Here is a 57,671-nt window from a genome sequence, read left to right on the forward strand (position 1 = left end):
GAGCAGGGAACGGAACTTCGCCTCGGCGGCGTCGAGGCTGGAGGCGAACGTGACCGCCTTGTCCGCCGGCTGGGACCAGATCGGCTGCAGGGCGCGGGCCGCGTCGAGGCAGCGCGGCACCCACGTCGCCAGCCATGTCCCGAACAACTCCTTGTTCGACTCCCCGTGCTGCTCGTCGCGGACGAGCATCCGGAAGAGGTTGCGCGTGTAGGCGAGATCCCGGTCGTAGTCGTGCTCTCCGGTGCCGACGATCGTCGGCGTGATGTAGTCGCCGTTGCGGGCGGCGATCTGCATGATCAGTTCGGTGCGGAACAGCGAGCCGACGAGCTGCTCGAAGACGATGTTGGTGGCGAAGAGCAGCTCGCACCAGTCCGGCACCGCGGTCAGCCGCTCGACGACCTCGCGGGTGGGCTGCCATTCCGGCGCGGACTGCCAGACCTCCCGGTGGGCGGCCCCCTCGAACGGGATCCCGGCCTCGGACAGGTCGAGGTTGAACAGCGCCAGGTCCTGCGCGAACCGCATCTTGTGCGCCGCGTTGACCGCCACCGCGGTGTTGATCATGTTCGTGGGGCCGGAGCGCTGGATGGAGGTGAACACGTGCAGCGCCAGACCGTTCTCCGCGTGCATCCAGGCGCCGAGATTGCGCTCGATGAACTTCAGCCACGGCGTGTTCCAGCCGTCGTAGGCGCGGGCACGCTTGGCGTTCTGCAGGCACAGGTCCACCTGGCGCACGACCGCCGCGTTGTTGCGGTAGATCGTCTGGTCCCATTCCTCGTTGGGGTCGAGGAAGGCGTGCCAGTTCGACGACTTCGCGGTCGTCCATTCCTTGGGGTATCCGCCCGGCCCGTCGCCGAAGCCGTAGATCCAGCCCTGCGACAGGTGCCGTTCGGGATCGGGCTGCACGTCGACGGTGACGTCCTCGTACATCGTCGAGCGCTTCTTGGCGGGCGTGTAGTAGGTGAAGGTGCGGCTGCGGGAGCTGGGGAACTCAAGCGCGCCGGCCTCGGAGTCGGTGAACTCGATCTTCGGGAAACTGCGTTGCTTGGACTCGGTGGTTGCGGTCATCTCGTATCTCACTTCTGTCGGTGAAGGAGCGGTGTGGTTTCCTACGGCGCCTACTCGAAGGCCGGGCTGGTGAACTTGTCGTAGAAGATCTGGTCCTTCGGGGTGTTGTGCACCTCGAGCAGTTCCAGAGCCGCGTCGACCATGGGCGGTGGCCCGCACAGGTAGACCTCGCACCGGTGGATCTCCGGTTCGCGGCGGCCCACGACGTCGGTGACGTTGCCCTCCTCGACGTCCGGCAGGCCGGACGGTGCCGGCTCCGACGACTCCGAGAGACAGGGCGTGAACACGAAGTCCGTCAACGTCTTTCTCAGTTCGAGGATCTCGTCGACGTAGAACAGATCGGCCGGCGTGCGGGCACCGTAGTAGAACCGGACGGGTCGCGTGCTGCCGGTCTCGCTCAGGTGCCGCAGGAGCGAGAGGATCGGGGCCATGCCGGCGCCGCCGCCGATGAAGACGATCGGCAGGACGTGACCGTCCTTGATGGTGAAGGATCCGTAGGGCCCGGTGAGCGCGATCTCGTCGCCCACCGCGATACCGTCCTCGAGCAGGCCGGCGAACTTTCCGCCGGGGTACTTCTTGACGAGGAACTCGACGTGTCCCGGCGTCGATCGGGTCGTCGCCATGGAGAACGACCTATGTTCCTCGGTTCCCGGTATCTGCAGGTCCGAGTACTGACCCGGTTTGAAGTCGTACTCCGTGGGTTCGACGGGCTGCAGTTGCAGCGACACGATGTCCTTGGTCATCGGCTCGATCGCGGTGATCCGGGTGCGCACCTCCTGGATGGGGATACCACCCAGGAGTTCGTCCTCGTCGAAGTTGAGCAGTTCGATGGTGCAGTCGCTGTAGGCCGTCGAACGGCAGAGCAGCACGTGCCCCTCGTCGGTCTCGGCGTCGTTGCAGGCGAACGTCGAGTAGTCCTCCATCTGGATGTCGCCGTCGAGGACGAAGGACTTGCAGGCCGAGCAGCGACCCTCGCGGCAGCCGTGCATCAGGTGGATGCCCTGCCGGAAGGCGGCGTCGAGGATGTACTCGTCCTCGCCGACCTCCATCTCGATGTCGACGGGCTCGAAGTTGATACGGTGCGTGTCGGCCACGGGGGTGTCTCCTGGGCTCGTGAATTTCTGTGCTGGTGGTGTCGGCGGGCGGCGCCGGGATGTGGTGCGGCGCCGCCCGCCGGGCCCGGTGTCAGAGCGGCGTGGCGCCGGCGCGGTACTCCGCGATGTGCGCTGCGCGCTCCTCGTCCGTCATCTGGTTCAGCAGGACGTTCGGGCTCTGGAAGGTGTTGCCCCGCACGTCGTCGAGGGTCCACATCTTCTTCGGGTCGAGATCGAGGTGCGGCTGGCCGACGAGGGTCTTGCCGTCGTCGCGCACATACCCGAGGTCCTGCACGATGTCGGCGAGATCCTTGTCGTGGTGCAGGGTCTCCCATTCCCGGAAACCGGTGAGACGGCCCATGTTCGGCGTGGGCCGGCCCTCGTACTCACCGCGGAAGGCGACCGCGTCGGTCCAGTAGCACGTCTCCGAGCAGTAGGTCCGCCACTGGTCGTCGACCTTCTCCACGACCATGTCCTCGCGGACCAGGGCCGGCACCATGCAGGTCCAGCAGCGGTGCGGGTACTGGTATCCGACTTCCTCGAACGCGATCGGCTTGTTGCGGCCGGGGTAGGCGAGGCGGTTGTAGTTCTCCCACCACTTGCCGAACTTGGAGTACCAGCCGGGGTACTTCTCCTCGAACCACTCGAAGTCCGCGTCGGTCATGGCGTCGATCCGCCAGTAGTTCACCGGCCAGCCCGTGGCGAAGAACCGGGCCACCTCGTGGACGTAACCCTTCTCGGTGATGCGCTTCCACGCCTCCTCGACGAGATCGTGCGGAATGGTGAGCCCGTACTTCTCGAGGGGGAGCAGGTAGCTGCGGTAGTAGTCGTCGTAGATCCACCGCCGCCACATCTCGGCGTAGCTCTCGCGGTCCTTGCGGCGGTCCTTGGTGCCGTATTCGATGAACGTGCCGATCGCGGCGTCGACCACGCAGTGGTTGTTCCACCAGGCGTAGCGCAGGTCGCGTTCGAGCAGCGGCCGGTTCCGCTCGTCGGCCAGGGCCATGAGCAGGATCGAGTAGCCGTTGGAGATGTGGCGCGACTCGTCGGACTGCACCGAGTGGAACACGGTGGGCAGCAGGTAGTCACCGTTGGCGGCGGCCTCGTCGGGCATCGCCACGAACAGGGTGTTCGTGAAGGCGGTCTCCGCGACCACGGTCAGGTAGATGTTGGCCGCGGTGATCGCGTCACCGGTGATGAAGCCCTCCCCGAACTGCCGGCCGATGGTGCCCGCGTAGTTGTTCGCGAACGCCTTCTCGGTCATGTCGAACCCGGCGGGATCGATGTAGTTGTTCATGTAGAGCTTCTTGAGGTTCATCTGGATCGTCGAGTGCCGGACCTCGTCGATCATCTGCACCGCGAGACCGTTGTGGATCTCGGGGTTGGGCACCGCGTCGATGGCCATCGGCATCGCGCGGGCCGCGGAGATCTCCGGGAACGGGATGATCGAGAGGAACAGCTTCTGCCACTCCAGCCAGCGCTGCTGGACCTGGCGGAACATGTTGCCGCGGATCGCGCCGTCCATCGCGCCGTAGACCCGGTTGTCCTTCTCCTCCTCCATGGGGAAGTAGGACCGCATGATCTGCTTGAGAGGGTCCTTCTTGGGGGCCTTCTCGAACGTGTAGTCGGTGCCGAAGCGGGTGGCCGGCGTCGCGAACGTCGGTTCCCACGTCAGCTCGGTGATCTTTGCATGGGCCTTGGTCAGGCTCTGCCTACTCAATGTGCGCCTCCTGGATCGGGAGCCGGCTCTGTGCCAGCCGTGGACGGTGGGGTGTGGGTGCCGATACAACCCCGGTGTGCAACCCCGATCTGTCTCAATGTGAGACTCAGGTCACAATCGATGTGATTACCTTTGCTCTTGCGAGATCCGAGGAGAAGGTGGCGTGACAACTCCGGACGACCGGGAGATCGAGGTGGGTGAACACAACCGGAGCGGTTCCCGGGACGGGCATTCGCTTCAGGAATCGGGCGAATCGGTCCGTGCGGGCGACTTCCCCGATCTCGGCGATCGGCGGGTCCGCAACTGGCTGCGGGTGTCCTGGGTGCGTTCCCGGGAGGCCAAGGTCGACGCCGATCGCCCGGCCGCGGACTACGTCGAAGCCCTTCCCACCGACACCGTCCTCACCCGGGCGGCCCGGCCGGTGCTGCGCGCGTTGGCGGCGGAGATCGAGAACGAACCGGTGAGCCTGATCCTCACCGACGGCAAGGGCACCGTGCTCAGCCGTTACGGCGGCGACCGTCGCCTGCTCGGCGCGCTGGACCGGGTCCACCTCGCACCGGGGTTCCGGTACTCCGAGTCCCAGGTCGGCACCAACGGCATCGGCACCGCGCTCGAGGTCGGCGCGCCGCTGCTCATCCGGGGCGACGAGCACTACAGCGGGCATCTGCGCAAGTTCTCCTGCGCGGGCGCACTCGTGACCCATCCCGTCACCGGGGCCCTGCTCGGCGTGGTGGACCTGACCACCGAGGCCGAGAACACGAACTCGCTGCTGCTCTCGTTCGCCAAGCTCGCCGCCACCCGCATCCGGGAGCGGATCCTCGAGGACGCCAACGAGCTGGACCGGGCGCTGCTGCACGACTACCACGCGGCATGCCAGCACTCGGGCCGTCCGGTCATCGCGATCGGCGACGAAGTCCTGATGATGAACGCCCTCACCCAGCAGCGGTTCGACTCGCGCGACCAGGCCGCGATCATCGACCGGACCCGCGACGCGCGGGGACGGCACGAGCCGTTCACCCTGCTCGCCGACCTGCCGAGCGGGACCACGGCCCGGCTGTCCTACCAGCCCACCTTCGTCGACGACCGGCTCGCCGGCGGGGTCGTGCGGATCAAGGAACAGGTCGCCCGGAGCCGGTCCACCCGGGCCGTCGCCCCACCCGCGCCGCGCGCCCTGGCCGGCCGCAGCGCCCAATGGCAGCGCACCGTCGAAGGCGTTGTCGAGGCGTGCCGGCGCGGCGAATGGCTCGTCCTCGACGGTGAGCCGGGCGTCGGGAAGGCCGCCCTGATCCGGGCGGCGCACGACCACGTCCGGTCCGGGCACGCCCTGACGGTCCTCGACGCGGCCCGGCTCGACGGCGACGAGCTGCCCGAACGCGCGGCTGCGACCCTCGACGACGGTGGCGACCTCGCCGTGCTGCACGCCCACGTCCTCGGCGACGACCAGTTCGCGGCGCTCGAGTCGTTCCTGCAGGCCGTCGCCCAGGACACGCGCGCGCCCGCGCCGTGGGTCGCCCTGACCATGCAGCCGCCGCAGGGGCAGAGCGACACCCACGCGCTGCTCCGCCTCTTCCCGAAGACGATCTCCGTTCCCCCGCTGCGGCATCGACTCGAGGACGTGCCCGACCTGGTCCGGTTCCTGCTCGACGCCGCCGGCGCCTCCGGCCTCACGCTCTCCCCGGCCGCAACGAACCAGCTCATGCGGCTGTCGTGGAGCGGCAACGTGACCCATCTGCGCGGCGTCCTCGACGAGCTCTGCCAGCGGCGGCGATCCGGGACCGTCGAGCCGGCCGACCTGCCCGCCGAGTGCCGGGCGACGACCCGCCGGAGTCTGACCCGGCTCGAGTCCCTCGAGCGGGACGCGATCGTGGAGGCGCTGGCGCTGCACGGCGGCGACAAGGTGGCCGCCGCGAAGGCCCTCGGCATGTCGCGGGCGACGATCTACCGCAAGATCCGAGAATTCGGCATCACCCTCTGATTCCGAGTGTGCGTGTCAAATTGAGACGACGGGACACTGCTCCGCACGAAACACTGCTGAGCGCAGAGACGTTCACCCCACCGGGGTGACCAGACAGGAGTGATCGATGACCGACCACAACGGACTCACCACCGCTGCCGGCGCACCTGTGCCGGACAACCAGAACAGTCTCACGGCCGGGGCCCGCGGACCCATGCTCCTCCAGGACGTGTGGTTCCTCGAGAAGCTCGCGCACTTCGACCGTGAGGTGATCCCCGAACGGCGCATGCATGCAAAGGGTTCCGGCGCGTTCGGCACCTTCCGCGTCACCCACGACATCACGCGGCACACCCGGGCCGCGCTGTTCTCCGAGATCGGCAAGCAGACCGAGGTGTTCGTCCGGTTCTCCACCGTCGCCGGCGAGCGCGGCGCCGCCGACGCGGAACGCGACATCCGCGGCTTCGCCGTCCGCTTCTACACCGAGGAGGGCAACTGGGACATCGTCGGCAACAACACCCCGGTGTTCTTCTTCCGCGATCCGCTCAAGTTCCCCGACCTCAACCATGCCGTGAAGCGCGATCCGCGGACCAACCTTCGCGACCCCGAGAACAACTGGGACTTCTGGACCAATCTGCCGGAAGCCCTGCACCAGATCACGATCGTGATGTCCGACCGCGGCATCCCCGACGGCTACCGGCACATGCACGGATTCGGTTCGCACACTTTCTCGTTCGTCGATGCCGCGGGCGCCCGGTCGTGGGTGAAGTTCCACTTCCGCACCCAGCAGGGCATCCGGAACCTCACCGACGAGGAGGCCGCGGCCGTGATCGCCGGCGACCGCGAATCCGCCCAGCGGGACCTGTACGAGGCGATCGAGGCCGGGAACCACCCGAAATGGACGCTGTACGTGCAGATCATGCCCGAGGCCGACGCGGCGACCTACCGCTACCACCCGTTCGACCTGACCAAGGTGTGGTCCAAGAAGGACTATCCGCTCCTCGAGGTGGGGGAGCTGGAGCTGAACCGCAACCCGGACAACTACCACGCCGACGTCGAGCAGGCCGCGTTCTCCCCTGCGAACGTCGTCCCGGGCATCGGGTTCTCGCCCGACCGGATGCTGCAGGGCCGGCTCTTCTCGTACGGGGACGCCGCACGCTACCGGCTCGGCGTCAACCACCACCAGATCCCGGTGAACTGCCCCCGGGCCGCCGCCCACGTGAACTCCTTCCACCGCGACGGCGCGATGCGGGTGGACGGCAACCAGGGCAGCGTCCCGAGCATCGAGCCGAACTCGTACGGCCGATTCCAGGAGCAACGCGGGTACGCCGACCCGCCGCTGACCGTCGGTGCCGTCGCGGACCGATTCGACTACCGCGCAGACGACGACAACTATTTCGAGCAGCCCGGGATCCTGTTCCGCGCCATGACCGCCGAGCAGCAGACCGTGCTGTTCGAGAACACCGCGCGCGCGATCACCGGGGCATCGGTGACGACGATCGAACGGCACATCGCCAACTGCACGCAGGCCGATCCGGCCTACGGTGAGGGAGTTCGCAAGGCCTGCGAGGCACTGGGGGCGTTGTGAGCGACCGGTGATCCGTCCGGCAGCCGCGCAACCCTCGGTCGTTCGCCGCGTCGAGTGCCGACCGGCGGGCGCGCGGCTGCCGGCCCGGGCGGCTCAGCCCAGCCAGTCCAGCACCGCGGCCGCGGTCCACGACTGCTGCATGCTGCCGAGCGGCTCGCCGGTGAACGGCTCGTAGTACTCCGCGAACGAGCCGTCGCTCGCCTGCCGCAAGCCCTCCGCTCGCAGCAGATGGGCGCGCTCCGCCCAGCCGCGGCGAGCGAACGTCCACGAGAACAGCCACGTCATCACCGGCCACACCGGTCCCCGCCAGTACTCGCGCGGACGGAAGTCCCGGGAGACGGGGGACGTCGAGGGTGGCACGGCGTAGCGCAGGTCGGGGTGCCCGCAGAACTTCGGGCCCTCGAAGGTGCGCAACAGGGCCCGTTCGGTGCCGCGGGGCAGACCCCCGCACAGCAACGGCGCGAACATCGCGATCGTGTCGGTGGCCATCCAGCGGCCGCTGCGCAGGTCGAAGTCCTTGGCGGCGCCGGTACGCGGATCGGTGGTGTCGAGCACGCCGCGACGGAACCGGTCCGCGTACTCGTGCAGCTCACGCACGTCCGCATTCGGGCGCGAATGCTCCTCCCCGATGACGGCGAGCACCTCGCACGCCAGCGCGAACACGGCACTGACGAACACGTCCTCGACGGCGAAGCTCATGGCCGTGGCCAGGGCGTCGTCGTCGTAGCGCACCTCCTTCATCTCCTCGAGCAGCCACAGGTAGCGGGCGTACTCGGCGTCGGTGGGCCGCTGACTCGCGTCGCCGACATGGGCGAGGTCCTCGCGCCGGAACGTCGGCACCGCCCCCGCGACGACGTTGGCGTACGCCGCGTCCCACCGGGGCGAGTTGTCCATGCCGGATTCCCAGCCGTGGTAGAGCGCGATGCGGCCGTTGCCGTCGAGGTCGCGGGCCCGGGCCAGCCACCGGTGCCAGCGCACCAGGTCGGGCCAGCGACGGTCCAGGAACTCCTCGGCGACGGCACGGGTGGTGCGCCCGTGCCGTCGGCTGTGGTCGAGGATCCGCTGCACCGCGATGGCGTGCACGGGTGGCTGGGTGATGCCGGAGGTCTGCGGCCCCTGCGGGGCAGCGGCGGCCAGGTCGGTGCAGGCCCACCGCGCCGGTCCCGGAAAGTAGCCGTCCACCCCGCTCGCGAACACGATGTGCGGGATCATGCCGTTTCGCCACTGCGCGGAGAGCAGGGTGTCGAGTTCGACGACGGCCCGCTCGACGCTCAACGGGGCCAGCCCCACCGCGACGAACGCCGCGTCCCAGCTCCACATGTGCGGGTACAGCTTCGGGGCGGCGCTGGTCATCGTGCCGAGGTCGTTGCCGCGCAGCAGATAGGCAGCCCGCGCGGCGAGCTGGGTGTGGGTGAATCCGCGGTCCGGCATCGCATCATTGTGCGACCGCCCGGCCCTCGGCGCGCGTCGGGGCGCGGTCCCGGACGCCGAGCGGACACCACCCGTTGGCCCGGGCGGTACCGGACCGTCACCTGTACCGGGTGGACTGGCCGGTGGACATTCGTCCGTTCACCACGGATCGTCGGGCACGTTCCTGCCCGTGAAGGGATTTCGAGACAATGGCTTCAGTGACCTTCGACCACGCCACCCGGCACTACGCGGGGGCCGAGTCCCCGGCAGTGGATGCGCTGGACCTGCGCATCGCCGACGGCGAGTTCCTCGTCCTCGTCGGCCCCTCCGGGTGTGGCAAGTCGACCTCGCTGCGGATGCTCGCCGGGCTCGAGGACGTCGACTCCGGGCGGCTGCTCATCGGCGCCGGCGACGTCACCGACGTCGAACCGCGCCACCGCGACATCGCGATGGTGTTCCAGAACTACGCCCTGTACCCGCACATGAGCGTCGCGGAGAACATGGGCTTCGCGCTGAAGATCGCCGGGGTCCCGAAGGACGAGCGCGTCGCCCGCGTGCGGGAGGCCGCGGCGATGCTCGATCTCACGGCCTACCTGGACCGCAAGCCGAAGGCCCTGTCGGGCGGGCAGCGGCAGCGGGTGGCGATGGGCCGGGCCATCGTGCGCAGCCCGCAGGTTTTCCTGATGGACGAACCGCTGTCCAACCTCGACGCGAAGCTGCGCGTGCAGACCCGTAACCAGATTGCGCGCCTGACCCGGCGGCTCGGCGTGACCACGGTGTACGTCACGCACGACCAGGTCGAGGCCATGACCATGGGGGACCGGGTCGCCGTGCTCGACGGAGGCCGGCTCCAGCAGGTGGACACGCCGCGGGCGCTGTACGACCGGCCGGCGAACGCCTTCGTCGCCGGCTTCATCGGCTCTCCGGCGATGAGCCTGTTCGAGGCGCCGATCGCCGACGGCGGGGTGCGGATCGGCGGGCACCTCGTGCCCGTGCCGCGGCACGTGCTCGCCGCCGCGCGGGGTGCCACGGTGACGATCGGCCTTCGCCCGGAGCACCTGGCGTTGTCCGCGGGCGACTCCGGATTCGACGTGACCGTCGACATGGTCGAGGAACTCGGGGCGGACGCCTACGTCTACGGTGGCGCCGCGGTCGAGGGCGACCGCCGCGATGTGGTGTTCCGCACCGACGGACACAACCCGCCGCCGGCGGGCACGGTGGTGCGACTGCAACCGGACCCGGCGCGGGTGCACGTGTTCGACGCCGAAACCGGTATGCGGTTGAGCGCCTGACTCGTGCGGTGGCGGAGCAGGAACGGGCTCGCTCCGCCACCGGTTCGGTCCGCTCAGTTCTGGCAGACGAGGTCGTTCAGGTCCGCGATCGAGCGTCCCGCCAGGGTGGGCCACAGGGTGTGCCCCGGGTTCTCGGGCAGCGGAACCACGTTCGGTACCCCCAGCGTCACGACGCCGGCGGCGCGGGCCGACGCCAGTCCCGGCAACGAGTCCTCGATCGCGACGATGCGTGCGGGGTCGAGCGGTGCGCCCAGGTCGTCACCGAGCGCCTCGACGGCCCGCAGGTACGGCTCGGGGTGAGGCTTGCCGTTGCTCACCATGTCGCCGGTGACCAGGAACCGGAACGTGCCGGTGGGCAGCAGGCGGTCGATCTCGTCGGCGAGGGGCCGTTCGCTCATCGTGACGAGCGCGCACGGCACATCCGCCGCGGCGAGCTCGCCGAGCAGTTCCCGCGCACCCGGCCGCCACGGGACCGCCTGCCGCACCTGGGTCACGACCGAGTCGACGAGCCCGTCGACGATGGCGCGGACGGGCAGGTCCGCCCCGGCACGTTGCAGCACCCGGGCGGTCTCGGGCAGCGCGCAGCCGACGAGTTCGGCTGCCTGCCCGTCGCTCCACGGGATCGAGAACGCGGCCAGTAGTTCCCGCTCGGCGCGGAACCAGTAGGGCTCGGTGTCGACGAGGGTGCCATCCATGTCCCAGAGCACCGCGTGGACGGCGGGGGATGTGTGCATTCGGGGCTACTCCTGATCCGGGTTCGGGGTGGGCGGTACGCGGACGACCTGGACCCGGATTCCGCGGGTGCGCAGAGCGTCGACGAAGTGGGCCGGTGCGGCGTCGTCGACGATCGCGTCGTCGATCGCGTCCCAGCCGGCGACGAGATGGAAGGATCGGCGGCCGATCTTTCCGGAATCGAGCAGCAGGACGCGCCGGTCGGCGACGCGCAGCATCTCGGCCTTGAGCGAGACGATCGAATCCTCCTGGTGGTACAGCCCGTCCGCGTCCGCGGTGGTGGTGGACAGGAACAGGGTGTCCACCCGCACGCCGCGGACGGCGGCGAGCGCTCCGGCGCCCAGGAACGACTCGTGCCCGACGTCGTATGTGCCGCCGAGAGCCACGGTCTCGACAGCGGCGTGACGGGCGAGGGCGGCGAGGCCCGGCAGATAGTTGGTGACCACCCGCAGGTCTTCGGCACCGGCCAGGTGGTCGATCATCGTCGCGACGGTGGTCGAGTCGTCGAGCATGATCGACGTGCCGGGGGCGACGGTCTGCGCCGCGGCGGCGCCGAGCGCCAGTTTCTGCGGCAGCGCGAGGCGGCGCCGGACCGCCGCGGCGATCTCGTAGGTGCCGGTGCGCTCGATGCTGACACCGCCGCGGAACTTGCGGACGACGCCGCGGCGCTGCAGTTCGTCGAGGTCGCGGTGCACCGTCATCAGCGACACACCGAACCGCTCGGCAAGGGCCTGGGCCGTGGCACGTTCGTCCGCCAGCAGCGATTCGAGGATCGCGTCGAGCCTTTCCTGGCGGGGGTTGCGGCTCGCTCTGGACATCGCGCATCACCTCCTCTCGTTCTGATGATCGACACGGACTTTATATCACCAGTCGTGTTATTAACTCCGCGTGAACGGACTGGGAAATGATGGCCGACGGGCCACCAACCGCAAGCAACCCGGACGGGAACCCTCCCCGACTTGGAGATCCAAAAACATTGCTTTGCAGATTTTTTCGCGCACTTTTGGATTCCGCGACCGCGTACCGGAGACCTTCCGGCCCGTTTTGACCGGGCGCCGGAACCGGTGCCACCATCGTCCCGGCCGCTTCGGTTCTTAACTACTCGATGTTATTTCGACAAGGACGGTGGACGTGTCCGTGACACTGACCCGGCGCGAGACGGACCCGGCGGTCCGCTCCCCGGACATCCCGGCCTCGGCACCCCGGCCGGGCCGCACCCGGCGCAGGCGCCGCGAGCGACTGTTGTTCGCGCTGTTCGCGCTGCCCAACCTCGCGCTGATCGTCGTATTCGCCTACTGGCCGATCGTCGGCAACGCCTATCTGAGCCTGACCCGGTGGGACATGATCGCCCCGCAACCGTTGTTCGTCGGTCTCGACAACTACCTCGCTCTGTTCACCGACCCCGCGTTCCTGCGGGTGCTCCGGTTGACCGGCATCTGGGTGGTCTGCGTGGTCGGCACCAGCCTGTGCGGAGGACTGGCGCTCGGCCTGCTGTTCAACGTGCGCCTGCCCGGCCGCGGCGCCGTCACCGCACTGGCGTTCTCCCCGCACATCCTCTCCGGGGCCGCCGTCGCCGCGATCTGGCTGTTCATGTTCGACCCCAACTACGGTCTGTCCCGCGTCCTGTTCTCCGTCGTCGGCGCGGACTCTCCGCACTGGACGACGTCCGGGCGGTGGGCCCTGCCGGCCCTGATCATCGTCGCGGTGTGGAAGGGTGTCGGCTTCGTCGCCATCGTCTACCTCGCTGCCCTGCAGTCCATTCCGTCCGAAGTACTCGAGGCGGCCCGGCTCGACGGCGCCGGCCGGTGGCAGTCGCTGCGGCACATCGTCCTTCCGCTGCTCTCACCCACGACGTTCTTCCTGCTCGTCACCCAGGTCATCGCCGCATTCCAGTCGTTCGACCTGATCGCGATGATGACCGGAGGCGGGCCGGCCGGCGCCACGACGACCCTCAGCTGGTTCATCTACCAGCAGGGATTCCGCGAGTTCGACGCCGGGTCGGCCGCGGCCGGCTCGATGATCATGTTCGTGGTGCTGATGGCGACGACGGTGTTCCAGATGCGCTACGTCGAGAAGAAGGTGCACTACTGATGGCCACCCTCGTTCCCCGCCGCATCGCGCGACTGCGGTCGCTGCCCGCGCTCGTCGTGACGGGCCTGGTGTTCGCCGCTCCCTTCCTGTGGATGCTCAGCTCGGCCTTCAAGCCGGAGGCCGAGATCTACCGGTGGCCGCTGCAGTGGCTCCCGAGCGAGTTCGTCCTCGACAACTTCGCCCGCGCCTGGGAGGCCGCCCCGTTCGACCGGTTCCTGATCAACTCGCTCGTCGTCACCGCCGTCGGCGCCACGCTCAAGGTGGTCCTGGCCGTCTTCAGCGCCTACGCGTTCGCGTTCCTGTCCTTCCCCGGACGGAACCTGCTCTTCGTGGCGGTGCTCGGTGCGTTGATGGTACCCGGCCACGTGACCCTGCTGATCAACTACATCACCGTCGGCAACCTCGGTTTGATCAACACCTATGCCGGCATCGTATTACCTGGGCTGGCAAGTGCGTTCGGAACCTTCCTGCTGCGTCAGCATTTCCGCGGGATCGCCCCGGAGGTCCTCGAGGCCGCTGAGCTCGACGGCGCCGGGCACCTGCGCCGGCTGGTGCACTTCGTGCTGCCCATGTCGCTGCCGGCGGTGATCACCGTCGCACTGATCGCCGTCATCGACGAGTGGAACGACTTCATCTGGCCGCTACTGGTGACCAATTCCGTGCAGATGCGCACGCTGCCGATCGGCCTGATGTATCTGAAGGAGACCGAAGGCGTCGACCAGTGGGGCTCGATCATGGCCGGCACCACGTTCGTCGTCGTGCCGATGCTGCTGCTGTTCCTGCTCGCCCAGCGCTACATCATCAGCGGAATGGCCGGCGCCGCCGTCCGCCGCTGACCTCACCCTTCTTCCGCATCACGAAAACCCCTCCAGGAGAGATCATGTCCCCGATTTCCCGCCCCTCGCCGCTCACCTCGGCACGCCTGAGCCGGCGCCGGTTCCTCACCGTCGCCGCGATGGCCTCCGCCGCCGTGCCGATCCTGTCGGCCTGCGGAAGCCCCACTGCCGGATCCTCGGCCTCGTTCGGCCAACCCGAGGTCGCACCGCCGGCCGAATACGCCGGCCGCACCAACGTGGTGATGTGGAGTCCGTGGACCGGCAACAACGGCGACCGGCTCGCCACGATCATCAAGGACTTCAACGACTCCCAGTCCGAGATCTACGCCGAGATCCAGACGTTCAACGGCTACGACGGGGTGTCCGAGAAGCTCGCCGCGGGCCTGCAGGCCAGGCAGATTCCCGACATCGCCGTGTTCTCCGATGTGCACTGGAACATCTTCTTCCTCAACGGCAGCCTCGAACCCCTCGACGGATACTTCACCGACGACTTCGGACCCGCCACCTTCCACACGCGGTTGTTCGACGAGGGCGTCGTGCGCGGACAGTCGTTCTGGGTGCCCTACGGCCGCTCGACACCGCTGTTCTACTACAACAAGGAGGTCTTCGCCGCGGCCGGTCTGCCCGACCGGGCACCGGCCACCTGGGAGGAGTTCCGCGGTTGGGGCAAGGAGATCACCGGTCGCGACTACCGGGGCAACCGACTGCAGATGCGCGCCTATACCGGCACCGACGACTGGTACTTCCAGGGCCTGCTGTGGAACTTCGGCGGCGGCATCTCCGAGGGTCTCGACGTGGTGCTCGACACGCCGGAGAGCATCACGGCCGCCGAGTTCGACCGTGCGATCGTCAACGACGACCGGATCGGCTACCTCGCGCAGAGCATGAACAACGACTTCACCAACGGTCTCGTCGCCACGATCACCAACTCCACCGGCTCGCTCACCGGCCTGATCTCCGGGGCGGACTTCGAGGTGGGCGCCGGCTTCCTGCCCACGGCCACCACCACCGGGGTACCCACCGGCGGCGGCGGACTGTCGATCATGAAACATTCCGCCCCCGAACGGAAGGAGGCTGCCGCGAAGGTCCTCGCATACCTGTCCCGGCCGCAACCGTCGGCCGACTGGACCGTCGGCACCGGCTACCTCCCGGCGACGATCGGCGCGGCCGAATCCGCCACCGTGCAGCAGCGCATGGCCGAGAATCCGTACTACCGGCTCGCCGTCGAACAACTCGACATCGCCCGGCAGCCCGACGCCGTTCGCCGCTACGTCTCGAGCGCCATAGTCGAGATGCGCACCGCCATCCAGAAGCTCTACACCGAGAACGCCGACGCGGCGACGACCCTGCGGCAGACCGCCGAGAAGCTGCGCGTCGAGGCCGACATCCTTCGCCCCCGGTACGAGGAGATGGTCGCCTGATGCCCGCGCCCGAACCCGCCCGCCCCTTCACGATCGTCGGGCATCGCGGCGCGATGGCGCACGCCCCCGAGAACAGTGTCGAGTCGTTCCTGCTCGCCGAGGAACTCGGCGCCGACGAGATCGAGCTCGACGTCCGCCTCACCGCCGACGGCGCCGCGATCGTGCTGCACGACGCGACGCTGGACCGGGTCGCCGCCGACGAGTCGGGGCGTGGTCTCGGCCCGGTCGCGGACCTGGACCTCGACCGGCTGCGCGCCGTGCAGCTCGACTCCGGGCATCCGGTCCTCACGTTCGACGAGGCGCTCGACGCCACCACGGTGACCCTGCAGGTCGAGATCAAGACACCCGCCGTGGTGCCCGAGGTGGCACGCATCGTCGCCGCCCGGCCCGCCGACACCGCCCGTGTCCGCTTCACCAGCTTTCGACCGGAGGACCTGCGGCTGCTGGCCGAGCATGCCCCGACCGTGCCGCGCGGGCTGATCACGCTCGGCTACCCGGACGCGCAGCGGCATCCGGGCGGGATCGAGGCCGTGCTGGCCGAGACCGGGTGCAGCGCCTTCTTCTGCGGCTGGGACGGCCTGACCGCCGCCCTGGTCGACCGCGTCCGGGGCCTGGGCTACGAGATGCACGGCTGGCCGCTGCGAGGACCGGAGGACGTGGGGCGCGCACTCGCCTTCGGCCTGGACGGCGGCACCGCCGACGACCCGGGCGCGGCCCGGTACTGGCTCGCGGCGGCACTCGTTTCCCGACCGGTCGGGTGACGCGGGCCGACGGTGGTGTTTTCCGCCGGCCCGCGCAGGCCATACCGTGGTCGGGGAAACCGTCCGACGGACCCGAGGAGCAGCGGCAGATGAGGATCACCGGCGCAGTCCTGGAGGAGATCGGCCGGCCGCGGCCGTTCGCCGAGTCGAAGCCGATCAGCGTGTCCGAACTCGAGCTCGATCCGCCGGGACCGACCGAGCTCCTGGTACGGATCGAGGCGGCCGGGGTGTGTCACTCCGATCTGAGCGTCGTGGACGGCAACCGGGTTCGTCCGGTGCCGATGCTGCTCGGACACGAGGCGGCCGGACGGATCGTCGAGGTCGGTTCGGCCGTCGACGACTTCCGGGTGGGGCAGCGGGTGGTCATGTCGTTCCTGCCGCGGTGCGAGGCGTGCGACAACTGCGCCGAGGACGGCCGGTTGCCCTGCACCGCCGGGTCCGCCGCCAACAACGCCGGCGAACTCCTGCACGGCGGCCGGCGCCTGCACCGCGACGGTCACCCGGTGCACCACCATCTCGGGGTCTCGGGTTTCGCGACGCACGCGGTGATCGACCGCGCGTCGGCCGTCGCGGTCGACGACGACGTGCCGCCCGACGTCGCCGCGGTGCTCGGCTGTGCCGTGCTCACCGGCGGGGGTGCCGTCCTCAATGCGGCCCGGCCGCGGCCGCAGGACAGCATCGCGATCGTCGGCCTCGGTGGGGTCGGCATGGCCGCTCTCCTGACGGCCGTCGCGCAGGGGATCTCGCGCATCGTCGCGATCGACACTCTCGACGACAAGCTCGCCCGCGCCCGTGAACTGGGGGCGCACGAGACCTACACCCCGGGCGAGGCGCTCGAGCGGGGCGTCGCAGCCCGGTATGTCGTCGAATGTGCCGGCAGCGCACGCGCGTTCGAAACCGCGTTCGCCCTCACGGCACCCGGCGGCACGACCGTGACGGTCGGCCTGCCCGCCCCGACGGCGACGGCCGTGATCTCCCCGTTGACGGTGACCGCGGAGGCCCGCACGATCGTCGGCAGCTACCTGGGCTCGGCCGTGCCGCGCCGCGACATCCCCGAGTACGCGCGCCTGTGGCGCGAGGGCCGGCTGCCGGTGGAGGAACTGATCTCCTCCCGGATCCCCCTCTCGCGCATCAACGAGGCCATGGACCAGCTCGCCGACGGCCTGGCCGTACGTCAGGTCGTCGTGTTCGACGACTGAGCGCCGGACGTCGGCCGGGACCAAGGTCCCGGACCGGATATCTTGTGGGAAACTGCTTTTCCGGACGTCCGGGGCGGACGGGGACGAGGTGCCCGCGCGTCCCGGCCGCTCGGTCCCCCGCTCGGCGCCGGACTGCTCCGACCGATGGGCGCATGCGACGGGAGTCTTCGGACCCTTTTCTCCCGGCCCTCGGTCCCTCCGGCCGTGCCGGAGTCGAGGTGCGTTTCCCGTCCCGCCGGTGCGCGGCGGGTGCCCGGACCGCTCGCGAACGCGAGTATCCACAGCTGTGGAAAAACCTGTTGATCAGTGATTTTCGACCCGGCCGACGACGACCCCGGCGCCCGCGACGGCTCCGTCCGTCCGGAGCAGCGGGCGGTGCCCGGCGCACCAGGGCGAGTCCGCGCCGCGCCGTGGACGTGCTCCACGTCTCATTGCCGATGTCGATGCGGCGGTGCAAGAGTCAGCGCGCCGACGGTCGGCGGCTCCACTCGGACGTCTGCGCCGCCGGTCGAGCGGGCGGCCGCGAATCCGCCCGCTCGCGGCAGCAGGTCGGAACTCGATGCCCCGCCGGGAGGCGGGCCCGAAGGCAGGAGTCGTGGTCATGGTCGATGTCGCGCCGATACTGAGGACGCCGGACGCGCACCGGCCGTATCCTCCGACCCACCGCCCGAAAGGCTCGAGGATCCTCACGGTCGTCACCTCCACCGACCACAAGGTGATCGGTGTGATGTACATCGTGGCGGCCTTCGCGTGGTTCCTCGTCGGCGGGCTCATGGCGCTGCTCATCCGGGGTGAGCTCGCCGTGCCCGGCCTGCAGTTCCTGTCGAACGAGCAGTACAACCAGCTCTTCACCATGCACGGCACGATCATGCTGCTGCTCTATGCGACGCCGGTGTTCTTCGGTTTCGCCAATTATCTTCTGCCCCTGCAGATCGGGGCACCGGACGTGGCCTTCCCCCGGCTGAACGCGGTGGGCTTCTGGCTCTACGTCTTCGGCGGCCTCATGGCCGCGGCCGGCTTCCTCACCCCCGGGGGCGCCGCGGACTTCGGCTGGACGGCGTATGTGCCGCTGACGAATTCGCTGCATTCGCCCGGCGTCGGCGCGGACCTGTGGATCCTCGGCCTCACCGTCGGCGGCCTGGGCACGATCCTCGGCGCGGTCAATCTCATCACCACCATCGTGTGCCTGCGCGCCCCCGGCATGACCATGTTCCGGATGCCGATCTTCACCTGGAACACCTTCATCGCCTCGCTGCTGATCCTGCTGATCTTCCCGCTGCTGGCGGCGGCGCTGATCGCCCTGTTCGTCGACCGGCAGTTCGGCGCTCACATCTTCGATCCCGGCACGGGCGGTGTCATGCTGTGGCAGCACCTGTTCTGGTTCTTCGGTCATCCCGAGGTATACGTGCTGGCGCTGCCGTTCTTCGGCATCGTCTCGGAGATCTTCCCGGTCTTCTCCCGCAAGCCGATCTTCGGCTACACCGGCCTGGTCTACGCGACCCTGGCGATCGCGGCGCTCTCCATCGCGGTGTGGGCGCACCACATGTACGCCACCGGCGCCGTGCTGCTGCCGTACTTCTCGTTCATGACGTTCCTGATCGCGGTGCCCACCGGCGTGAAGTTCTTCAACTGGATCGGCACCATGTGGAAGGGCCACCTGACGTTCGAGTCGCCGATGCTGTTCTCGGTCGGCTTCATCGTCACCTTCCTGTTCGGCGGCCTGTCCGGCGTCATCCTCGCCAGCCCGCCGCTCGACTTCCACGTGACGGACTCCTACTTCGTCATGGCGCATTTCCATTACGTGCTCTTCGGGACGATCGCCTTCGCCACCTACGCCGGCGTCTACTTCTGGTTCCCGAAGATGACCGGGCGCATGCTCGACGAGCGCCTCGCCAAGTGGCACTTCTGGCTGACCTTCGTCGGCTTCCACACCACGTTCCTGGTGCAGCACTGGGTGGGCAACGAGGGCATGCCGCGCCGCTACGCCGACTACCTGCCGTCGGACGGGTTCACCACCTTGAACATCGTCTCGACCGTCGGTGCCTTCGTCCTCGGCGCCTCGACGCTGCCGTTCCTGTGGAACGTGTTCAAGAGCTACCGGTACGGGCAGGTCGTCACGGTCGACGACCCGTGGGGCTACGGCAACTCCCTCGAGTGGGCGACGAGCTGCCCGCCGCCGCGGCACAACTTCACCGAGCTGCCGCGCATCCGCTCCGAGCGGCCCGCGTTCGAGCTGCACTACCCGCACATGAGCGAGAAGATGCGCGCCGAGGCGCACGTGGGCTGGGGTTCGCACGCCCAGACCGCTCGCACGCTCGAGGGGACGCACTGACATGACGGACGGACGACGGTTCCGCCGGTACGCGACGCTCGGGGAGACCCGTACCCGGCCCGACCCGACGGCCCTGCTGATCGCGATGCTGGTGCTGGCGGTGCTGCTCGCGTCCCCGTGGTGGCTGTCACCGGTCCCGGCCGTGCTGCTCATCGTCGCGGCCGCCGCCGGCACGGTCTCGGTCGGCGCCACGAGCCGCAGAACCATCGTGCCGACCCGCTGGTCGTAGCGGCACGGTCGGTCACCCGGACCTGCCGGCCGGGCCCCGACGGTTCCCGGCGGTCCGGCTACCCTCGATGCCATGGGCAGGCAGCGGGAGCGTCGGGCCGCGGCGGGGTCCGGCCGCGGCCCGGCCGAGGGCATCCACGACATCGACACCGGCACCTGTGAACTGGTCAAGGATCGGTACCGGCCCGACGGCTGGGTGCTCGAGGTCAACGGGGTGCCCAGCTCCCACATCGATCTCACCGATCCCACGCTGCTCGAGTTCGAGTACATGCGGTGGATCGCTCACCTGCTCGAATCGCAACGGCCGCACGACGAACGGCTGCGGGTGCTGCACCTCGGTGGTGGGGCCTGCACGATGGCCCGTTATCTCGCCGCCACCTACCCGAACGCACGGCAGGTGGTGGTCGAGATCGACGGGCGCCTGGCCGAACTCGTCCGGGACTGGTTCGACCTGCCCCGCGCCCCGCTGTTGCGGATTCGGGTGGGGGAGGGCCGGGCGGTCCTGGCCTCCCTGACCGACGCGACCCGTGACGTGATCGTCCGCGACGTCTTCGCGGTGAACCGCACGCCCGTCGCGCTGACCACCGTCGAGTTCACCCGCCACGCCCGCCGGGTCCTCGACGCGGGCGGCGTCTACGTCGTCAACTGCGGTGACACCCGCGATCTGACCACCGCCCGGCGGGAGGCAGCCACCATCGGCAGCGTCTTCGAGCACACCGCGATCATCGCCGATCCCGCGATGCTCAAGGGCCGGCGCTACGGCAACATCGTCATCGCCGGCAGCGACGCCCCGCTCGGCGAGTCACCGGCACTCGCCCGCGAACTGCTCGGCGGCGGCGTGCCCGCCCAGGTGTGGACCGACGCGCAGGTCCGCCGGTTCGCCGCCGACGCCCGCGTCCTGCTCGACGCCGAGTGCCGCCCGGGTGGCGAGGTCGCGGCCGGCTGACGTCGTCACCCGGACCGGCCCGCGGTCCAGGCGAGCAGGTCCTCGACGGGCCAGGCGTTGACCACGTCCTCGGGTTCCACCCCGCGTTCGGCGGCACGCTCACAGCCGTACCCGATCCAGTCCAGCTGACCGGGCGCGTGCGCGTCGGTGTCGATCGCGAAGCGGCAGCCGAGATTCAGCGCCAGGTCGATCAGCCGCTCCGGCGGGTCCTGCCGCTCGGGGCGGGCGTTGATTTCCACCGCCGTGCCGTGATCGCGGCACGCCGAGAACACCGACTCGGCGTCGAAGCGCGACTCCGGGCGGGTACCGCGACCGCCCTGCACCAGCCGGCCCGTGCAGTGCCCGAGCACGTCGACGTGCGGATTCTGCACCGCCTTCAACATCCGCTTCGTCATGACCGACCGGTCGGCCCGCAGATTCGAGTGCACGCTCGCCACCACGACGTCGAGTTCGGCCAACAGTCCCTCGTCCTGGTCCAGGGTGCCGTCGTCGAGGATGTCCACCTCGATCCCCGTGAGAATGCGGAAGGGGATGCCGCTGTCGGCGAAGACCCGGTCGAGATCGGCGACGACTCCCAACTGGTTGCGCAGCCGCTCGGCGGTGAGACCGTTGGCCACCTTCAGCCGGGGTGAGTGGTCGGTCAGCGCGCAGTACCGGCGTCCGAGCGCCGCGGCGGTCCGCATCGTCTCGGCGATCGAGCTGCCGCCGTCCGACCAGTCCGAGTGCACGTGGAGATCGCCCTGCAGGGCCTCGAGCAGGCCCGCGCCGCCCCGGCCGATCGGCTCGGCCTCCTCACGCAGTTGCCGCAGGTACGCGGGCACGCCGTCGAAGGCTTCGCGGATCACGGTGGCGGTCTTCGGCCCGACGCCGGACAGAGCCGTCCAACTGTCCGCCCGGCGCCGCGCGGCGCGCTGGTCCGGGTCGAGCCGGGCGACGACGTCGGCGGCGTGACGGTACGCCTTCACGCGGTAGCTCTCGGCGCGGTCGCGTTCGAGCCAGAACGCGACCTCCCGCAGGGCGTCCACCGGGTCCATGCGTCCATTCTCGCCGCGGCGGTCCGTAGCGTGGGGCGCATGCGCACAAATGCGAGGTGGCGACGGACGCTGACCGGAACCGCGATCGGGGTGGCCGGGGGGACGCTGGTGCTGGCCGGCGTCGCGGCCCGGGTCGCGACGCCCGCGGCCGGGCGGTTGTACACCGTCGCCGATGCGCCGGCCGCGCCGGTGGTGATCGTGCCGGGTGCCCGCGTCCGGAACGGATGGCCCATGGCGATGCTGCGCGGACGCCTCGACGTGGCTGTCGCGCTGCTCGCGGACGGCCGCGCCCGCCGCGTGCTCGTCTCGGGCGACGCAGGAGGCCGCTCCGGGGACGAGATCGCGGCGATGACCGACTATCTGGTGGCACACGGCGTGGGGCGGGAAGTGATCGCCACCGACCCGTACGGGCTCGACACGTACGACACCTGTCTGCGCGCCGCGCAGGTCTACGGGGTGCGGACGGCGGTGATCGCCACCCAGGGATTCCATCTGCCGCGGGCCGTCGCGCTGGGGCGGCGGGCGGGGATCGACCTGGCCGGGGTGATCGCGGAGTGCGACTGCCGGCTGCGCACCCGGGTGCGCAACGTGCTGCGTGAGTATGTGCTCTCTCGTCCGAAAGCGCTTGTGGAGATGCATTTTCCGCGCCCTCCGCGGGTGACGGTGGGCGTGGGCGGCGCATCGGCCGGGATCCTCGCCTAGGGTCGTCGCATGCGACCTTCAGCCCTGATCACCGGTGGCAGCCGCGGCGTCGGCGCCGCCATCGCCCGGGAACTCGCCCCCAGTCACGACCTGCTGCTCGGCGGCCGCCGCGCGGAGTCGCTCCGGGCGATCTGCGCGGAGCTCCCGCAGGCGGCACCGTGGCCGGTCGACCTGCTCGACCACGCGGCGGTGGCCGCGGCCTGCTCCGGCATCGACCGGTTGGACGTGCTGGTGCACAGCGCGGGGCTCGCCGAACTCGGGACGATCGCCGGCGGCGGAATCGCGCAGTGGCGGGAGATGTTCGAGGCGAACGTGGTGGCGGTGGTGGAACTGACGCGGCTGCTCCTGCCGGCGCTGCGGGCCGCGAACGGCCATGTCGTGCTGCTCAATTCGGGGGCCGGCCTGAACGCGAGGGCCGGCTGGGGCGCATACGCCGCCAGCAAGTTCGCGTTGCGGGCCTTCGCCGACGTCCTGCGGCAGGAGGAGCCGGCGCTGCGGGTGACGTCGGTGCATCCGGGCCGGATCGACACCGACATGCAGCGTGCGATCGTGGCGAGCGAGGGCCGGACCTACGAACCGGAGCGCTTCCTGAAGGCCTCGACCGTGGCACTGGCGGTGGGGCAGGCCGTTCGGACCCCCGTCGACGCGCACCCGACCGAGATCGTGCTGCGGCCCCGGTAGCCGTCGGCGCCGGACACGACAGCACCGTCGGAACGGCAGCGCCGCCGGCGTCAGAACGGCAGTGGGATCACGACCGGCGCCCCGTTCGGCAGCTGGATGCGGATCTGGGGTGGCGGCGGCGGTGGGGCCGGCGCCGGTACCGGTGCCGGGGGAAGCGGCTCCGGCGCAGGCGGCGGTGGGGGAGGCGGCGGTGGCGGCGGCGGGGGAGGCGGTGGCGGCGGCGGGGGAGGCGGTGGCGGTGGCGGTGGCGGCACCGGAGCCCGCGGCGCGGGCGCCGCGATCTCCGCCTCCGGCGCCGGCGGCGCGGGTGACGGTTCCGGTGCGGGCGGCGGTACCGGGTCGGCGGCCCCGGGCGCCGGCTGCTTGGGACCGGCGCCGATGGGCACCGCCAGCAGATTCCCGGTGGTGACGTCGACGACGGTCAGTTCGCCGACCGGCGCCGCTCCCGGCTGCACGACGAACAACCGTTCCTCGTCGAGGCCGGACCAGCGTTCTCCTTCGATCTCCTGACCCGAGGACAGAACGGGGGAGATCAGGGGACTTCCCGGCGCACACCGCACGCGAGGCACACCGCGGTCGTCGACCAGAACGACGGTTCCGGTCTCGAGGACCGACTGCACGGGCACCGCGCGTCCCCCGCGGTACTCGTGATCGGTGACCCGGGTGTCCGCCCGCAGCAGCACCGGTGTCAGGGTGCGCAGGTATGCGCGGGCGTCGGCGATGTCGAACACGTCGAGCCAGGCTGCCTGCTTGACCGGGTCCTGCTCGAGCGTGCCGGCGAGCCGCTCCCGGTCGCACAGCTCACGTTCGAGGCTGCCGCCGTAGAGGCCGGTCCGGTCTCCGGACACCGTCACCGGACCTCCGTCGGGCACGGGGAGCTCGGCCTGCGGCGCCGGTGGAACGGCGACCGGCACCTGATCCGGCAGGAGCAGGCCGCTCCATGGATGCTCGCCCCGCGATGTCGCCAGGTCCAGGCGAACCAGCTCGGTTCGCGACGGACCGTCCGTGGAGCATCCCCCCACGGCGAGCGCAGTCAGCGCGAGTACCATCCCGAATCCGCGCGCAGCGGTGCCGGCGGCCACCCGCCCATGGTAGGCGCAACCCCTCCGCGCCTCGGGTGGTTTCGGTCGGCTTCAGCCGTCGGACGTCAGGCGGACGCGAGCGATCCGGTGGCCGTCCAGTTCGCTCACGGTGAGGCGGTGACCGTCGAGGGTGATGCTGTCGCCGAGTCGTGGCAGGCGCTGGAGGTGGTGCACCATGCACCCCGCGACGGTCTCGTAGGGGCCCTTCGGCAGCCCGATCCCGGTGTCGCGTTCGAAGTCCTCGACGATCAGCAGACCGTCCACCTGCTGCGTGCCGGCCTGCGCCGGCGCGGACGGGGACGCGGCCTGCCCAGTCGGTTCGAACTCGTCGCCGATCTCGCCGACGATCTCCTCGACGATGTCCTCGAGCGTCGCGATCCCGGCGGTGCCGCCGTACTCGTCGACGACGAGGGCGATCTGGTCGTTGGTGCGTCGCATCAGCGACAGTGTCGCGAGCGCCGGCTTGGAGGCGGGCAGCGCGAGGATGGGACGGCACACGTCCGCGACGGTCGGGGCGGTCGCCGGATCGGCGAGCAGCAGGTCGCGAAGGTGCACGAAGCCCACGACGTCGTCGAGCGACGTGCCGACGACGGGATACCGGCTGTGCGCGCCTGCCAGGGCCTGTTCGCGCGCCGCCGGGAGCGGGGTGTCGGCGGGCAGGAAGTCGACCTCGGTGCGCGGACGCATCACCTCGAGCAACGATCGCTGCCCGGCGTCGAACACCTCGGCGAGCACCGTGCGCTCGTCCTCCGGCACCGCCGAATGGCTGAGCAGCAGATCGCGCAACTCCTCGTGGGTGATCTCCTCGCTCCGGCGCGCCGGGTCGGCTCCCAGCAGCCGGACGAGCCCGTCCGTGGAGACCGACAACAACCAGATCACCGGTCGCATCAGGGTGGCGAAACGGTCCAGGGTCGGTGCGGTCAGCAACGACACCCCGGTGGACCGTTGCAGGGCGATGCGCTTGGGAACGAGTTCCCCGAGGACCAGGGAGAGGTAGGCGATCACCAGGGTGGTGCCGGTCAAGGCGACGGCGCTCGCCGCTGCGGCGGGCAGCCCCCACGACTCGAGCGCCGGGACGAGGTCGGGGGCGATGGCGGAGGCACCGTAGGCGGCGGAGAAGAACCCGGCCACGGTGACGCCGATCTGCACCGCGGACAGGAAGCGGTTGGGATTCTGCGCCAGCTCGGCCGTCCGCCGCCCCCGCCGGCCCCGCTCCTCGAGCGCACGGATCTGGCTCTCACGCAGCGACACCAGCGCCAGCTCGGTGCCGGCGAAGACGCCGCCGATCAGGACGAACACCAGAACCAGGAGGATGTCGGCGAGCGCGGTCATGGCGGCCACCCTGGACCGTGGGCCATGTCGTGTCACCTCATCGGGAGGACGCGGGATACGACTTCCAGTCTAGGAGAGCCCCGGCTGTTCGGGCACCGGCCGCACCTCAGGACGGATGTTCCACGTGAAACAGTTCAGGAGGCGGGGACGGTCTGCATGTCCTCCTGGCTCCAGTAGGCCTTCATGCCGGTGATCCGGGCGTCGTCGTCGAACGTCATGACGTCGATGACCTCCATGACGAGGTCCTGTTCGCCGAGATGGGTGGTCAATCGGAAGAGGAAGGCGGCGTTGCCGCCGGCGATCTTCAGGCTGAGCAGTTCCCCGGTCTGGGTGAGAGGCTCGATCATCGAGTAGAACTCGCGCAGGGACGCCTCGGTGGTGCGCACCTCGGTGCCCACCGGGTCCTCGACCGTGGCTCCGGGAGCGTAGAGGGCGAGCACCTCGTCCGTGGTCCCTTTGGCGACCGACCTGATGTAGGACTCGACGGTGGCGCGGATCGCGGCGGGAGTGGGAGCCATGCGGAAAACCTCCGTTGCTAGAACGCGTTCTAGCAACGGAGGTTAGCAGCGCACGCCGGGACTGGGAATGCCCGGCGGTACCGCCGCCTCGCGGGCACCCGTCCGCACCCGGCTCAGACGCCCGCCTCGGCGGTCGGCAGCAGCCGTTCGAGGACGTCGGCGAGGGTGATCAACCCGACCACCTGTCCGTTGTCGGTGACGGTGGCCAGGTGGTTGCGGGTCTCGCGCATGGTGCGCAGCGCCTCGTACACCGGCACCGTCGCCTCGAGGGTCAGCGCCGGGCGCATCAGCTCGGCGGCGGTGATCCCCGCCGCGGCGTGCAGGCTGTCGCGCACGTGCACCACCCCGTCGATGTGCCCGTTGCCGCGCACGAGCAGACGCAGGTGCCCGGTGCGCCGGGCGGTGTCCTGGATCTGCGCGGCGTCCGCGTCGGGCCGGACACTGCTCGGCCGGGCGTTGGGGCGGACGATGTCGCCGACGGTCAGCGCCTCGAGTTCGAGGGCGCTGGTCAGGTGCCCGTGGTAGCGCTCGTCGAGAGTGCCCACGGTGGCCGAGTGCTCGACCAGGTGCCGCAACGCGTCCGGGTCCTGGCCGGTGCCGACCTGGTCGACCGGGACGACCCCGACCCGCCGCAGGCACCAGTTGGCCAGGTGGTTGAGCTGCACGATGACCGGGCGGGTGACCCACATGAACGCCCGCATCGGGATCGCGAGCAGGGTCGCCGACTTCTCCGGGTGCGCGATCGCCCAGGACTTCGGAGCCATCTCGCCGACCACCAGGTGCAGGAACGTCACGATGATCAGCGCCAGGACGAACCCCGCGACGTCCGCCAGCCACAGCGGCGCACCCCAGTTCTCGAAGGCCGGGGTGAGCCAATGGTGCACGGCGGGCTTGGTCACCGCGCCGAGGGCCAGGGTGCACACGGTGATGCCGAGCTGGGACCCGGCGAGCAGAACCGACAGTTCCGAGGCGCTGCGCAACGCCGCGCGGGCCGAGCGGCTGTGCGGGGCGGCGTCCTCGAGGCGGTGCCGGCGCGCGGCGATGAGCGCGAACTCGACCGCGACGAAGAAGGCACTCGCCGCGATCAGGCCGACCGTCACGGCGAGCACGATCCAGGGGTTACTCATCGTCGCTCACCTCGTGATCGGTCCGTACGGTCACCAGCACCGACGCCGGCACGTGCCGGTCGATCCCACGGACCTCCGCGATCAGCGTCCGCGTCGGGGGCGAGTTCACGTGCGCCAGCTCCGCCGGATCGGGCTCGAGTGGGATCGCGACGGTGTCTCCGACGGTGGGCAGGCCGCCGAATTCGGCGATGACCAGCCCGGCGAGGGTCTCGTAGTCCCCCTCGGGCAGTTCGTGGCCCAGGGTGCGGGCGACCTCGTCGAGGTGCACGTCGCCGCGGATCACCCAGCCCTCACCCTGGCGGGTGATCACCTGCGTCTCGACGGCGGTGTCGTGTTCGTCGGCGATCTCCCCGACGAGTTCCTCGGCCATGTCCTCGACGGTGACGACGCCGGCGAAGCCGCCGTACTCGTCGACCACCAGCGCCATCTCCTCGTGTCCCTCGGTGAGCCGGGCCAGCACGTCCGGCAGCGGCAGGGTGGTGGGCACGATCACCGCGGGCCGGCACACCGTCCCGGCCGTGCCCGTCGCGGTGTCACGCGCGAGCAGATCGTGGAGGTGCACGACTCCGCGCAGATCGTCGGCGGACGCACCGACCACCGGGTACCGGGTGTGCCCCGCGCTCATCTTCGCGAGCACCTGCGTGATCGGTTCCCCGGCCCGGACGTAGTCCACCCGGGCCCGCGGAATCATGGCGTGCTCGGCGGTGCGGGTCGGGAAGTCCAGGATCCGGTCGAGCAGCGTCGACAACTCCTTGGGCAGCTCGCCGGCCTCCCGGGATTCGGCCACGATGTGCTCGAGGTCGCGGACGGTGGCCGAGTGCTCCACGTCGTGCACCGGTTCGATCCGCAGCGCGCGCAGCAGCAGGTTCGACGAGGCGTCGAACAACTTGATCAGCCAGCCGAACAGCCTCAGATACAGCGTGGTCGACAGCGCCAGCCACCGCGCGACCGGCTCGGGCCGGGCGATCGCCAGGTTCTTCGGGAACAGCTCACCGAACACCATCTGCACCACGGTCGAGAACAGCACCGCCAGCACCGTGCCGACCGCCACCCCGACCGCGGTGGGGATCCCGACGCCGCCGAGGAGCTCGCCGAGGCCGCTGCCGATGAGCGGTTCGGCGACGTAGCCGACGAGCAGGCCGGTGACCGTGATGCCCAGCTGAGCGCCGGAGAGCATGAACGAGGTGCGGCGGGTGACCGACAGGGCGCGGGCGGCTGCGGTGTCACCGGCTTCGGCACGCGCCTTCAGCCGGGACCGGTCCACCGCCATGTAGGCGAACTCCTGGGCCACGAAATAGCCGGTCAGGGCCGTGATGGCCAGGACCACGAGGATGCCGAGTGCGATACCGAGGACTGTCAGCACGGTCGGCTCCGGGGGGCGGTGACGGACGGGCCGTCACTCTGGGGCGGGGAGGGTCTTCGAGGTTTGCGCTTGGCGCGTCTCATGGCTCTCTCTGCGATAGACGACGACTTCCTGTCACAGAATACGACGAACCGGGCCGCGGACGAGTTCCCGCCTGCCGCGCCGACCCGGTCACAGCGGCCGGGCCGGAACCCGACACCCGGCGCGGATACCACGCCGGAGCGGTCGGCAGTGCTTGGCTGTCCTGGCACACGGCCACACCCCGAGGAGCCTCGATGAACGAGACCACCACCTTCCCCCTGCCGGGGCATGCCGGCACCCTGGCCGCCCGGTGCTGGGTCCACGACCACCCCCGGTACGTCGTGCTGCTGTGCCACGGCTACGGCGAGCACGCCGGACGCTACGAATACGTGGCCACCCGGCTGGTCGCCGACGGTGCGGTGGTCTACGCCGTCGACCACACAGGGCACGGGCTCAGCGAGGGCGAACGCGTCCTGATCGAGGACTTCGAGCGGGTCGTCGACGACTTCCGCCTGCTCGACGCCACGGCCCGCAGCGATCATCCCGGCCTGCCGGTGGTGCTCGTCGGGCACTCGATGGGCGGGATGATCGCCGCCCGGTACGCGCAGCGCTACGGCTCCGAACTCGCCGCGGTGGTCCTGTCCGGCCCGGTGCTGGGCCGCTGGCCCGCGCTCGAAGCGATGCTCGCGGCAGAGCAGATCCCGGACGCCCCCATCGACCCCGCGACGCTGTCGCGGGACCCGGAGGTGGGCCGTGCGTACGTGGACGACCCACTCGTGTGGCACGGTCCCTTCAAGCGCCCCACCGTCGAGGCGCTGCAACACTGCCTCGACACGATCACCGCCGCGGGCACCGTCGGCGACGTGCCCGTGCTGTGGCTCCACGGCGAGGACGACGGGCTCGTCCCCCTCGGGGGCAGCCGCGAGGGCTGGGCGACGTTCGCCGGCCCGCAGTCGACGTCGAAGGTCTACCCCGGGGCGCGGCACGAGATCTTCAACGAGACCAACCGCGACGAGGTTCTCGACGACGTCGTCGATTTCGTCCACTCACGGATCGCGGCGGGCGGCCGATGAGCACCCGGTCGCGGGCGCCGGCACGTCAGCGCTCGTCCGGCGCCGGTTGCCGGGACGGCGGCCGGGACGTCGCGGAAGGCGGCCGGGCCGCCGGGGACGGCCGCCGCTCGCCGGACGGGTGAGGGCGGTCGGCGGCCCGCTCCGGCGCGACCGGGTCGCCGTCAGGATTCGCCGGCGTGCGCGCGCAGCTCGAGCGCGACGAAGGACTGCACCATCGCCGTGAACACCGCTTCCGCGACAGCGGGGTCTGCTCCCCGCGCGGCCGCCGCCTCGGCCGCGCGCCGGATCACGAGCAGGGCCCGGTCGGGCGCCGCGACCTCCGCCGCGGTGGACTTCAGTTCGGCTGCGCGGCGCACCAGAGCCTCACGCTCACAGAGCAATTCGACCAGTTTCGCGTCGAGTCCGTCGATAGCGGCACGGACGGCCGCGAGGTCGGGAAGAGACCGCTCGGTATCGGGTGCGTTCATGCGCGCATTGTGGCATGCCACGCGGTGCGCTCCCGAGAACGGACCGGTCGACTACCTGACCACGTTCACCATCTTGCCCGGTACGACGATCACCTTCCGGGGTGCCGCGCCCTCGAGGAGGGCGGCGATCTTCTCGTCCGCGAGGGCGGCCGCCTCGATCGCTTCCCGCGCCGCGTCGGCCGGCACGGTGATGCGGCTGCGCACCTTGCCGTTGACCTGGATCGGGTACTCGACCGTGTCCTCGACGAGCCACTTCTCGTCCGCGACGGGGAACGGGCCGTGCGCGAGCGACTCGGTGTGCCCGAGCCGCGACCACAGTTCCTCGGCGAGGTGCGGGGCGACGGGCGCCAGCATGAGCACGAGCGGTTCCACCGCCGTCCGCGGCGCCCCGTCCGGGTACGCCTTGGTGAGGTGGTTGGTGTACTCGATCAGCTTGGCGATGGCAGTGTTGTCGCGCAGGCCCGCGTAGTCGTCGGACACGCCCGCGATCGCCTTGTTGAGGGCACGCCGCGTCTCGTCGGTCGGCTCGGCGTCGGTGACCCGCAGCGTGCCGGCCTCCTCGTCGATCGCGGCCCGCCACACCCGCTGCAGGAACCGCTGCGCACCGACGACGTCCTTGGTCGCCCACGGCCGGGACTGGTCCAGCGGGCCCATCGACATCTCGTACACCCGCAGCGTGTCGGCGCCGTAGTCGTCGCAGATCTGGTCCGGCCCGACGGAGTTCTTCAGGGACTTGCCCATCTTGCCGTACTCGCGGTGCACCTCCTCGCCCCGGTAGAGGAACTTCCCGTCGCGCTCCTCGACCTCCTCGGCCGGCACGTACACGCCACGCGAATCGGTGTAGGCGTACGCCTGGATGTAGCCCTGGTTGAACAGGCGCCGGTACGGCTCGGACGAGGTGACGTAGCCGAGGTCGAACAGCACCTTGTGCCAGAACCGCGCGTACAGCAGGTGCAGCACGGCGTGCTCGACACCGCCGACGTACAGGTCGACCCCGCCGGGGTCGTGCGGGCCGTGGATCTGCGGACGCGGACCGGTCCAGTACGCCTCGTTCTCCTTGGCGCAGAACTCGTCGCTGTTCGTCGGGTCGATGTAGCGGAGCTGGTACCACGAGCTGCCGGCCCACTGCGGCATCACGTTGGTGTCGCGGGTGTAGTGCTGCAGCCCGTCACCGAGGTCGAGCTCGACGTTCACCCACTCCTCGGCCTTGGCCAGCGGCGGCGACGGCTCCGAACTCGCGTCCTCGGGATCGAACGACACCGGCGCGTAGTCCTCGACGTCCGGAAGTTCCACCGGCAGAGCCGACTCCGGCAGGGCGTGCGGGTTGCCGTCGGCGTCGTAGACGATGGGGAACGGCTCGCCCCAGTACCGCTGCCGCGCGAACAGCCAGTCCCGCAGCTTGTACTGGATGGTGCCGGTGCCCGCGCCGGACTCCTCGAGCCTCGCGATGATCGCCTTCTTCGCGTCGGCGACGCTCAGCCCGTTCAGCTCGCCGGAATTCACGAGCGTTCCGTCGCCGGTGTACGCCTCCTGCGAGATATCACCGCCCGCAATCACTTCCACGATCGGCAGGCCGAACGCGGTGGCGAACTCCCAGTCGCGCTGATCGTGACCGGGCACGGCCATGATCGCGCCCGTGCCGTACCCGGTGAGCACGTAGTCCGCGATGAACACCGGCAGCGACTGCCCGTTCACCGGGTTGACGGCGTAGGCGCCGACGAAGACGCCGGTCTTCTCCTTGCTCTCCTGCCGCTCGAGATCCGACTTCGCGGCGATCGACGCCCGGTAAGCGGCGACGGCCTCGGCCGGGGTGGCGGCGCCACCGGTCCAGCGCTCGTCGACCCCCTCCGGCCACGCACCGGCGACGATCTCGTCGACGAGCGCGTGCTCGGGCGCCAGCGTGACGTAGGTGGCACCGAACAGGGTGTCGGGGCGGGTGGTGAACACCTCGATGTCGCGGCCGGTCTCCGCATCGCCGGCGCCCCGCACCGCGAACTTCACCTGCGCTCCGTGCGAGCGCCCGATCCAGTTGCGCTGCATGGTCTTGACCTTCTCGGGCCAGTCCAGGTACTCGAGGTCGTCGATGAGACGGTCGGAGTAGGCGGTGATCCGCATCATCCACTGCTGCAGGTGCTTGCGGAACACCGGGAAGTTGCCGCGCTCGGAGCGGCCGTCGGCGGTGACCTCCTCGTTGGCCAGCACCGTGCCCAGACCCGGGCACCAGTTGACGAGGGAATCCGAGCGGTACACCAGCCGGTACTCGTCGAGGGCGGCGAGCCGCTCGGCCTTCGACAGCGACGCCCAGTCGCGTCCGTCCGCGAGCGTGCGGGTGCCGGCGTCGAGTTCGGCGGCGAGCTCGTCGATGCGGCGCGCCCGGTTCTGCTCCGGGTCGTACCAGGCGTTGTAGATCGTCAGGAAGATCCACTGGGTCCAGTGGTAGAAGTCGACGTCCGTCGTGGCGACCGAGCGCCGCTCGTCGTGGCCCAGCCCCAGCCGGCGCAGCTGCCGCTGCATGTTCTCGATGTTGGCCTCGGTCGTGGTGCGCGGGTGCGTGCCGGTCTGCACCGCGTACTGCTCGGCCGGCAGTCCGAACGCGTCGTAGCCGAGCGTGTGCAGGACGTTGTGCCCCAGCATGCGGTGGTACCGGGCGTAGACGTCGGTGGCGATGTAGCCGAGCGGATGCCCGACGTGCAGGCCGGACCCCGACGGGTAGGGGAACATGTCCTGCACGAACAGCTTGTCCTCGGGGACGTCGCCGGCGAGCGGGCCGACCGGATTCGGCGCGTTGAACGTGCCACGCTCGCGCCACTGATCCTGCCACCGCTGCTCGATCCGGCCGGCGAGATCGGCGGTGTATCGGTGCTGCGGGGTGGCGTCGGACGACGAGGTGGAGGGCTGCACAGGACGAGTCACGGTGGTCGCTATCTACTTGGCTGACGTCGGTTACCTCCGACCAGGGTAGAGCGTGGCCTGCCCCGGCCCGACCAGCGGCTGCGTCTCCCACGTATCCTCGAGGGGTGTTGATCGTCGCCCTCGTACTGTTCGTGCTCGCTCTCGTCGTCGCCGGGGTCGCCGTCGCGGGTCTGACCGGACGGCTGCCGCGCAACCGGTGGGCGGGTGTGCGTACCGCGGAGGCCCTGCGCGACGAGGAGACGTTCGCCCTGGCCAACAAGGTCGCGGCTCCCAGTCAGCTCGGTGCGGCGGGCCTGCTCGTCCTCGGCGGCGTGGGCGCGCTCACGCTCGACACGGTCCCGGGCCTGATCGCCGTCGTGGGTGCCGGTATCGCCGCCTTCTTCACCGCCGGTGTCGGCGGTTCCATCGGTGCCCGCGTCGCGGCAGCCAGCGCTCCGGCCGAGACCGCCGGCTGCGGCACGTCGTGCGGGGCGTGCAGCCTGCGCGGCGCCTGCGAGCCGACCGCCTGAGCGAACCCCCACCGCCCGAGCGCAGCGGCGGGCGCGACGTCACCGCCCGAGCGCAGCGGCGGGCGCATTGTCACCGCCCGAGCGCAGCGGCGGGCGCGACGTCACCGCCCGAGCGCAGCGGCGGGCGCATTGTCACCGCCCGAGCGCAGGAATCTGCGGGAGGGTTCCCGAGCGCGCGTTCGGACGCGATACTGACAGGGTGACCCCGGCACTGGCCGGCGCCCGATTGAGGTCCACGATCCGCGATGCGGCCGCCGCGGCGACGGACTCGACCGAGTTCCGGGAGGTCGTCCTGGACGCGATCCGCGCCCGGGTGCCCTACGACGGTGTCTGCCTGGCCACCATCGATCCCGCCGTGCTGATCCCCACCGCGCTGACGACTCGCGGTTACGAGACACCGCGGGTGTACGCGACGGCCCTGGAACTCGAGTACGGTCCCGATCCGGAGCCGAGCCGCTTCGGCTCGCTGGTGGGGCGGGCGGTCCCCATCCGCACCCTCCGGGAGGTGACGGGCGACCATGTGACGAGCAGCCGCCACTACGCCGACCTGCTCGCGCCGAGCGGCCTGCACGACGAAGTCCGCATGCTCTTCCGCGGTCGCGACGGCGCGTGCTGGGGCGCGTGCACGATGGCCAGGCGGCCGGGTTCTGAGTTCGCCGACGAGGAACTCGACACTCTGGGCGCTGTCCTCGTCGACATCGGGGAAGGGTTGCGCACCACGTTGTTCCGTAGCAGCGCGCATGTCCCGGCCCCGGGCCCGGACGGCCCGGCGGTGGCGATCGTCGGACCCGACGACGAGTTCGAGTCGGTCACCGCTTCCGCCCTCGAGTACTTCGAACGACTCGGCTGGGGCCCGCGCGGCAATCCCGAGACCGGTGCGCCCGCGGTGTCTGCAGCATTGTGGCTGCGGCGCTCGGGGGCGGATGCCACCGTCCTGCGGGCCCGTACCCTCGACGGGGAATGGCTCGTGATCCGCGTCGGACGATTCGACAGCGAGCATCCGCCCCGGCGGGTGCTGATGACCGTGGAACGGGCGCAGCTACCCGAGATCGTCACCCTGGTGGCGGCGGCACACGGACTGACGCGGCGTGAATCCGAGGTTCTCGCCTTGCTTCTCGCCGGCAAGACCCGTCACGAGATCGCCCGCTCGCTGGGCATCAGCCCGTACACCGTGCAGGACCATCTGAAGGCGGTGTTCGCCAAGACCGGCGTCAACAGCCGCGCGACCCTGGTCGCCAAGCTCGCACAAACCGAGTACGTGCCCCGTCTGGGCACCCCCGTCGGCGCCGACGGCTTCTTCGAGCAGCCGCAGCAGCCGGACCCGGTGAACTGAAGCCGGCGCCTCGGGGGCGGCCGTCACCCCCAGCGGCGTACGCGCTGGTAGCGCGGGTTCCACCAGAAGCGGTGGACGAGCCGCAGCGGCACGGGCAATTCGCTCAGCACCCGGCGCGCCTGCTCGGGGGTGGCGCCCTCGACGACGTACGGCCCCAGCTGCGCGATGTCGCTGTAGGCAAGTTCCTTCACCGAGGCCTTGGAGAGCGCGCGCCATTCCGGGACGGTGATCACCTCCCGGATGAGCGGGAACGCGTCGCGCTCCTCGTGCGCGAGGTGCGACCGCAGCAGTCCGACGAGGTCGTCGATGCGATGAGGCACCTGCTCCGGCCCGTGCTCCCGATCGTCGAACGCCGCCTCGAGCGCGGCGAGCGTCGGATCGATGAGAGAGTGCTCGGCCTCCATGTCGTCGAGCACCGCGAGATCGTCCGGCCGGTCGGCGAGTTTGCGGCGCATCAGCGGCCAGATGTGCGTGTCCTCGATCCGGTGATGGTGGTGCAGTTCCCGGCTGAAACCGTGCCAGCCGACCAGCAGCGCATCGTGGACCTCGTCGGTCTCGGTGCCGTAGGTCTGTGCCACGTTCGCCAGGCGTCCGACGTCGCGCCGGAACGCCGCGTGCAGCAATGTCATCACGTCCATGTCGTCGTCGGTCAGGGCAGTGGACTTGGTGGTGGTCATGTCGGCCTCGATCCTGTCGTGCTCGAGTTCTCTCTACGAGCCTGCAGCCCCGGGCACAGGCCCTCAATCCCCCGTTCGTGGGGGTGGTCGACGACGCCGTTTCCTACGCTGGGGCCGTGACCACCCGCCGCGTGATCGACCCCGCCGGGGCCCTGTTCGGACTGGGCCTGCCCCTCGTCGCCGCCGCGGCGACACTGCTGCTGACCCGGGTGTGGGAATCGCGGCTGCCCCCGCGGATCGCGACGCACTGGTCCGGGTCCGCACCGGACGGATTCTCGGACCCGGTCTCGTTCTCGTGGACGATGGCGCTGGTGATCCTGCTGGTCGGCGGCGGCTGCAGCGCGATCGCGGCGCTGGCCCCCGCGATGTTGCTGATGCGCCGCTACATGCTGGTGCTCGGTCTCGGCGTGACCGGCCTGCTGTCCACCCTGGGTGCGACGGTGCTCGCGAGCCAACTGGACACCCCGGCCGAACAGGCACGGCTGCCGATGTGGAGTATCGGCGCGGGCGTCGCGCTCGGCGTCGCCGCCGGGGTGCTCGGCGCGTCCCGGTTGCGGGATCACCGGGTCCGGCGGCCGGCAACCGGCCGCCCGGATCCGGCGCTGCCGCGGGGGCCGGTCGAGCTGCCGATCGTCGAGCAGGTCGGTACCGGGACGCGCACCACTGTGGCGCTTGCGGCGCTGGTGGTGGCACCTGCCGTCGTCGTGTGCGGCGCGGCGCGCAGCTGGTGGCCGCTGGCGATCTTCCTGCCGGTCGCCGCGCTCGTGCTGAGCCTGCTGCGCTTCCGCGTCGTCGTCGACGGCGCGGGCGTGCGGGTGCAGAACCTGGGAATGACGGCGGTGGATTACGACCTCGACGAGATCGTCGGCGCGCGGGTCGCGCACGTGCGTCCCTTCCAGGACTGGGGTGGGTGGGGACTGCGCACCAAGGGGCGGGGCCGGTACGGCCTCGTCACGATCACGGGTCCCGCGCTGGTGCTCACCGTTGCCGGCGGGCAGGAGTTCACCGTCACCGCGGCGCAGGCGGAACGCATGGCCGGCGCGCTGAACGCGCTCGCCGACCGTCGCTGACCGACCGCGGCGGATGCCGCTTCCCGAACACGCCGCGAGTCCGCGGCCGATCCGGTCTAATGGGAGCGATTGCCGACGAGTACAGCGATAGCCGACGAGTACGGAGGCCGACGTGAGCCATCGGAAGCGGTTGCACCCGGACGGAGTCCTCGCACCGGCGTACACCGGGCGCCTCGACAGCGAGCCGGTTCCGGCGCTACGGTTGCCGGCGCACTCGATGGACCCGGCGGAGGCGTACCGGTACATCCACGACGAACTGATGCTCGACGGCAGTTCGCGGCTGAACCTCGCCACATTCGTCACCACGTGGATGGAGCCGCAGGCCGGCGTGCTCATGGCCGAGACGTTCGACAAGAACCTCATCGACAAGGACGAGTATCCGGCGACGTCGGCGATGGAGGAGCGCTGCGTGGCGATGGTCGCCGAGCTGTTCCACGCGCCGGGCCTGTCCGACGTCGACCCGGGTACGGCGACGGGCGTGTCCACGATCGGCTCGAGCGAGGCGGTGATGCTCGCCGGGCTGGCGCTCAAATGGCGCTGGCGGGCCCGGCGGCAGGCCGCGGGACAGACCACAGCACGCCCGAACCTGGTGCTGGGCAGCAACGTTCAGGTGGTGTGGGAGAAGTTCTGCCGCTACTTCGACGTGGAGGCGAAGTATCTGCCGATGGAACCCGGACGGTACGTCGTCACCCCGGAGCAGGTGCGAGAGGCGTTGGACGAGAACACGATCGGGGTGGTCGCGATCCTCGGCACGACGTACACCGGCGAGCTGGAGCCGGTCACCGAGATCGCCGCCACGCTCGACGACGTGGCCGCCTCGGGAGGTCCCGACGTGCCGCTGCACGTGGATGCGGCCAGTGGGGGCTTCGTCGTGCCGTTCCTGCAGCCGAAACTGAAGTGGGACTTCCGGGTGCCGCGCGTGGTGTCGATCAACGTCAGCGGCCACAAGTACGGACTGACCTATCCGGGCATCGGATTCGTGGTGTGGCGCGACAAGGAACACCTGCCCGAGGAACTGGTCTTCCGGGTCAACTATCTCGGCGGCGACATGCCCACCTTCACCCTGAACTTCTCGCGGCCGGGAAACCAGATCGTCGGCCAGTACTACAACTTCCTGCGGCTCGGCCGCGACGGGTATCGCCGGGTGATGGAGACGCTGCGCTCCACCGCCAGCCGCCTGGCCGAGCAGCTCGCCGGGCTGGAGGGGATGCGCGTGATCTCCGACGGTACCGCCATCCCGGTGATCGCATTCGAGCTGACCGGCGATCCGGGGTTCACTGTGTTCGACGTCTCGCACGAGCTGCGGGCGGGCGGCTGGCAGGTGCCCGCGTACACCATGCCGGCCGACGCCGAGGAGGTTGCGGTGCTGCGGATCGTGGTCCGGGAGGGGTTCAGCGCCGACCTCGCGCGGCAGCTGTTCGCCGACATCGAACGGGTGTGTACCGAATTGCGCAAGGAGGGTCCGCTCCGGCACTCCAGCGAGCAGCACTTCGCGCACTGAGCTCTCACTTCGCGCACCGGGCTCTCACTTCGCGCACCGAGCCCTGGAGCGTTCAGTTCCGTTCGACCTCGATGGGGTGGGTGGCCAGCAGCGCGAGCGGCAGCGGCTGCCGGCGCAGCACCCGCGCCCACAGGTCGACCCGGGGCGGCCCGAGGATGTCCTGGGGGAGGGCGGAGATGACCATCCAGTCGTCGTTGCCGAGCTCGCCGTCGAGCTGCCCGGCGCTCCACCCGGCGTAGCCGGCGAAGATGCGGATGCCTTCGACGAGCGGGGCGATGACGGCCGGATCGGAGTCGAGGTCGATCATGACCACCCGCCCGTCGATCCGGCGCACCCCCGGCACCCCGTCGACCGAGACGCCGACGCGCAGCGTACCCAGGCACAGAGCAGAGTCCCGCCGGACGGGACCGCCGACGTAGAGCGCCTTGGGTGCGGCGCTGAGCTCCGTCCACTGCGGCAACACGGCTTGGACCGCGGTGTCGCTGGTGCGGTTGAGCACCACGCCGAGACTGCCCACGTCCCCGTGCTCGACGATGTAGACGACGGTGCGCCGGAAGGTCGGCTCGACGAGGTCGGTGGCCGACACGAGCAGCGTTCCGGGTCGGACGGCCGGTGTCGCCGGTGCCGTGCGGTCCTCGGGTTCGTCCTGATGCTGCGCCACCCCGACATCATCCCACCGTCGCCGACGCGGCGTGGCGGCAAGGCGGGGAGACGTTCAGGAGAGACCGGCGGTCTCGGCGAGTACCGCGAGGTGATGGTCGAACAACTGCTCGGGGTCGGTGAAGGAGTCGGTGCCGTACTGGCCGAAGACCTCGAAGTTCACGGCCCCGAACAGGGCAGCCCAGACCAGCACACCGCGGGCCAGGGCCGCGTCGGGGACACCGGAACCGAGTGCGGCGCGGATCCGGCCGAGATCGGTGGTGAGGCTGTCCGGCACGGCGACGGTGGCCGGGACGCGGAGGGCGCCGGCGGCGTACGCGGCGTCGAGGATACGGACGAGCCGGACGACGACGCGGGTGCCCGGGCCCGTGGTCTGCTCTGCGGGAGCGTGGTACCCGGGAACCGGACTGCCGAACAACAGGGCGTAGCGCGCGGGTTCGCGTAGCGCCCAGGTCCGCACCGCGCGGCCGAGGACGCGGAACTGCTCGGCGTGGGCGTCGACGGCGACATCGGCGAGCGCGTCGTCGACGGTGTCGGCGAGTTCGGTGTAGCCGTCGACGACGAGGAGGGTGAGCAGTTCGTCGCGGCTCGCGACGTAGCGGTACACCGCCGAGGAGACGACGCCGAGGTCGCGGGCGACGGCGCGCAACGACAGGGCGGCGGCGCCGTGGGTGGCGAGATGTTCGCGGCCGATCCGCAGGATGTCGGCCATCGTCTGCCGGCGGGCGCGGGCGCGGGGGGTTCCGGTCATGGCTTTCACCCTGCCAGATTCGTGAGCACTGTCAACAAAAGTGAGCACCGCTCTTGACTTTCCCCGCCGCGGCGCGCATTGTTGTCCCGAACAGAGAGCAGTGCTCACATTTCGAAGGAGCTGGACACCATGTCGAATCTGCAGGTCGTCACCGGCGCCGGTCCCGTCGGCTGGACCGTCGCCGAACAACTCGCCGGCCGGGGCCACCGCGTCCGCGTCCTCACCCGGTCCGGCAGTGGTCCGGAGCATCCGCTCGTCGAGCGCCGCCGGGTCGACGTCTCCGATCCCGCCCTGCTCGGTCCCGCCCTCGAGGGTGCCGGTGCCGTGTACCACTGCATCCATGGCTCCGCCTACCGCGCCGACACCTGGGAACGCGAACTGCCGGCCGCGGAGCGCACCGTTCTCGAGGCGGCCGGCCGCACGGGCGCGGTCGTGGTCTTCCCCGAGAGCCTGTACTCGTACAGCGAACCCGAGCGGGTCATGACCGAGGCGTCGCCGCGCGCGAGCACCACCGGCAAGCGGGGGGTACGGGCCCGGTTGCTGGACCGCCGTGCCGAGAGCGACACCCCGACCGTCAGCGTGGTCGCGTCCGACTTCTTCGGACCCCACGCCCGCAACGCCCACGCGGGCGAGCGGATGGTGCCGACCGTCCTGGCCGGGCGCAGCCCCCGCGTACTCGGCTCACCCGACGTCCCGCACTCGTTCACCTACGTGCCGGACCTGGCGGCCGCCATGATCGCGGCCGCGTCGAAGCCAGCGGCGTGGAACCGGGTCCTGCACGCCCCCACCGGCCCGGCCGGCACCCAGCGCGAACTCGTCGCCGCGTTCGCCGCCGCGGCGCAGATGCCGGCTCCGAAGGTGGGCACGATCCCCACCTGGCTGCTGCGTGCCGCCGCGCTGGTGAACCGCGACGCCCGCGAACTGGCCGAGATGCTCTACCAGTTCACCGATCCGTTCGTCATGGACTCCACGTACAGCGAGGAACTCCTCGGCCTGCGCCCGACGCCGCTGCCCGAGGCCGCGGCCGCGACGGTGCAGTGGTGGCGCGAGCAGTGACGCTCACTTCCCGGTCTGGGACGCGGCCGCCCGCTCGTCGAGGTCCGCAAGGGTGATCGGGTGCCGCGGGGGCTCGTCGACGACGACGGTGCGGGTCACCCGGAGTTCGCCGTCGACGTGCAGCAACTCCCCGCTGCGCAGGTCCGACCAGCCCGGATCCTCGTCCATGCGCTCGCTGGCGACCACGACCGCCGGTTGCCGCGCCAGGTGGCCCGACCGCACGCGGACCGTGCCGGCCTCGCTGGCGTGCTCGAGGTGGCGGCCTCCGTGCGGGCCGCCGGCGGGACGCTCGAGGACGAACAGGTCGTGGGTGTCCGGATACCGCAGCGCCCACAGCTCCGTCGCGGTCGTCAGGACCACGTTCAATGCGTAGACGGGCAGATTTTCGGCGGCCCACCGGACGGCGGCCGTCAGGCCGGCACCGACGTCGCCGCCGTGCTCGTCGATGCGGCGGGTGACGAGCGCGAAGAACCGCTCCGAGTCCGTCTCGCCCGCCACGAGATCGCGGTACGGGCCGAGTTCGGCCTCGAGCCGCGGCAGGTCGCCGAGGACCCCGTTGTGGGCGAACAGCCGCCCGCGCTGCTCGAACGGATGCGTGTTGCCCACGTCGAGACCCCCGGTCGAGGCGAACCGGATGTGCGCGACGAACGTCTGGGAACGCCGCTCCTTCGCCTCGGTGGCGAACGCGCGGTCCTCGTACGCCGCCAGCGGTTGCTTCTCCACCACCGGGCGGCCGTCGTCGGCGAACGTTCCGAGACCGGTGCCGTCGGGTTCGCGCCGGCTCTGGCGGGCCAGCGAATCGGACGCGTCGAGCAGCCAGAAGGTGGCGTGTACCCGGTGCGGCGCGGCGGTCAGCCCGAACAGTCGGCACATGGCGGTGTGTCCCCTCTTCCGGAAGTTGCCGGTTGCGCAGAGGGTAGGCCGGGGGACGTGGCGGGGGAGGCGGAACCGTCGCAGCGAGACGACCCGCGCCGGACGGATAGTGTCGGACCGATAGTGTCGGGCACTGTGCGGGAGTCGAGGCGGCAGGCGTGGCGCTCCACGGCGACGGCACTGCGCCGATCGCCCGGACTGGTCCGCCTGACGACCGTCCGCTTCGCCAGTCAGTTCGGCGACGGGCTGTTCCAGGCCGCGCTCGGCGGGGCGATCCTGTTCAACCCCGAGCGCCAGACCGATCCCGCCGCGATAGCCGCCGGGTTCGCGGTGCTGCTGCTGCCGTACTCGGTGGTCGGACCGTTCGCCGGCGCCCTGCTCGACCGGTGGGACCGTCGCCTGGTGCTGGTCGTCGCCAACGTCCTGCGCGCCGTGCTCGTCGTCGCGATGTCGGCGCTGCTCCTCACCGGTGGCGGTTCGACCCCGCTGTTGCTGCTCGCCCTCGCCGCCGTCGGTGTCAGTCGCTTCGTGCTCGCCGGGGTCTCGGCGTCCGTCCCGCATGTGGTGCGTCAATCATGGCTGGTACCGGTCAATTCCGTGCTCGCCACGGTGGGTTCCGGGATCTCCGCGGTCGGGGCCGGCGTCGCTGTCGCCACGATCGGTCTCGTGGGGGAGGGCGACTTCGGTTCCGGGGTGGCGGTGGCGCTCGGCGTCAGCGGATCCGTGGTCGCCGCGCTCGCCGCCGGCGGCTTCGCCCGTCACGCGCTCGGTCCCGACCGGGCCGTGCCGCGCCACCCGATCCGCGCCGTCGCCGCCGGCCTGCACACCGGCGCCACGGCGGTGTGGGAGGCGCCCGGCGTCACCGTCGCGATGATCGGCATCGGCGCGCACCGCGTCGTCTTCGGCATCGACACGCTCATCATGGTGCTGGTGCTGCGCGACGCCGACGGTGCCGCGCTGCCGGGCGGGCTCGTCGGATTCGGTGTCGCCGTCGGCGCCACCGCCGCCGGGATGCTCGTCGCGGCGGTCGCCGCCCCGCTCGTCATCCCGCGCCTCGGCCGGCCCCGCACCGTCGTCACGGCACTGACGTGTGCGGGCATCGTCCAGCTCGTCCTGGTCACCGGCTTCGACGAAACGGCATTGCTCGTCGCCGCGTTCCTGCTGGGTCTCGTCGGTCAGACCGTCAAGCTCACCGGAGACGCCGCGATGCAGATCGAGATCGACGACGCCCGGCGCGGACAGGTGTTCGCCCTGCAGGACACCGTGTTCAACATGGCGTTCCTCGTGGCGATCGTCGCGGCGGCCCTGATCGTCGCGCCGGACGGCCGCAGCCCGGGGCTCGCGCTCGCCGGAGTGGCGGTGTATGCCGGCGGGCTCGTCGCGGCGACGGCGGTTCGCCGGTTGCGCATGTGAGCCTGCGCGGTTTCGGGCGCCGGATTTGTTAGGTTCGCGGGGCATTTTCCCGACCGTCCCGGAGGAGAACGCCATGGCACGCAGGCACCGCACACCGCTGTCGGCGCTCGCCCTGGTCTCGTTGGCGCTGCCGCTGCTCGCGCTGCCCGGCCACGCCTCGGCCGCCCCGCCGGTCAACTCGTGCGGGGAAGAGGGCTTCGACCCGGCGGTGGAGCCGCCGGACCCCGGCGCGCCGCAGCTGCCGCGGGTCGACATCCCGCCCGTCGTGAAGATCCCCCTGCCGTATCCCGAGATCGTGCCGGTCCCGGTTCCCGGACCGGAGCCCGACGTCACCCGCGTGCCGCAGGAACCCTTACCCGCCGATCCGTGTGCCGACCCGTGCCCGGTTCCGGGCCTCGCGCCGGACGCTCCCGATACCCTCTCGAGCGGCTCGAGCGGCTCGAGTGGGTCCGCAGGCTCGAGCGGCTCCACAGGCTCGAGCGGATCCTCGAGCTTCCTGCCTCGCGTCGAACTGGATCCGCAGCCGGAGACGATCCCGATCCCCGTGCCCGGCCCGCCGGGTGCACCCGTCCCACCGGCCCCGCCTCGGGAGGATCCGCCGTTCGAGCCGGGCACGGTCACCGCCCGCCCGCCCGCGCCCGTCGTCGGCGACGTCGAACTGATTTCCCAGCTCACCGGTCCCGGCTCGGAGAATCGCACCGACGCGCGCTGGGCCGTGCACGGCACCGATCTCGGCATCGCGTGGGAGACGCGCCCCGGGGAGGTGGCCCTCGCCTTCGGCGACACGTTCGGTGCGCAGTGGTCCCCGCCGGGCGGGGCCGGCGGCGACTGGCGCAGCAACGTGCTGGCGTTCAGCCGCGACGCGGACCTGTCGGACGGCCTCACGATCGACGCGATGGTGCAGGACAGCCCGTGCCACGCCGCGGAGATCCTCGACGCCCGGCATGTGAAGAACTTCGAGACCACCGTCATCCCCACGTCCGGTTTCGCGATCGGCGACCGGCAGTACCTGAGTTACATGTCCGTGCGACGGTGGAGCGTCGTGCCGGGCATGTGGTACACGAACCACGGCGGCATCGCCTACTCCGACGACCACGGACAGACGTGGGTGAAGGATCCACATGCCCGCTGGGACAACGTGTTCGGGCTGGGCCGGTTCCAGGTCGCGACGATGGTGCCGCACGGTGACCACGTCTACATGTTCGGCACCCCGAACGGCCGCATCGGGTCGGTGGGCCTGGCCCGCGTGCCGGTCGACGACGTGCTCAACCCTTCCGCATACCAGTACTGGGTACACGACCGCTGGATGCCGGTCTTCGAGCAGCTCGCCACCCCACTCGCCGACGGCGCGGCGAGCGAGCTGTCGGTGCGGTTCGACGCTGCGCGAGACCGCTGGCAGATGAGCTACCTGGATCCGATCGCCGGCAACATCGTGCTGCGCGAGTCGGATTCACCTCAGGGCCACTGGTCGGATGCCACGCCGCTGGTGCGGACGGCCGACTACCCGAAGGCCTACGGCGGCTTCATGCATCCCTGGTCCGACGGCCGGGACCTGTACTTCACCGTGTCGGAGTGGGACAGCTACAACGTCTACCTGATGCGCGCCCGCCTGGATTGAATCCGGCTGCGCCGCAGCGGAGCCGAGCGAGTGTACCGTTCACCTCCGCGGCCCGACGGAACGATGCGTTCGCTCGGTCAGCGGGCGGCGTGGATGCGGACTTCGGTGGCCTTGACGACGAACCACACCGCCGCGCCGGGTGCGAGTGCGAGATCGGCGGCTGCGGACGTGGTGACCTCGGCGGTCATCCCGGACTCGGCGGCGCGGACGAGGACGGTGGCACCGCGGACCTCGAGTTCCCCGACGACGACGGCGAACGAGTTGCGGGGACTGCCGTGCGGCTCGTCGGGATAGACCGCGACGGCCGCGGGGGCGAACACCGCGACCGCCGAATCCCCCGGCGCGCAGTCGTCGTCGGGCACCCCCCGCACCCGGCCGACGACGGTGTCGACGCCGTCCGCGGTGAGGGTGCCGGCGAGCAGGTTCAGTCCCGCGATGCGGGCCGCGAACGCGCTGCGCGGCCGGGACAGCACGTCGCGCACCGTGCCTGCCTCGACGATCCGGCCCCCGTCGACGACGACGGTACGATCCGCGAGGGCGAGGGCGTCGAGCGGGTCGTGGGTGACCACGAGTGCCGTGCGTCCGGCGTCCTTCAGGACCGTGCGCAGCAGCGACCGCACGGCCGGGGCGGCCGTCACGTCGAGGGCCGCCATCGGTTCGTCGAGCAGCAGCAGCCGGGGGTCGGCGGCCAGCGCGCGGGCGATCGCGACGCGCTGGGCCTGACCGCCCGAGAGCTGCCGCGGTTTCCGGTCGGCGAGGTCCGTCGCGCCGACGGCGGCGAGGTGCCGCCACGCCGCCGCGCGGGCGGCCGATCGGCCGCGTCCCGCACTGCGGGGAGCGAATGCGACGTTGTCGAGGACGCTCAGGTGCGGGAACAACAGCGGCTGCTGGGCGAGCAGCGCCACCGCGCGGCGGTGCGGCGGCACCGCCACCCCCGTCGCCGTGTCGGTGAGCACCCGCCCGTCGACCTCGACGCGGCCGTCGTCGGGCTGCAGCAACCCCGCGATCACGTTCAACGCGGTCGACTTCCCGGCACCGTTGGGCCCCAGGACGGCGAGCACGCTGCCGGACTCCGCGGCGACCGCGAGGTCGACGTCGCGGGACTCGACCCGGGCCCGCAGTTGCAGTCCGGTCACGGCCCACCCGCTGCCCGTCGCCCCCGCACGGCGACGACGATCACGAGCGCGACCACGACGAGCAGCAGCGACAACGCCACCGCGGCGTCGGCGTCGGTCTCCCGCTGGAGGTAGATCTCGAGCGGCAACGTGCGGGTGACACCCTGGAGGCTGCCGGCGAAGGTGAGGGTAGCGCCGAACTCTCCGAGCGCCCGCGCGAAGGCGAGGACGGTGCCGGACGCGAGTCCCGGCAGCACGAGGGGGAGGGTGACGCGGCGGAAGACGATGGTCGGGCGTGCCCCCAGCGTTGCGGCGACCGCCTCGTACCGGGTGCCGGCGGTGCGCAGGGCGCCCTCGAGACTGATCACCAGGAACGGTAACGCGACGAACGTCTGCGCGAGGACCACTGCCGTGGTGGAGAACGCGATACGGATTCCGAGCAGTTCGAGGTACTCGCCGAGCAGTCCCCGGCGACCGAAGGTGTACAGCAGCGCGATGCCGCCGACGACGGGCGGCAGCACGAGTGGCAGCAGCACGAGCGAGCGCAGCACCGGAAGCCCGCGAAAGGTGCTGCGCGCGAGCACGGTCGCCATCGGCACGCCCAGCAGGACGCACAGCACCGTGGCGGCACCCGCGGTCCGCATGCTCAGGGCCAGGGCCTGCAGGGACGCCTCGGAGGTCACCAGATCCGGGAAGTGCCGCCAGTCGACGGCGAGGATCAGCGACAGCAGCGGCACGGCGACGAACAGTCCCCCGACGAGCGCGGGGACGTAGATCCACGCCGGCAGCCCCGCCGGACGGACGCGCGTCACGGGCCCGCGAACCCGTGCTCGGCCAGGACCCGTCGCCCGTCGGGCCCGGTGACGTGCGCGACGAACGCCGCCGCGGGATCCGCCGCCTCTGCGAGGACGGCGACGGGGTAGGTGTTGACGGCCGCGGCGGACTCGGGGAACGGCACGGTGGTCACGGCGTCCCCGGCCTGCCGGGCGTCGGTGACGTACACCAGCCCGGCGTCGGCCTGGCCGCTGGTCACCTTGCCGAGGACGTCCGTCACCGACGACTCCTCGCTGACCGGAGCGAGGTCGACCCCCGTGGCCTGCTCGATGCGGGCCGACGCCGCGCCGCACGGCACCTGCGGCGCACACACGACGACGTCGGCTCCGGGCCGGCCCAGGTCCGCGAAACCGGTGATGCCGAGCGGGTTGCCCGGCTCGGTGACGATGGTGAGGGTGTTGGCCGCGAAGGCCACGGGATCGCCCGCGACGACACCGGCGTCGACGGCCCTGGTCATGTTGGCGGCGTCGGCGGTGGCGAGGACGTCCGCCTCGGCACCCTGCGACAGGCGGGCGACGAGGTCCGACGAGCCCGCGAAGTCGAACACGACGCGGGTGCCCGGATTGCGGGCCTCGAAGTCCGCGCCGATCTCGCGGAAGGGCGCCTGCAGCGACGCGGCCGCGTACACCGTGAGCTCACCCGCGGCCCCGGACGGCGACCCCGGGCCGCCGCCGGCCTCCCCGGCACATCCGGCGAGGACGAGCGCGGCGACGGCGACTGCGAGAGCGGGTTTCACGATGCCCCTCCGGGGGTCTCGACGATGACCGTCGTGGCCTTGACGACGGCGACCGCGAGACTGCCCGGTTCGAGGCCGAGTTCCCGGACGGCCTCGCGGCTCATCAGCGAGACGACGCGGTGCGGGCCGCACTGCATCTCCACCTGCGCCATGACGGTGTCCGCGACCACCCGGGTCACGATTCCCGCGAACCGGTTGCGGGCGGAGCTGCCCACGCCGAGCAGATCGGGTGCCTCGTCCGCCTGCCGCCGGGCGAACTCGGCGAGCTCGGCTCCCTCGACGATCTTGCGCCCGGCGCCGTCCTTGCCGGCCGGCAGAGCGCCCTGGTCGATCCACCGTCGCACGGTGTCGTCGCTGACGCCGAGCAGCCGGGCGGCATCCTTGATGCGAATCTGCGTCACAATGCAGACACTACTTCCGCGTCTGCGGGCCTATCAACCGAAAATCGACGAATCTGCGGTTCAGTACACGTCGCGCACGTAGCGCTTCTCCGCGGCGAGTTGCTCGACGTACGCCTCGGCGTCCACCGCGTCGAGCCGGCCGTGCACCTGAACCACCTCGCGCAGCGTCTCGTCGACGTCCTTCGCCATCCGGCTCGCGTCGCCGCACACGTAGAAGTGGGCACCGTCCTGCAACCACTTCCACAGCTGCGCTCCGTGCTCGCGCATCCGGTCCTGCACGTAGATCTTCTGTCGCTGGTCGCGGGAGAAGGCGAGATCGAGCCGGGTCAGGAAGCCGTCGGCGTGCATCGCCTCGATCTCGTCCCGGTACAGGTAGTCGGTCGACGACCGCTGATCGCCGAAGAACAGCCAGTTCCGGCCGGTGTGGCCCATCTCGCGGCGATCGTGCAGGAAGGCGCGGAACGGTGCGACACCGGTGCCGGGCCCGACCATGATCATCGGGGTGTCCGGAGTCCGGGGCGGCCGGAAGTGGGTGCTGCGCTGGACGAAGATGGGAATGTCGACGCCGTGACTGTGGTCGGCGAGGAAGCTCGAGCACACCCCCGCCCGGGCGATGCCCTCGTAGTTGTACCGCACCACCGACACGGTCAGCTGCACCTCGCGGGGGTTGGTCCGCGGGCTCGACGAGATCGAGTACAGGCGGGGCTGCAACCGCTTGAGCACGGGCAGCCATTCCGCGATCGGCGCCTTGAACGGATACGCCGCGATCACGTCCATCGCCTGCTTGCCCCACAACCACCGCTGCAACTCGATCTTGTTGCCCGGGCGCAGCAGCTTCGCCAGTTCCGCGCTCTGGGTCTGCTCGTGGACGAAGCGCAGCAGCTCGGGGGTCACCCGAGCGATCTCGAGGTGCCGGGTCACGGCCTCGCGCAGCGGAATGGTCGGCAGATCCGGGAATTCCACGGGTGTTTCGGGATCGAGCGCGGTGACCTGGAGCCATTCGTCGACCGCCTCGGGTCCGTTGGTGGGCATCACGCCGAGCGCGTCGCCCGCCTCGTACACGAAATCCGGGTCGTACAACTCGAATCCGAACTGGCGCACATCCTTCGACGAACCGGACCCGCTGAGCGGCACGTTCCGGGTCAGGCGCGTGACGAGCGGCGCCTTCCGGCTGTAGGCGGGTTCGGACTTCGCCGGCGGTCCCGGCGCGGACGGAGCCGGCACGGCCCCGTCGAGACGCACGAGTTGCTCGACCGTGGCGAGCCATTCGCCGGCCGGTCCCTCGTAGTCGGGTTCGCAGTCCACCCGCTGCGTGAGCCGGGTGGCTCCGAGTTCGGCGAGGCGCTCGTCGATGCGGCGGCCGTGGCCGCAGAAGTCGTCGTAGCTCGAGTCGCCGAACGCCAGCACGGCGTAGCGGGTGTCGGGGAGGCGGGGTGTGTCGTCCCGGTCGAGCGCGTTCCAGAACGCGGTGCCGTTGTCCGGGGCGTCGCCGTCGCCGAACGTGCTGGTGACGACGAGCAGATCGCGCACCCCGGTCAGCGTGGACACGTCGACGTCGTCCATCCCGGTCAGGGTGACGGGCCTGCCCGCGGCGCGCAGCCGCTCGGCGCACAACCGGGCGAACTCCTCGGCATTGCCGGTCTGCGAGGCCCACACCACCACCACCGGCGCCACCCCGTCGGACTCGTCGCGGTCCTGCGCGGTGTGCGAGAAGTGTCCCGCCAGCATCCCGTCCACCCAGGCGCGGGTGGCGGCCGGCAGCGGAGCGGACGCCGGGAGCACGGGGACACCCGCCTGCCCGGACTCCCGGAATCCCGCCAGAAATCCGGTCAGATAGTGTTTTTCGAGTTCGTCGAGTACCGGCCGCGCCGTGTCGGCCAGTCCGAGCGCGGAGGCGAGACGGTCCGCCGGCGCGTCGTCCCCGGCCGCCGTCGCCACCTTCGTCAGCGACACCGCGCACACCTTGAACTCCGGCTGCAGCGACGCGGGATCGACGGCGTCGTTGGTGACCGCGTTGACCGCCAGGTACTCCCCGAACATGTCGTTCCAGTGGAACGGGGCGAAGCAGCATCCCGGCCGGACCCGGTCGGTGACCACGGCCGGCAGCACCGCCCGGCCGCGGCGGGACGCGACCTCCACCTGGTCGCCGTCCGATATCGAGAGCCTCTGCGCGTCGGCAGGATTGATCTCGACGAAGGGTCCGGGGTTCAGCTTGGTGAGCTTGGCGACCTTCCCCGTCTTGGTGAGGGTGTGCCACTGGTGCTGGACGCGGCCGGTGTTGAGCACGACGGGGAAGTCGTCGTCGGGCATCTCGGCCGGCAGCATGTGGGGGCGGGGATGGAACACGGCCCGGCCGCTGGCGGTGGCGAACCGCAGCCGGGGGAGGGAGCCGTCCCCGGACCTCAGCAGGGTCTGGCTCACGCCGTCGTTCAGATAGCGGATCGGGTTCCGGTCGGTCGCGCCCTCGGGCGGGCACGGCCACTGCACGGGGGTCTCGCGCAGCCGGTCGTAGCTGATTCCGCGCAGGTCGTATCCGGTCTTCGGGTTCCGGAAGCGCCTGATCTCCTCGAAGATCTCCTCGGAGCACGAGTAGGTGAACGCCTCGGCGTAGCCCATCGCGCAGGCGACGCGCGCGATGATCTGCCAGTCCGGCAGGGCCTGCCCGACCGGGTCGATCGCCTGTCGCAACAGCGTCAGGTTGCGCTCGGAGTTGACCATCACCCCCTCCGACTCCGCCCACAGCGCTCCCGGTAGCAGGATGTCCGCGTACGCGGTGGTCTCGGTCTCGAGGAAGACGTCCTGTGCGACGACGAGCTCCGCCCTCTCGAGCGCTTCGACGACGGTGCGCCGATTAGCCACGGAGGCAACCGGATTGGTGCAGATGATCCAGCAGGCCCGGATGGCACCGGCGGCCATCTGCTCGAACATGTCGATCGTGCCCTTGCCGACGGTGGTGGGGATCGCACCGGCTGGCAGCCCCCACTGCTGCTCGACGAAGGTCCGCTCGGCGTCGTCGAGAACGGACCGCTGCCCCGGCAGACCGGGCCCCATGTACCCCATCTCGCGCCCGCCCATCGCGTTGGGCTGACCGGTGAGCGAGAAGGGGCCGCTGCCGGTGCGACAGATCGCGCCGGTGGCCAGGTGCAGGTTGCAGACCGCATTGGTGTTCCAGGTGCCGTGCGTGCTCTGGTTCAGGCCCATCGTCCAGCACGACATCCAGTTGCCCGCCTCGCCGATCCACCGCGCGGCCGTGCGGATGTCGTCCTCGGCCAGCCCGGTGATCTCCGCGACGCGCTCGGGCGTGTAGTCCGCGAGGAAGGGAGGCATGGCCTCCCAGCCCTCGGTGAACTCCGCCACGAAGTCCCGGTCGACGTGCCCGTTCTCGACGATCAGGTGCAACAGGCCGTTGAGCAGCGCCAGGTCGGTCCCGGGCGCGATCTGCAGGAACAGGCCCGCCTTCTCGGCGGTGGGGGTGCGCCGGGGGTCGACGACGACGAGTCTGGCCCCGGCCTTGACCCGGTTCATCATCCTGAGGAAGAGGATGGGATGGCAGTCGGCCATGTTCGCGCCGCTGACGAAGAACAGGTCGGCGTGGTCGAAGTCCTGGTAGGAACCGGGCGGGCCGTCCGCACCGAGCGACTGCTTGTATCCGGTGCCGGCGCCGGCCATGCACAACCGGGAGTTGGACTCGATGTTGTTGGTACCGACGAATCCCTTCGCGAGCTTGGTCACCAGGTACTGCGCCTCGAGCGACATCTGTCCGGAGACGTAGAAGGACAGGGCGTCGGGGCCGTGCTCGTCGAGCACCCCCCGCAACCGGCGGGCCGTGTCGGCGATCGCGGCGTCGACGTCCACGGGCACCGGGGCGTCCCCGCGTTCGGTGCGACGGTACGCGGTCTCCATGCGTCCGCCGGCGGCCAGCATCTCCGCGCTGGTCGCCCCCTTCGTGCAGAGACGCCCGAAGTTGGTGGGGTGGTCCTTGTCGCCGTACGCGTCGAGCACCCGCCGGGCACCGGTGGCGGGATCGAGGCCGACCTCGAGCACCATGCCGCAGCCCACGCCGCAGTATGAGCAGGCGGTCTTGACCTTCGTGATCTCGCCCTGCATCGAACCGCTCCTCACCTGGGTCGGCCACGTTCCTCCGGCCGCGTCCCATGCTCCCGACCCCGTGTTTCGTGAGCATTAACCGTGGTGAGTCCCCGGTGACATCTGGCTCACGATTCGCCGTGCGGGCCGGTGAGAGGGTGAGCGCGCACCCCGGACGCACGGCATCCCGCCGGCCGTCACAGCCGGCGGGATGCCGCCCCGAGATGTGAGGATCGGTCCGGGTGAGGCCCGACCCTCAGGGATCAGGTGAGGTCGAACCGGTCGAGGTTCATCACCTTGTTCCAGGCCGCGACGAAGTCCTGCACGAACTTCTCCTGCGCGTCGGCGCTGCCGTAGACCTCGGCGATGCCGCGCAACTGCGAGTTCGAACCGAAGACCAGGTCGACGGCCGTGGCTGTCCACCTGACCTCACCCGAGGCCCGGTCGCGGCCCTCGTAGATGTTCTCGGCGGTCTCGGACACCTTCCACTCGGTGCCCATGTCGACCAGGTTGACGAAGAAGTCGGTCGTCAGCGCCCCGGGCCGGTCGGTGAAGACACCGTGGGCGGAGCCACCGAAGTTGGCGTCGAGGGCTCGCAGGCCGCCGACGAGCACCGTCATCTCCGGGGCGGTCAGCGTGAGCAGGTTCGCCCGGTCCAGCAGCAGGCGCTCGGGCGGCTGCTTCTCCCCGTTGCGCAGGTAGTTGCGGAACCCGTCGGCCCGGGGCTCGAGTACGGCGAACGACTCCGTATCGGTCTGTTCCTGCGAGGCATCGGTGCGGCCCGGCGAGAACGGGACCGTGATCTCGACACCGGCATTCTTCGCCGCCTGCTCGACTGCGGCGCAGCCGCCGAGGACGATCAGATCGGCGAGCGAGACCTGCTTCCCGGACTGCGCGCCGTTGAAATCCTGCCGGATCCGCTCGAGCACCGGCAGTACCTCGGCCAGCTTGTCCGGTTCGTTGATCGCCCAGCTCTTCTGCGGCTCGAGGCGGATGCGGGCGCCGTTGGCCCCGCCGCGCTTGTCGGTGCCGCGGAAGCTCGCCGCCGACGCCCACGCGGTCGCGACCAACTGCGGGATGGACAGTCCCGACTCGAGGATCTCGGTCTTCAGGGCGGCGATGTCGTCCGCGCCGATCAGTTCGTGATCGACTGCGGGGACGGGGTCCTGCCACAGCTGCGCCTCGGGGACCCACGGGCCGAGGTAGCGCGTGACCGGCCCCATGTCGCGGTGCAGCAACTTGTACCAGGCCTTGGCGAACTCCTCCTCGAATTCCTTCGGGTTGTCCAGCCAGCGACGGGTGATCGGCCCGTAGATCGGGTCGAGCCGCAACGAGAGGTCCGTGGTCAGCATCACCGGTGAGTGGCGCTTGGACGGATCGTGGGCGTCGGGGACGGCGTCGGCTGCGGCCCCGTCCTTCGGGATCCACTGCCACGCGCCGGCGGGGCTCTTGGTCTTCTCCCACTCGTAGCCGTACAGGGTTTCGAGGTAGGTGTTGTCCCATTGCCGCGGGGTGGGGGTCCAGGCGCCCTCGAGCCCGCTGGTGATCGCGTCCCCGCCGACGCCGGTGCCGTAGGAGTTCTTCCAGCCCAGGCCCATCTGCTCGATGGGGGCGGCCTCGGGCTCGGGACCGACGTGGTCGGCGGTCGCGGCCCCGTGGGTCTTGCCGATGGTGTGCCCGCCCGCGATGAGGGCCGCCGTCTCGACGTCGTTCATCGCCATCCGGCCGAACGTCTCCCGGATGTCGATGGCCGCGGCGAGCGGATCCGGATTACCGTTGGGCCCTTCGGGATTGACGTAGATCAACCCCATCTGCACGGCGCCGAGCGGGCCGGACAGTTCCCGCTCGCCGCTGTACCGCTCGTCCCCGAGCCAGGTGTCCTCGGGGCCCCAGAACACCTCGTCGGGCTCCCAGATGTCCTCGCGGCCGAAGGCGAAACCGAACGTCTCGAATCCCATGGATTCGTACGCGCAGTTGCCGGCGAAGATCAGCAGATCCGCCCAGGAGAGCTTGCGGCCGTACTTCTGCTTGATCGGCCACAGCAGCCGGCGCGCCTTGTCGAGGCTCGCGTTGTCGGGCCAGCTGTTGAGGGGAGCGAAGCGCTGGGCGCCCTTGCCGCCACCGCCCCGGCCGTCGGCGATGCGGTACGTGCCCGCGGCATGCCAGCTCATCCGGATGAACAGCGGGCCGTAGTGGCCGTAGTCGGCCGGCCACCACGGCTGCGACGTCGTCATCAGGGCGAAGATGTCCTGTTTGAGGGCCTCGACGTCGAGGCTTGCGAACTCGTCGGCGTAGTTGTAGTCCGGTCCCATCGGATTGGACAGGGGCGAATGCTGGTGGAGGACCTGCAGATCCAGCTGGTTGGGCCACCAGTCCCGGTTGGTCCTGGGCCGATGCGGTTTCGGCTCGGGAGACGGGATTACCGGATTTTCGCTTTCACTGTTGGACACGTCGGCCCTTCCTTCCGGATGCGGTGAATCTGACGGTGATCACGGATGTGACCGCGAAGCGTGAGCTGCCGAGCAGTCGGGGCACGTGCCCCAGTAGATGACCTCCGCCTCGTCGACGTGGAAGCCGCTGTGGTCGGACGCCGTCAGACAGGGCGCCTCGCCGACGGCACAGTCGACGTCGACGATGGCCCCACAGGACCGGCAGACGAGGTGGTGGTGGTTGTCCCCGACCCGCGACTCGTAGCGGGCGACGGAACCGGACGGCTGGATCCGCCGCACCAGACCTGCACCGGTCAGGGCGTGCAGCACGTCGTACACGGTCTGCCGGGACACGTCCGGCAGACCGGTGCGCACGGCCCCGAAGATCGTCTCCGTGTCGGCGTGCGGGTGCTCGTGCACCGCCTCCAGCACTGCGATCCGGGGCCGGGTCACCCGCAGCTCCGCCGTACGCAATTGCTCCACGAATTCCTGCGTCGAGGGCACGGGGATACTATGACGCACTTTTCTGGAATGAGTCATGACTTTGACGCAATCGCAGCATGATCAGAATTCGCGCGTATGCCCGGGGCGGCCGCGGCTCCCCGGCCGCTAGGACTTCGGTTGCTGCGACCACCACTTCAACAGCTCGGCCTCGGCCTCGTCGCGATCGAGGGGTCCACGGTCGAGCCGCAGCTCCTTGAGGAACTTCCACGCCTGCCCCACCTGCGGGCCGGGCTTCAGGCCGAGCAGTTCCATGATGGCGTTGCCGTCGAGGTCGGGCCGGACCTTCGCCAGGTCCTCCTGCTCGGCGATGCGCTCGATGCGCGTCTCGAGATCGTCGTAGGTGGCCTGCAGCGCCGCGGCCCGGCGCTTGTTGCGGGTGGTGCAGTCCGCCCGGACCAGCTTGTGCAGCCGGGGCAGCAGGTCACCGGCGTCGTGCACGTAGCGACGGACCGCCGAATCCGTCCACTGGCCCTTGCCGTAGCCGTGGAACCGCAGGTGCAGGAACACGAGCTGACCGACGTCGTCGATCATCTGCTTGGAGTACTTCAGGGCCCGCATCCGTTTGCGGACGAGCTTGGCGCCGACGACCTCGTGGTGGTGGAAGCTGACGCCGCCGCCCGGCTCGTTGCGCTTCGTCGCGGGCTTGCCGATGTCGTGCAGCAGGGCCGCCCAGCGCAGCACGAGGTCGGGGTCGCCGTCCTCGAGGTCGATGGCCTGCCGGAGCACGGTCAGCGAATGCCAGTACACGTCCTTGTGCTGATGGTGCTCGTCGATCTCGAGCTTCATCGCGGGGATCTCCGGGATCACTCGCTCGGCGAGGCCCGTCTCGACCATGATGTCGATGCCCTCGATGGGGTAGTCACCGAGGATCAGCTTGTCGAGTTCGGCCTGCACCCGCTCGGCGCTGATCCGCAGGATCTCGTCGGCCATGGCCACGATCGCGTCGTGCACGCGTTCGGCCAGCCCGAACCCTAGCTGGGAGACGAACCGCGCCGCGCGCAGCATCCGCAGCGGGTCGTCGTGGAACGACTCGCTCGGCAGCGCGGGCGTGTCGATGACCCCGGCGAGCAGGGCATCCATTCCGCCGAGGGGATCGACGAAGTCCTCCGCGCCGGTCGGGCCGATCCGCACGGCCATCGCGTTGACGGTGAAGTCGCGCCGGACGAGGTCGTCCTCGAGGCGGGTGCCGTACTCGACGATCGGATGGCGGGTGACGCGGTCGTACGCGTCGCTGCGGAACGTGGTGATCTCGATCTGCTCCGGTCCCTTGACCGCGCTGATCGTGCCGAAGTCGATGCCGGTGTCCCACTGGTGGTCGGCCCAGCCGCGCAGCAGCGCCTGCACCTGCTCGGGCCGCGCATCGGTGGTGAAGTCGAGATCGGTCCCGAGGCGACCGAGGACCGCGTCCCGGACGCTCCCTCCCACCAGGTAGAGCTCGTGACCGGCGGCGGTGAAGCGCGCACCGAGCGGCGCCAGGATGTCCGACAGCGCACGCAGCGTCGCGTCGGCCCCGGCGAGCAGTCGGGCGCGCCGCTCGGTGTCGGTGGAGGGAGAGTTCACGTCTTCGAACCTTACCGAGGTGGCCGAACGCACCGGTGCGCGCTCCGGACGTGCCTGGTTGAACCGCCGGGCGCGTCCCGCCAACTAGTATCGATGGGGTGTCGCCCGCAGAACGTGCCAACCGCAACCGCCGCACCTCGCGGCGGCGTGGCGCGGGCGCCAAGTCCGGTGGCCGGTCCACCTCCGACACGTCGAAGCCTCACCTGCGCACGGTCCGCGAGACCTCGGCCGGGGGACTGGTGGTCGACGGCCTCGGCGGACCCCCCGAGAAACTGTGCGCGGCGTTGATCGGACGCACCGACCGTCGGGGCCGGCTGCTGTGGTCGCTGCCGAAGGGACACATCGAGAAGGGTGAGACCGCCGAGCAGACGGCGATGCGCGAGGTCCACGAGGAGACCGGCATCCACGGCACCGTCCTCGCCACCCTCGGCAGCATCGACTACTGGTTCGTCACCGAGGGCCGGCGCGTCCACAAGACCGTGCACCACTACCTGCTGCGCTACCTGGACGGCGAGCTCTCCGACGCCGACGTCGAGGTCACCGAGGTGGCCTGGGTCCCGCTGCCGGAGCTGCGCTCGCGCCTGGCGTACGCGGACGAGCGCAGGCTCGCCGACGTCGCCGACCAGTTGATCGCCGAGATGGATCCGTCGATGCTGCTCGGACCCGGCGGACCGGAGGCCCGTCTCGGATGACGTCGGCAGCTCGCCGGGCCGCGGCGGCCGTTCTCGCCGTGCTCGCGCTCGTCCTGACGACGGCGGGCGTGTCCGTCGCCCAGCCGCGCAGCGACGGGTCCGACGCGCCGCGCTTCCTCGAACTGCGCATCGACTCGGTGACGCCGACGACGGTGTCCACCAGCAGCGAGCCGGTGGTGACGGTGACCGGCACGCTCGAGAACGTCGGGGACCGCGACGTCGAGGACATCGCCGTGCGGCTGCAGCGTGCCCCGGCGGTCGGCTCCGCCGAGGAGCTGCGCACCGCGTTGACCTGGGATCAGACCGCCTACGACCGCACGGGTCCGTTCGAATCGGTCGCCGACGTCCTCGAGCGGGGTGAGCAGCGGCAGTTCCGTCTCGAACTGGCGCTGCGCTCGGCGCAGGACCCGTCGCTGGGAATCGACGCACCCGGGGTGTACCCGCTGCTCGTCAACGTCAACGGCGCTCCCGAGTACGGCGGTCAGGCCCGGCTCGACGACGCCCGGTTCCTGCTGCCCGTGCTCGGGGTGCCCCCGAGCGAGAACCGGACGGACCGCCCCGTGCCGCCGGACACGTCCGCACCCGTGGGGATCACGATGATGTGGCCGCTCGCGGACCGGCCGCGTCTCGCGGCGGGGGTGCCCGGCTCGGCGACGGAGCCGGTCCGCCTCGTCGACGACGACCTTGCGACGTCGCTCGCCGACGGCGGTCGTCTCGACGGACTGCTCGACGCCGCCGAACGGGCGGCCACCGCCGAGGACCGCCGCGTCGCCGACGCGCTGTGCCTGGCTGTCGACCCCGACCTGCTCGTCACCGTCGCCAACATGACCCGCGGCTATCTGGTGGTCGAGGACCCCGCCGAGCCGATGGGCGA

At 70.6% G+C, this 57,671-nt stretch carries 49 protein-coding genes (2 of these 49 cut by a window edge); 23 read left to right on the plus strand and 26 right to left on the minus strand.

The annotated features are described in order from the left end of the window. The 3 genes from QNA09_RS23285 to QNA09_RS23295 form a co-directional block, all read right to left on the minus strand. Positions 1-1,065, minus strand: partial view of an aromatic/alkene monooxygenase hydroxylase subunit beta gene (locus QNA09_RS23285; protein ID WP_040273022.1) — the 5' portion only. It extends 42 nt beyond the left edge of the window; the window shows 1,065 of its 1,107 coding nt (coding positions 1-1,065); its start codon is at positions 1,063-1,065; its stop codon lies beyond the left edge, outside the window. A gap of 50 nt (positions 1,066-1,115) precedes the next feature. Continuing rightward, complete coding sequence (locus tag QNA09_RS23290) at positions 1,116-2,159, minus strand: FAD-binding oxidoreductase (RefSeq protein ID WP_308072122.1); 1,044 nt, start codon at positions 2,157-2,159, stop codon at positions 1,116-1,118. Positions 2,160-2,250: 91 nt separating this feature from the next. Continuing rightward, a complete protein-coding gene (locus QNA09_RS23295; protein WP_010596327.1) occupies positions 2,251-3,879 on the minus strand; it encodes a methane monooxygenase in 1,629 nt (542 codons plus the stop codon). A gap of 163 nt (positions 3,880-4,042) precedes the next feature. Between QNA09_RS23295 and QNA09_RS23300 the strand changes: the two genes are divergently transcribed. Continuing rightward, the gene (locus QNA09_RS23300) at positions 4,043-5,854 is read left to right on the plus strand and encodes a sigma-54-dependent Fis family transcriptional regulator (RefSeq protein WP_119700230.1); all 1,812 of its coding nucleotides are present in this window, start codon (positions 4,043-4,045) and stop codon (positions 5,852-5,854) included. 106 nt (positions 5,855-5,960) lie between these two features. Continuing rightward, on the plus strand, positions 5,961-7,418 hold the full coding sequence (locus QNA09_RS23305; protein ID WP_017681894.1) for a catalase: 1,458 nt from the start codon (positions 5,961-5,963) through the stop codon (positions 7,416-7,418). 93 nt (positions 7,419-7,511) lie between these two features. Here the strand turns inward: QNA09_RS23305 and QNA09_RS23310 are convergent, their stop codons facing one another. Further along, entirely contained in the window at positions 7,512-8,849 is a 1,338-nt protein-coding gene (locus tag QNA09_RS23310; protein ID WP_017681895.1) for an amylo-alpha-1,6-glucosidase, read from the minus strand. 188 nt (positions 8,850-9,037) lie between these two features. On the opposite strand from QNA09_RS23310, the gene QNA09_RS23315 reads away from it, so the two are divergent. Then, positions 9,038-10,120 (plus strand): ABC transporter ATP-binding protein, encoded by a 1,083-nt coding sequence (locus QNA09_RS23315; RefSeq protein WP_040273054.1) that lies wholly within the window; start codon positions 9,038-9,040, stop codon positions 10,118-10,120. Positions 10,121-10,173: 53 nt separating this feature from the next. Here QNA09_RS23315 and QNA09_RS23320 read toward each other — a convergent pair whose 3' ends face one another. Together QNA09_RS23320 and QNA09_RS23325 are read right to left on the minus strand one after the other, a co-directional pair. Further along, complete coding sequence (locus QNA09_RS23320) at positions 10,174-10,854, minus strand: HAD family phosphatase (protein ID WP_064065928.1); 681 nt, start codon at positions 10,852-10,854, stop codon at positions 10,174-10,176. 6 nt (positions 10,855-10,860) lie between these two features. Then, positions 10,861-11,670 (minus strand): DeoR/GlpR family DNA-binding transcription regulator, encoded by an 810-nt coding sequence (locus QNA09_RS23325; RefSeq protein WP_017681898.1) that lies wholly within the window; start codon positions 11,668-11,670, stop codon positions 10,861-10,863. Between the two features lie 313 nt (positions 11,671-11,983). Between QNA09_RS23325 and QNA09_RS23330 the strand changes: the two genes are divergently transcribed. From QNA09_RS23330 to QNA09_RS23365, 8 genes are all read left to right on the plus strand, one after another. Continuing rightward, positions 11,984-12,943: a carbohydrate ABC transporter permease gene (locus QNA09_RS23330; protein ID WP_026138035.1), complete on the plus strand. Its 960-nt coding sequence runs from the start codon at positions 11,984-11,986 to the stop codon at positions 12,941-12,943. Further along, on the plus strand, positions 12,943-13,779 hold the full coding sequence (locus QNA09_RS23335; protein WP_017681900.1) for a carbohydrate ABC transporter permease: 837 nt from the start codon (positions 12,943-12,945) through the stop codon (positions 13,777-13,779). The genes QNA09_RS23330 and QNA09_RS23335 overlap by 1 nt, the downstream gene beginning before the upstream one ends. Before the next feature lie 44 nt (positions 13,780-13,823). Then, a complete protein-coding gene (locus tag QNA09_RS23340) occupies positions 13,824-15,200 on the plus strand; it encodes an ABC transporter substrate-binding protein (protein WP_017681901.1) in 1,377 nt (458 codons plus the stop codon). Continuing rightward, positions 15,200-15,961 (plus strand): glycerophosphodiester phosphodiesterase family protein, encoded by a 762-nt coding sequence (locus QNA09_RS23345; protein ID WP_017681902.1) that lies wholly within the window; start codon positions 15,200-15,202, stop codon positions 15,959-15,961. The genes QNA09_RS23340 and QNA09_RS23345 overlap by 1 nt, the downstream gene beginning before the upstream one ends. Before the next feature lie 89 nt (positions 15,962-16,050). After that, positions 16,051-17,160 (plus strand): alcohol dehydrogenase catalytic domain-containing protein, encoded by a 1,110-nt coding sequence (locus QNA09_RS23350; protein ID WP_017681903.1) that lies wholly within the window; start codon positions 16,051-16,053, stop codon positions 17,158-17,160. A gap of 601 nt (positions 17,161-17,761) precedes the next feature. Then, positions 17,762-19,492, plus strand: coding sequence for a cytochrome c oxidase subunit I (gene ctaD, locus QNA09_RS23355; RefSeq protein WP_308072123.1), 1,731 nt, complete (start codon positions 17,762-17,764; stop codon positions 19,490-19,492). A 1-nt stretch (position 19,493) separates the two neighbouring features. Beyond that, a complete protein-coding gene (locus QNA09_RS23360; protein WP_059175081.1) occupies positions 19,494-19,721 on the plus strand; it encodes a hypothetical protein in 228 nt (75 codons plus the stop codon). A gap of 72 nt (positions 19,722-19,793) precedes the next feature. Continuing rightward, on the plus strand, positions 19,794-20,666 hold the full coding sequence (locus QNA09_RS23365; RefSeq protein WP_010595390.1) for a spermidine synthase: 873 nt from the start codon (positions 19,794-19,796) through the stop codon (positions 20,664-20,666). A 5-nt stretch (positions 20,667-20,671) separates the two neighbouring features. Here QNA09_RS23365 and QNA09_RS23370 read toward each other — a convergent pair whose 3' ends face one another. Further along, complete coding sequence (locus QNA09_RS23370; protein WP_119700231.1) at positions 20,672-21,700, minus strand: PHP domain-containing protein; 1,029 nt, start codon at positions 21,698-21,700, stop codon at positions 20,672-20,674. 39 nt (positions 21,701-21,739) lie between these two features. On the opposite strand from QNA09_RS23370, the gene QNA09_RS23375 reads away from it, so the two are divergent. Together QNA09_RS23375 and QNA09_RS23380 are read left to right on the plus strand one after the other, a co-directional pair. After that, the gene (locus QNA09_RS23375; protein WP_225223001.1) at positions 21,740-22,402 is read left to right on the plus strand and encodes a vancomycin high temperature exclusion protein; all 663 of its coding nucleotides are present in this window, start codon (positions 21,740-21,742) and stop codon (positions 22,400-22,402) included. A gap of 9 nt (positions 22,403-22,411) precedes the next feature. Next, positions 22,412-23,083, plus strand: a complete 672-nt coding sequence (locus tag QNA09_RS23380; RefSeq protein WP_119700232.1) for an SDR family oxidoreductase — start codon at positions 22,412-22,414, stop codon at positions 23,081-23,083. Between the two features lie 50 nt (positions 23,084-23,133). Here QNA09_RS23380 and QNA09_RS23385 read toward each other — a convergent pair whose 3' ends face one another. The 5 genes from QNA09_RS23385 to QNA09_RS23405 form a co-directional block, all read right to left on the minus strand. After that, positions 23,134-24,165, minus strand: a complete 1,032-nt coding sequence (locus QNA09_RS23385) for a DUF6777 domain-containing protein (protein WP_082061301.1) — start codon at positions 24,163-24,165, stop codon at positions 23,134-23,136. A 51-nt stretch (positions 24,166-24,216) separates the two neighbouring features. Further along, positions 24,217-25,497 carry a hemolysin family protein gene (locus tag QNA09_RS23390; RefSeq protein ID WP_119700352.1) on the minus strand — a complete coding sequence of 427 codons (1,281 nt, stop codon included), beginning with the start codon at positions 25,495-25,497 and terminating at the stop codon, positions 24,217-24,219. 134 nt (positions 25,498-25,631) lie between these two features. Next, positions 25,632-26,015, minus strand: coding sequence for a nuclear transport factor 2 family protein (locus QNA09_RS23395; protein WP_017681048.1), 384 nt, complete (start codon positions 26,013-26,015; stop codon positions 25,632-25,634). 113 nt (positions 26,016-26,128) lie between these two features. Then, positions 26,129-27,142, minus strand: coding sequence for a hemolysin family protein (locus QNA09_RS23400; protein ID WP_119700233.1), 1,014 nt, complete (start codon positions 27,140-27,142; stop codon positions 26,129-26,131). Beyond that, positions 27,135-28,505, minus strand: a complete 1,371-nt coding sequence (locus tag QNA09_RS23405) for a hemolysin family protein (RefSeq protein ID WP_119700234.1) — start codon at positions 28,503-28,505, stop codon at positions 27,135-27,137. The genes QNA09_RS23400 and QNA09_RS23405 overlap by 8 nt, the downstream gene beginning before the upstream one ends. 275 nt (positions 28,506-28,780) lie before the next feature. Between QNA09_RS23405 and QNA09_RS23410 the strand changes: the two genes are divergently transcribed. Then, positions 28,781-29,599, plus strand: coding sequence for an alpha/beta hydrolase (locus tag QNA09_RS23410; protein ID WP_010595399.1), 819 nt, complete (start codon positions 28,781-28,783; stop codon positions 29,597-29,599). Positions 29,600-29,760: 161 nt separating this feature from the next. Here the strand turns inward: QNA09_RS23410 and QNA09_RS23415 are convergent, their stop codons facing one another. Both QNA09_RS23415 and leuS read right to left on the minus strand, forming a co-directional pair. Then, the gene (locus tag QNA09_RS23415) at positions 29,761-30,066 is read right to left on the minus strand and encodes a chorismate mutase (protein WP_010595400.1); all 306 of its coding nucleotides are present in this window, start codon (positions 30,064-30,066) and stop codon (positions 29,761-29,763) included. 51 nt (positions 30,067-30,117) lie between these two features. Then, positions 30,118-32,979, minus strand: a complete 2,862-nt coding sequence (leuS, locus tag QNA09_RS23420; protein ID WP_029540110.1) for a leucine--tRNA ligase — start codon at positions 32,977-32,979, stop codon at positions 30,118-30,120. A gap of 104 nt (positions 32,980-33,083) precedes the next feature. On the opposite strand from leuS, the gene QNA09_RS23425 reads away from it, so the two are divergent. Together QNA09_RS23425 and QNA09_RS23430 are read left to right on the plus strand one after the other, a co-directional pair. Continuing rightward, entirely contained in the window at positions 33,084-33,488 is a 405-nt protein-coding gene (locus QNA09_RS23425; protein WP_010595402.1) for an SdpI family protein, read from the plus strand. Positions 33,489-33,687: 199 nt separating this feature from the next. Continuing rightward, on the plus strand, positions 33,688-34,821 hold the full coding sequence (locus QNA09_RS23430) for a response regulator transcription factor (RefSeq protein ID WP_119700235.1): 1,134 nt from the start codon (positions 33,688-33,690) through the stop codon (positions 34,819-34,821). 23 nt (positions 34,822-34,844) lie between these two features. On the opposite strand, the gene QNA09_RS23435 is transcribed toward QNA09_RS23430, so the two are convergent. Further along, positions 34,845-35,498: a hemerythrin domain-containing protein gene (locus QNA09_RS23435; protein ID WP_119700236.1), complete on the minus strand. Its 654-nt coding sequence runs from the start codon at positions 35,496-35,498 to the stop codon at positions 34,845-34,847. 116 nt (positions 35,499-35,614) lie between these two features. On the opposite strand from QNA09_RS23435, the gene QNA09_RS23440 reads away from it, so the two are divergent. Together QNA09_RS23440 and QNA09_RS23445 are read left to right on the plus strand one after the other, a co-directional pair. After that, positions 35,615-36,568 (plus strand): DUF1648 domain-containing protein, encoded by a 954-nt coding sequence (locus QNA09_RS23440; RefSeq protein WP_119700237.1) that lies wholly within the window; start codon positions 35,615-35,617, stop codon positions 36,566-36,568. A gap of 112 nt (positions 36,569-36,680) precedes the next feature. After that, positions 36,681-38,069 (plus strand): glutamate decarboxylase, encoded by a 1,389-nt coding sequence (locus tag QNA09_RS23445; protein ID WP_119700238.1) that lies wholly within the window; start codon positions 36,681-36,683, stop codon positions 38,067-38,069. A gap of 52 nt (positions 38,070-38,121) precedes the next feature. Here QNA09_RS23445 and QNA09_RS23450 read toward each other — a convergent pair whose 3' ends face one another. Both QNA09_RS23450 and QNA09_RS23455 read right to left on the minus strand, forming a co-directional pair. Then, the gene (locus QNA09_RS23450) at positions 38,122-38,730 is read right to left on the minus strand and encodes a YqgE/AlgH family protein (protein ID WP_054370794.1); all 609 of its coding nucleotides are present in this window, start codon (positions 38,728-38,730) and stop codon (positions 38,122-38,124) included. A 54-nt stretch (positions 38,731-38,784) separates the two neighbouring features. Beyond that, on the minus strand, positions 38,785-39,480 hold the full coding sequence (locus tag QNA09_RS23455; RefSeq protein ID WP_119700239.1) for a TetR/AcrR family transcriptional regulator: 696 nt from the start codon (positions 39,478-39,480) through the stop codon (positions 38,785-38,787). A gap of 129 nt (positions 39,481-39,609) precedes the next feature. Between QNA09_RS23455 and QNA09_RS23460 the strand changes: the two genes are divergently transcribed. Continuing rightward, positions 39,610-40,536 (plus strand): NAD-dependent epimerase/dehydratase family protein, encoded by a 927-nt coding sequence (locus tag QNA09_RS23460; RefSeq protein WP_119700240.1) that lies wholly within the window; start codon positions 39,610-39,612, stop codon positions 40,534-40,536. Positions 40,537-40,539: 3 nt separating this feature from the next. Here the strand turns inward: QNA09_RS23460 and QNA09_RS23465 are convergent, their stop codons facing one another. Next, positions 40,540-41,409 (minus strand): class II glutamine amidotransferase, encoded by an 870-nt coding sequence (locus QNA09_RS23465; protein WP_003936677.1) that lies wholly within the window; start codon positions 41,407-41,409, stop codon positions 40,540-40,542. Positions 41,410-41,544: 135 nt separating this feature from the next. Between QNA09_RS23465 and QNA09_RS23470 the strand changes: the two genes are divergently transcribed. Further along, a complete protein-coding gene (locus QNA09_RS23470; protein WP_102031785.1) occupies positions 41,545-42,822 on the plus strand; it encodes an MFS transporter in 1,278 nt (425 codons plus the stop codon). A 73-nt stretch (positions 42,823-42,895) separates the two neighbouring features. Beyond that, positions 42,896-44,440: a DUF4185 domain-containing protein gene (locus QNA09_RS23475; protein ID WP_102031786.1), complete on the plus strand. Its 1,545-nt coding sequence runs from the start codon at positions 42,896-42,898 to the stop codon at positions 44,438-44,440. Between the two features lie 77 nt (positions 44,441-44,517). Here QNA09_RS23475 and QNA09_RS23480 read toward each other — a convergent pair whose 3' ends face one another. The 8 genes from QNA09_RS23480 to QNA09_RS23515 form a co-directional block, all read right to left on the minus strand. Beyond that, positions 44,518-45,576 carry a sulfate/molybdate ABC transporter ATP-binding protein gene (locus tag QNA09_RS23480; protein ID WP_017681034.1) on the minus strand — a complete coding sequence of 353 codons (1,059 nt, stop codon included), beginning with the start codon at positions 45,574-45,576 and terminating at the stop codon, positions 44,518-44,520. After that, entirely contained in the window at positions 45,573-46,367 is a 795-nt protein-coding gene (locus QNA09_RS23485; protein WP_119700241.1) for an ABC transporter permease, read from the minus strand. Before QNA09_RS23485 ends, QNA09_RS23480 begins: the two co-directional genes overlap by 4 nt. After that, on the minus strand, positions 46,364-47,125 hold the full coding sequence (modA, locus tag QNA09_RS23490; RefSeq protein WP_119700242.1) for a molybdate ABC transporter substrate-binding protein: 762 nt from the start codon (positions 47,123-47,125) through the stop codon (positions 46,364-46,366). The genes QNA09_RS23485 and modA overlap by 4 nt, the downstream gene beginning before the upstream one ends. Beyond that, a complete protein-coding gene (locus QNA09_RS23495; RefSeq protein WP_059175060.1) occupies positions 47,122-47,526 on the minus strand; it encodes a molybdopterin-binding protein in 405 nt (134 codons plus the stop codon). The genes modA and QNA09_RS23495 overlap by 4 nt, the downstream gene beginning before the upstream one ends. Before the next feature lie 60 nt (positions 47,527-47,586). Continuing rightward, positions 47,587-51,633, minus strand: a complete 4,047-nt coding sequence (locus tag QNA09_RS23500) for a bifunctional nitrate reductase/sulfite reductase flavoprotein subunit alpha (protein WP_119700243.1) — start codon at positions 51,631-51,633, stop codon at positions 47,587-47,589. Positions 51,634-51,875: 242 nt separating this feature from the next. Beyond that, on the minus strand, positions 51,876-54,062 hold the full coding sequence (gene katG / locus QNA09_RS23505; protein ID WP_119700244.1) for a catalase/peroxidase HPI: 2,187 nt from the start codon (positions 54,060-54,062) through the stop codon (positions 51,876-51,878). 39 nt (positions 54,063-54,101) lie between these two features. Then, on the minus strand, positions 54,102-54,545 hold the full coding sequence (locus tag QNA09_RS23510) for a Fur family transcriptional regulator (protein ID WP_010595420.1): 444 nt from the start codon (positions 54,543-54,545) through the stop codon (positions 54,102-54,104). 105 nt (positions 54,546-54,650) lie between these two features. Then, on the minus strand, positions 54,651-56,105 hold the full coding sequence (locus QNA09_RS23515; RefSeq protein WP_010595421.1) for a CCA tRNA nucleotidyltransferase: 1,455 nt from the start codon (positions 56,103-56,105) through the stop codon (positions 54,651-54,653). Positions 56,106-56,203: 98 nt separating this feature from the next. Between QNA09_RS23515 and QNA09_RS23520 the strand changes: the two genes are divergently transcribed. Both QNA09_RS23520 and QNA09_RS23525 read left to right on the plus strand, forming a co-directional pair. Further along, complete coding sequence (locus tag QNA09_RS23520; protein WP_010595422.1) at positions 56,204-56,797, plus strand: NUDIX hydrolase; 594 nt, start codon at positions 56,204-56,206, stop codon at positions 56,795-56,797. Further along, a protein-coding gene (locus tag QNA09_RS23525) for a DUF6049 family protein (protein WP_017681026.1) crosses the window boundary here: on the plus strand, positions 56,794-57,671 show its start. Its footprint extends 1,456 nt past the window's final position; only the first 878 of its 2,334 coding nucleotides appear in the window; its start codon is at positions 56,794-56,796; the stop codon falls past the right edge of the window. Before QNA09_RS23520 ends, QNA09_RS23525 begins: the two co-directional genes overlap by 4 nt.

The organism is Rhodococcus sp. AH-ZY2 (genome assembly GCF_030916465.1).
Classification (GTDB): domain Bacteria; phylum Actinomycetota; class Actinomycetes; order Mycobacteriales; family Mycobacteriaceae; genus Rhodococcus; species Rhodococcus ruber.

What these genes read in the sequence shown, in the direction of transcription:
- QNA09_RS23320 (WP_064065928.1), bottom strand. Translation starts at nt 10,854, where the DNA reads ATGCACACATCCCCCGCCGTCCACGCGGTGCTCTGGGACATGGATGGC.
- QNA09_RS23325 (WP_017681898.1), bottom strand. Translation starts at nt 11,670, where the DNA reads ATGTCCAGAGCGAGCCGCAACCCCCGCCAGGAAAGGCTCGACGCGATC.
- QNA09_RS23415 (WP_010595400.1), bottom strand. Translation starts at nt 30,066, where the DNA reads ATGAACGCACCCGATACCGAGCGGTCTCTTCCCGACCTCGCGGCCGTC.
- QNA09_RS23400 (WP_119700233.1), bottom strand. Translation starts at nt 27,142, where the DNA reads ATGAGTAACCCCTGGATCGTGCTCGCCGTGACGGTCGGCCTGATCGCG.
- QNA09_RS23460 (WP_119700240.1), top strand. Translation starts at nt 39,610, where the DNA reads ATGTCGAATCTGCAGGTCGTCACCGGCGCCGGTCCCGTCGGCTGGACC.
- QNA09_RS23350 (WP_017681903.1), top strand. Translation starts at nt 16,051, where the DNA reads ATGAGGATCACCGGCGCAGTCCTGGAGGAGATCGGCCGGCCGCGGCCG.
- QNA09_RS23465 (WP_003936677.1), bottom strand. Translation starts at nt 41,409, where the DNA reads ATGTGCCGACTGTTCGGGCTGACCGCCGCGCCGCACCGGGTACACGCC.
- QNA09_RS23360 (WP_059175081.1), top strand. Translation starts at nt 19,494, where the DNA reads ATGACGGACGGACGACGGTTCCGCCGGTACGCGACGCTCGGGGAGACC.
- ctaD (WP_308072123.1), top strand. Translation starts at nt 17,762, where the DNA reads ATGGTCGATGTCGCGCCGATACTGAGGACGCCGGACGCGCACCGGCCG.
- QNA09_RS23375 (WP_225223001.1), top strand. Translation starts at nt 21,740, where the DNA reads ATGCGCACAAATGCGAGGTGGCGACGGACGCTGACCGGAACCGCGATC.
- QNA09_RS23365 (WP_010595390.1), top strand. Translation starts at nt 19,794, where the DNA reads ATGGGCAGGCAGCGGGAGCGTCGGGCCGCGGCGGGGTCCGGCCGCGGC.
- QNA09_RS23455 (WP_119700239.1), bottom strand. Translation starts at nt 39,480, where the DNA reads ATGACCGGAACCCCCCGCGCCCGCGCCCGCCGGCAGACGATGGCCGAC.
- QNA09_RS23305 (WP_017681894.1), top strand. Translation starts at nt 5,961, where the DNA reads ATGACCGACCACAACGGACTCACCACCGCTGCCGGCGCACCTGTGCCG.
- QNA09_RS23435 (WP_119700236.1), bottom strand. Translation starts at nt 35,498, where the DNA reads ATGACCACCACCAAGTCCACTGCCCTGACCGACGACGACATGGACGTG.
- QNA09_RS23410 (WP_010595399.1), top strand. Translation starts at nt 28,781, where the DNA reads ATGAACGAGACCACCACCTTCCCCCTGCCGGGGCATGCCGGCACCCTG.
- QNA09_RS23370 (WP_119700231.1), bottom strand. Translation starts at nt 21,700, where the DNA reads ATGGACCCGGTGGACGCCCTGCGGGAGGTCGCGTTCTGGCTCGAACGC.
- QNA09_RS23345 (WP_017681902.1), top strand. Translation starts at nt 15,200, where the DNA reads ATGCCCGCGCCCGAACCCGCCCGCCCCTTCACGATCGTCGGGCATCGC.
- QNA09_RS23390 (WP_119700352.1), bottom strand. Translation starts at nt 25,497, where the DNA reads ATGACCGCGCTCGCCGACATCCTCCTGGTTCTGGTGTTCGTCCTGATC.
- QNA09_RS23395 (WP_017681048.1), bottom strand. Translation starts at nt 26,015, where the DNA reads ATGGCTCCCACTCCCGCCGCGATCCGCGCCACCGTCGAGTCCTACATC.
- QNA09_RS23335 (WP_017681900.1), top strand. Translation starts at nt 12,943, where the DNA reads ATGGCCACCCTCGTTCCCCGCCGCATCGCGCGACTGCGGTCGCTGCCC.
- QNA09_RS23380 (WP_119700232.1), top strand. Translation starts at nt 22,412, where the DNA reads ATGCGACCTTCAGCCCTGATCACCGGTGGCAGCCGCGGCGTCGGCGCC.
- QNA09_RS23315 (WP_040273054.1), top strand. Translation starts at nt 9,038, where the DNA reads ATGGCTTCAGTGACCTTCGACCACGCCACCCGGCACTACGCGGGGGCC.
- QNA09_RS23340 (WP_017681901.1), top strand. Translation starts at nt 13,824, where the DNA reads ATGTCCCCGATTTCCCGCCCCTCGCCGCTCACCTCGGCACGCCTGAGC.
- QNA09_RS23310 (WP_017681895.1), bottom strand. Translation starts at nt 8,849, where the DNA reads ATGCCGGACCGCGGATTCACCCACACCCAGCTCGCCGCGCGGGCTGCC.
- QNA09_RS23500 (WP_119700243.1), bottom strand. Translation starts at nt 51,633, where the DNA reads ATGCAGGGCGAGATCACGAAGGTCAAGACCGCCTGCTCATACTGCGGC.
- QNA09_RS23475 (WP_102031786.1), top strand. Translation starts at nt 42,896, where the DNA reads ATGGCACGCAGGCACCGCACACCGCTGTCGGCGCTCGCCCTGGTCTCG.